The sequence below is a fragment of the Bacillus sp. FJAT-45066 genome, from assembly GCF_002335755.1.
Lineage (GTDB): Bacteria > Bacillota > Bacilli > Bacillales > Bacillaceae_I > Bacillus_CD > Bacillus_CD alkalisoli.
The window spans coordinates 3,304,966-3,362,636 of sequence record NZ_NISQ01000001.1 but is presented as its reverse complement, the minus strand read 5'-3'; the positions used below and the strand labels follow the sequence as shown (position 1 = coordinate 3,362,636).

The window sequence follows — 57,671 nt, the reverse complement described above, 5'->3', positions numbered from 1 at the left end:
CGTATAAAACGAGTATGCGCACGGTGGTGCCTCCCCCATCGCCTCTTGCGCCAACCGCACACACTTTTCGATGAGCTGGTCGTACAGTGTGTTCATAACGTGAAGCGTATGGTAGATGGGTACGTTTTGTTGCATGAGTGTGGATAGGACGGCGTATAGGTGTTCTTTGATCGTTGGTAGGTCTTGGACCGTCAAGTTGTTTAGTCGTTCGGTCGTTTGGAGAAGTCCTTCTTTTTTGTATTGCAAAAGGTTTGCCAGTGTGACGATGCCGACTAGCTCGTTTTCGTCTGCTGTGACGGGAAGGTGGTTAATTCCGTTCATGAGCATTTTGGATAGTGCTTCGTAATAAAAGGCACGATGGTCGATGGTGATTGGGTTGACGGTCATTATTTTTTCGACTGGTGTATGTGTGGCGTTCGTGCCTGTTGCGATTAGGCGGTTTACGAAGTCGCGCTCGGTTAAGATGCCTGTTAGCTTGGTCTCTTCTACTATTAATAGGGCCGTTGATTTCGAGTTGCTCATAAGCTTCGCAGCTTCGGTTGCTGTTGTCGTTGGAGCTGTTGTTTTGACTTCGGCTGTCATGATATCTTGCACTCTCACAATATATGGCTTTTCTTCACCGAGTTTGTTTGCTAGTTTCATTTGTTCCGCAAGCGAATGATAGACGTCGTTTAAACGGGCAGACACTTCTTTTAGGAGTGCTTCTTTGACCTCTGCGTGTTGAAGTTGTTGCTGGATGAGATGATCTGGGATGAATAATACTTTTGCTTCGTTGATCGCTCGTACTTCTAGGTGAAGTTGTGTTGGCTTCGTGTCACTATGAGAAAAGAGTGTCTCGTGAATGTGAGATAGGCCGATTAGTTCGTTTTCTTCTATAATGTCGAGTACTTCGTCGTGGCCGGTTAAGCCACCTGGAATGTAGATTTCGGCTTTTCCGGAAAGTAGTAAGTAAAGGCCGTTGCGCGGTGTGTCTCTTTGTAGGATAACGCCGCCGTACGCTATTTCCTCTTCCCTACATTCAGTGAGGAATTGTTGTAGGTGTGTTGGTGTGAGGTTGGAGAAGATGAAATGGTTCATAGTTTTTGAGACTCCTTTTTTATTTATAAAGAGGAACGCTACTCCCACAGCGTTCCTCCGTTTTTATCTTTATCGTTGTTATCCCTATTATCTATATAGCTCGTAGCTAGTTATCTCTTTGTCTTGTGAAACATTTTGTGAAACAAGAAAATTCGGGTGGTGCCTGGCACCTGTAAAAATTTTGTAATACTGTGTGAAACATTGGTTGTGAAACAAGATTTTTCGGGTGGTGCCTGGCACCTGGTGTTATTTGTTAATCCATACGTCGCCGTCTTTGTATGTCATTTGTTCTGGGTAGCGTAGGTCCATGACTTCTTCTTGGATTTTTTGTGATGGTGCTTTTGTCATCAGTGATACGACCACGATTGTGATGATCGCGGATGCTGCTCCGAAGACGCCGGCACCTGTGTCGATAATTCCAGCTACCGAGAATCCGAAGAACTTAGCTGCAATTAAGTAGCCAATCGTGACGAATAGTCCTACTAACATCCCTGAGATAACACCATTTGCATTTGCACGTTTCCACCATACTCCGAGTAGTAAGGCTGGGAAGAATGTAGCCGAAGCTAAGGCGAATGCCCATGCTACGATTTGTGTGATTGCTCCCGGCGGGTTTAGTGCGATTAATCCGGCAAAAACCGTTGCCGCTACGATTGTGATACGGCCGACTAGTAGACGGTTTTTGTCTGTTGCGTTCGGTCTTAGTACACGGTAGTAAATGTCGTGCGCGAACGAAGACGAGATGGAAATCATTAGTCCACCAGCTGTTGAAAGTGCGGCTGCCATTGCGCCTGCTGCCATTAAACCAATAACGAAAATACCAAGGTTAGCGATTTCCGGTGTTGCCATTACGACGATATCGTTGGAAATCATTAATTCACTCCATTGTAATATTCCATCGCCATTCGCATCGGCGATTCGTAGTTTGTCTGTTTTGATCCATGTTTCCGTCCATGCTGGAAGCTGATCGATTGGATTACCAACTACATTTTTCATTAAGATGAAGCGTGAGAATGCTGCATAAGCTGGTGCGGAAATGTAAAGTAAACCGATGAAAAGTAGCGCCCAAGCTCCAGACCAACGAGCCGCTTTCATCGTGGAAACTGTGTAAAAACGAACGATAACGTGCGGAAGTCCCGCTGTACCAGCCATTAGCGTGAACATTAACGCCATGAACTGCCATTTTGTATCATTGGTGAACGGGGCAAAATATTCCGACACCCCAAGCTGGCGGTCTAGCTCACCTAGCTCTTGTACGATTTGTCCGTATGAAATCCATGGTAATGGATTGCTTGTTAGCTGTAGAGACATGAAGATTACTGGGATTAAGTATGCGGTGATTAAGATAACGTATTGCGCTACTTGCGTCCACGTGATCCCTTTCATCCCTCCGAACGCTGCGTAGAAAGCGATTAGCACTACCCCGATCATTGTTCCAACCTTCGCATCTACTTCCAGTAAGCGTCCGATAACTACACCTGAGCCTGAAAGCTGTGCGATGGAATATGTAAAACTGATAATAATCGTACATACTGCTGCGATAACACGTGCTGTATGGCTGTCGAATCGGTCCCCAATGAACTCAGGCACTGTGTAACGGCCATACTTGCGCAGTTGTGGGGCTAGCAGGAACGTTAATAGTAAGTATCCGCCTGTCCAACCCATTATGTATGCTAGTCCGTCGTAACCGAGTAACATTACCGTGCCGGCCATTCCGATGAATGAAGCTGCACTCATCCAGTCGGCACCGATTGCCATTCCGTTAAAAACTGGTGGAACGCCGCGTCCAGCTACGTAGAAATCGGATGTTTGTTTTGCTTTATTAAAAATGGCTATTCCGATGTATAGCGCGAAGGTTGCAAGAATTAACGCTAGTGAAACGAGAAACTGTGAATCCATGTGTTTTTCCCCCTTTGGCGTGTGTGTGGCTATGTAAACTCTTTTCCCCTAAAAGAGTTTGTTTGGTGCCTGGCACCTGTCATATTATTGTCATACTGCGTGAAACATTTTTGTGAAACAAGATTTTTCGGGTGGTGCCTGGCACCTGTTAGTTTTGAAAAAAAAAGAGTGTGTGAAGGTCTTGGAAGTGTGTGTGAATACGGTTACAAGTTAATGGTCGAATGTTTTGCCGGCGCTTAAGCTTTCGTTTACTTTGTCGTCGATGCCGTATTTTTGGTCGATTTTGTCGCTTACTTTTGCGTTAACGAATAGTAGGACGATGAAGATTAGGATGGCTCCTTGGGCTCCCATGTAGTAGTGGAATGGGAATGCTAGTCCAGGGATGGTGAATTGTAGACTTTCGGCGAACAAGACGACTCCGTATGATGCGATGAACCAGATGATTAAGTAGGCTGCGATGTATTTGTTTTTTTCGCGATAGTAGGCGTCTGCTACTGTTTTATCGATTTTTTTCAAATGATTTACCTCCTTGTAATCTGTTGAATCCATATGATTTTTACGGTTCGTTTAGTGAAAAACGAAATTTCCGTTTTTCGTATAGAATTAATACAAGTTGAAACTCACACTTTCATTGCAGGCTGAAAATGAATTTGACTGTGTCTAGAAATGGTGCAGGAACTAGTGCTATTTCGATTATGGCGTATGTGATGATGGCTAAGACTGGTACGGATAGAAATATTGGTTTTTGTTTTTTTATGGCAAGAAAGATACTTGCACCGACGATGATGGCCATGAAGATAAGTATCATATGTTCCCTTGGGAGGATGCCCCCTTTCTTGTTTTTGGAATTTTGTGATTATTCTATGAACTAAATTATGGTACAATCATTTCCATTCGTCAACCGAAATGTTTTGTGAATTTTTCTACGAGAAAAGTTAACAGGCCGAAACTAGTTGATAGGTCGCGGTTTTTGGTTTTTCCTATTTTGGTGTGGGAAACTGTTTGAGGTAATTTTTATAATATTTTTACATTTTTTGTGAGAGTAATATTATAATAGGAGAAGTAGTTGGTAAATAAAGACATGCCTGTGGGGACTGGGAGGATATGGAGATGAAGAAGCTTTTCGTGATTGGCGCTTTTTTGCTAGTGGTTGGTGTTGGTTTGTTTTTGGTGAAAGGGCAGATGAGTATTGTGACTTCGCAAAAGGCGATATTTTCGGTTGTGAGTGTGGATAATATGCGCGAGATGGTCATTAATCGGTATGAGGATAATGCGCTCGTGACTGTGCGAGATAAGGCGGTTATTGATCGCATTGTAAATGACTTGTCTGGTATGGAGTTAAAACGGGAAAATGGGACTCCACCAGTTGGAGATTATGCGGTAAGGATTTATTCGGATAGTGGCGAGCAGCTAGGGATGGAGTTACATAAGAGCGGTGAATATCTTTGGTTGAATTCTAGTAAACATGGTGGGCAGTTGTATAAGGTTGTAAAGGGCACGGACTTTTTGGGGACAATTGAAGAAGAGTTGGAGAGGGAGAATTAAAGTTAGGCGGGTGGCGTTGGTCCTGGTGGTGTAGGGATTGACGCTTTTTTGTTTGGTTGCGGGTGGGCATGATTGTTATGGTGGTAGTAACATGTATAGGTAGTAGAGTGAGATGCAGACAATTTTGTGCGAGTTGCGGACAAAAAGTAGCCACATCCGGACAAAGCGTGTTCGGAATGTTGAAGTGCAATTGCACCTGTATATGGAACTGGGGGTATATTTATACTTGGCGCACCGAAAACGAGGTTTGGCGCACGAATATTGATTGCTAGACGCACAAAAATTGGTAGTAGGTGCACCACTTTCGGCTTTTGCCGCACAAAAAATGGCCCGTGGCGCACGATTATTGCTCAAAAAAGACTAAATATACCTCTAGGTGTATGTACGAATTCCTCATAAAATGACCAAAACGTGTTATATCATGATAAGAATGGCCATTTTTTAAAAAAAGTGAGCCATTTTAACCTGATTAACAAAAAAAAGGAGCCGAGGTGCCAGTGTGACTAGACCCTCGGCTCACTCGACTCAATATTTCTCCCATTCCAGCTCCATGCTGTTCAATACTTCCAAAATCTCATTCTCTCCATCGATCACATAGTTTTCATGTTGAATGCGAACTAAATTTTCCCCTGGAGAAAACTCCACATGAATAATTTGTCGGCCGCTCGTTTTGATCATCATCCGATATTCCACTCCAGGCAGAACGTTCCTTTTCTGAAGCTCCATATTGACAATCGAGTCCTCGAAAAACCGGTTGATCATATCCTTATCTGTTATCGCCACTTTTTTATGTCTGTATCGTTCCTCATCTACATCCCACGATAAAATATAAATTTCTTCAATTTCCTTATCCCCAATTACCGAACTCAGTAGTTCCCCGTAAGTCGTTTGCGTTCTTCCCTCATACACGAAAAACCCGCCAAAAACTAGCACCACTCCGAGCCCCATTACTATTAATGTATTCACATATTTCTTGCTCTCCAAATACTTCCACTCCAAAGCCGCTTTGAGGGTCCACATTACCGTAATACCAGCTATCGTCGCCCACTTTACAAAGGTCATGTTCGATAGGTCGCCAAAATAAGCCAACGCTAATAGTGCCAAAAGAATCAAAATTCCACCCCAATATAATAGGTTCGTTCCTTTTGTCTCTGACACATCTTCATAGTGCGGCAGCTTGCGATTCAGCCACTTTTCTAACAACGTCATGGTATAAATCAATAGTAAAATAATGAAACCTAACGAAAATGACATTTACGCTCCCCCGTTTGGATTGTTTCTTTGCACCGCGGGGTCAGACCCTTCGATGCATCACTGCTTCTTCATATAATCCAGTACTTCACTATCTATCAACCCAGCCGCCTGCTCGCGCCCCTCGAAGTTTTCTGTATGAATATACGTTGTCAACGCCTCTTGCAAGTCGCCCTTGTAATATCCTAATCTTTCTAACTCGGCTTGCAACGTTTGTGCCGTCTCTCCCTCGATTTCCACCACATTCTCTTGTTTAGTCGGTGCAAAATACAACTGCTGCAGTTGGTAAATTCGCGTTAACTCTTGAATCGGTAGCGGATGGTCCTCCACCCTTAAGTCGATATAGCGATCATTATACCCGCCGTATCCGCCCTTCTCCTTCACAACTAACAACGACGCCGACTGCTGCCCCCGACTGTCGCCACCCGCCTCTTGTCCTGCCGCTAACGCCTTCAACAGTCGCTCCGCCAAAGGCCCTTCTGTTTTTTCAAAAACTTGAGCCATCTCGCTAACAGTTTCTCCACTCACCAAGATGTTGCCTTGAGCCGCATAATGCGTTCCGATTTTGCCTCCTGCCCAGTCATAGCACTTTGAACCAGTATAGCTCGCCGCGTTACCTTGTGCATCAATTACCCCAAACTGACGAAATTCACGATGTTCGTCTGCCTCTGTTAATAGTTGCACTACTTCTTCCGCTGTTTTTCCCTGTTCCATTAGTTCGAGCCCGTTTGGACCATACGAAGTATTTGCATACGATTGCGTTGCAACTGCTCCAACTCCTGCTTTCGCCCACGGCACAACAGAGCCCACTCCAAGAAACTTCGATTGAACTGCAATTCCCCACTCTTTTTCTTTCGGACAATAACCCACGATAGAATATGTCATAATTTGCTCCCCTTTGTCATAATATTTTTTAGAATACAGACACATTACCCCTATATTTTTCTGTAGATTGGGGTATAGTCTTTTAAACGCACTAAAATCTTAATAGGATGAGTTTACTGAAAAACGAAAAGATGTCACCCTGCACATAAGATTCATTAGCTCAAAACGGTGACTTTACTCCAATTAACGTGTCTTCATTCGTTTTTCGTTTAGTAGTTCAACATTTTTTAGTTACTCAAATAGATTTCCGGCTTGTATATTTTATTTTGTTTCGACCAATAAATAGAACATGATTCTTTTTGGAGGCGGTATACGATGGAAAAAAATCGGTTACTAATAGGAATGTTTTGGGGCACGATGTTAAGTGTGCCACTTTGGCTCTCTACGTTCGGCTGGGTCAAACTTGTAGCATTTTTCGTAAGGTAAGGCGAGCATTGGTTTAAACGACCAACTGCTCGCTTTTTTTGATAAGATAAGACGTAGCTGTTTCACCGATAAATGGCCACTTTCGCCGATACCTCGTGTGTTTCGCCGATAAGCACCACCTTATCGCCGGTTAAATCCTCATTTTCGCCGATTGACCCTTTTTTTTCGCCGATAAAACCTGCATTTTCGCCGATTGACTCCGTATTTTCGCCGATAAAACCTACAATAACCTCACTTCCTATCTATGTTAGACGTTTTCCCCCTCATGCTCTGTTCATTTTCAGCATAAATAGTCTATATGAACTAAATTTTACCACTGTCACACAGAAAATAAAGAATATTTTGATAGTTTAATTTAAAAACTAGCCATTACAACGTCTGAATGGCTAGTTTGATTGCGTTTGTTAAGTCTTGTTGGGACCAACTAGGGCTGTTGTTTAGTTTTAATGCTAATTCGTGTGAAGCTGGGATGTGGATGAAGCCTGCGCGGACGTTGCTTCGATCCGATGAACTCGCGATTTTATGTAGCGTGGCGTACATAACGTTGTTGCATAGGTACGTGCCAGCTGAGTTGGATATTTTGGCAGGATAGCCGTTTTCTTTCAATGTGTTGACCATTGCTCGAATTGGTAAGGTGGAGAAATAGCCGTCTGGGCCATCCGTCTCGATTAGTTCGTCTTCGCATGCTTTGCCGGTGTTGTCTGGTTCGCCGTCTTTGCAGTTAATGGCGATGCGTTCTGGTGTGATGTGGGCTCTTCCTGCTGCAAGGCCAAGTGAGATGACAGCGTCTGGTTGTAGTTCATCGTAGTAGGCTAGTAGTTGTGTAGCCGATTCGGCGAAATCTACTGGTAGAACTCGACTGTGAATCTCGTATTCTCCTATAACCGTTCCGTCGAGTGCTTTCGCGATTTCCTCAGTTGGATTGACCGGGAATTGTAGAAATGGGACAAAGCCTGTTAGTAATAGTTTTTTCACGGAAATGTACCTCCTTAGATAGATGGCTATTAAGATTAGAGCTTGTAGGTGTGGCGACGAGAGAATCGGATAGTCCCGGAATAAGGTGATAAAAACTTTATTCCGGAAAGACTAAACGAAATTCGCATGTATTTTCTTAAGATAAAAGCACGGCGCCGTAGACGAGTGCGCCAACGATAACGTAGGCTGGGTGGACTTTCCATTTTTCGAGCAAGAGAAAGCTTGCGATGATTAGGATCGCAGAATGGATGAGGCCAGCGCCTTCGTATGATTGGGCAAAAAAGCGGTACGCCATCACGCCAAGTAGTAGCGCGATAGTTGGGCGTACGTAATTCGACATACGCTTTACTTTTGGCGAGTCTTTGAATTTATAGAGCAAGCTCATGAGTGCGATCATGAGGATGAGTGATGGTGCGACGGTTGCGAAAACGCCGACTACAGCTCCAAGGATTCCGGCCTGTTCATAGCCGATGTAGCCAGCCATTTTCGTCGCGATTGGGCCTGGTAGGGCGTTGCCGAGTGCGAGCACTTCACTGAATTCTTGAACAGATAGCCACTCATATCGGTGGACAACTTCATTTTCTACTAATGGAATGGTCGCGGGACCGCCACCATAGCCGACGATTCCTGGGATGAAGAAGGCAAGGAAAATGTGCCAGTAAATAATCATGTTGCGTTGCCTCCTTCAGGTTGTTTGTCTTTTTTAATTAGTGCTGCTAGTAGGAGGGCGCCGATGATAAGGCCTGGATGAATGCCGAGCAATTCGATTGTAACTAAACTTCCGATGATTAAAATGGTCGCCGCCGTGATGCCGAGTCCTTGTTTTGATTTAGCGAAAAAGTCCCATGTTAAGCTAGCAAGCATGACAGCTACCACTGGCACGATCGCTTTTGTCATACCTTGTACTCCGGGATGGTCGCGGAAGTTGGACAAGGTGGTGAGTAGGACGATCATAAGTACGATGGTTGGGACGATAGATGAAAGGATTGCGTTTAGCATGCCGAGTGTGCCTGCGACTCTGTAGCCGATGTAGCCTGCCATTTTGGTGGCGATAGGGCCAGGAAGCGTGTTGCTTAAGGCGAGGATGTCAGAGAAATCATCGTCACTTAGCCATTTGTATTTTTCGACTACTTCTTTATGTACGAGTGGGATGCTCGATGGTCCGCCGCCAAAGCCAAGCATGCCAACTCGGAAGAATGCTAGAAATAAATGATAGTGTTTCATATAAGTTTGTTGCCTTCTTTCTTTCTAGTAGATTGCAATTGTGTAACAGGTGCCTGGCACCCGTTACACATCTGTAATATATTTTTAGTGCTCGCTAGGTTTGAGCGGGTTGTATGGTTACAGAACTGTTACGGGTGCCAGGCACCTGTAATATTTTGTAATATTAGAACGCCGCTACGTGTCCGTCTGTGCGGGATTCTGTTCCTCCACACAATACACCTGTTTTCGGATCACGCCAAATAATTTGTCCGCGACCGAACGCACCGCCATCTAACGTTACTTGTATCTCATGGCCTTTTCGAGCCAGCGCCTGCGCTAAATGAAGTGGGAAGTGATGTTCCACAAGCACTTTCTTTCCTTCCATCCACTGCCAACGTGGTGCATCCAACGCCGCTTGCGGATTCAAATGGAAATCAACCGTGTTCATCACGACCTGCATGTGTCCTTGTGGCTGCATATAGCCACCCATCACACCAAACGGCCCAACCGGCTCCGAGCCTTTCGTCAAGAAACCAGGAATAATCGTGTGAAACGTCTTTTTCCCAGGAGCAAGTGCATTTTCGTGCTCCGGATCCAACGAAAAATCGTGCCCGCGGTTTTGCAAACCAATCCCCGTCCCCGGTATCACAACGCCTGAACCGAAGCCCATGTAGTTGCTTTGGATAAAGGATACCATATTTCCTTCCCCATCGGCAGTAGCTAAATAAACGGTACCGCCTTTTGGTGGTGTTCCTGGTTCCGGCGTCAATGCCATATCACCTATTACCGCTCTGCGCTGTTTGGCGAATTTTTCCGATAAAAGGGCTTCTGAAGAGTACGTCATCGTCTTCGGATCGGACACATATTTCTTCGTATCTACAAACGCGAGCTTCATCGCCTCGATTTGCTTATGGTACGTCTCCAACGAATCGCGCTCGTGGAACACGTCGTCCTTCAGCATGTTGAGCGCCATTAACGCCGCAATCCCTTGCCCGTTCGGCGGAATTTCCCACACATCATAGCCGCGATAATTCACCTTAATCGGGTCGACCCACTCAGGCTGATAGTTTTCAAGATCTTCTTTTTGTAAAAAACCGCCGTGCGCTTGTGAGAATTCCGCTATTTTATCGGCAATGTCGCCTCTGTAAAACGTTTCTCCACCTGTTAGGCCAATCTGGCGCAATGTTTCTGCATGACCGGGAGATTTCCACACTTCCCCTATCTCTGGAGCGCGGCCCTCCGGCGCAAATGTATCAAACCAGCCCTGGAATTCCTCTGTCGTACAGTTTTTCTTGTATGCATTGTAAGCGGACTTCCAATACTTCCCGAGCGTCGGTGACACAGGGTATCCTTCTTCTGCATATTGAATGGCTGGCTCTAGGACTTCAATTAAAGGAAGTTTCCCGAATTTGTTGGAAAGCTCTGCCCATGCGGAAGGTGCACCAGGGACTGTAACTGGGATGAGGCCTAGTTTTGGCATTTCGTTGTGTCCAAGCTCTTTTACCGCATCGATGCTGATGGATGATGGTGCTGGACCACTTGCGTTAAGTCCGTGTAACTTCCCCTTTGTCCAAACAAGTGCAAACGCGTCGCCACCGATTCCGTTTGACGTAGGTTCTAACACTGTTAGCGCTGCCGCTGTTGCGATTGCAGCATCAATTGCGTTTCCACCTTTTCTTAGGATTTGCAGTCCAGCCTCTGCTGCTAGTGGCTGCGATGTCGCGACCATTCCGTTTTTCGCCAACACTGTGTTACGTTGCGACGGGTACGGGTTATGTAAAAAGTCCATGTTTAAGTTCTCCATTAATCTGTCTCCCCCTCTATATTTCGATAACCGAATTATTCTTATTATAATATCTTTTCAGAATAATTTCAATTCGACAAACTTCGGGTGGTGCCTGGCACCTGTAAAATTTTTGCAATAAAAAAACCCCCTCCCCCATCCAATATGGTCAGTTGGATAGGAGAGGGGGCTGGGACATTCACCCGATTTTATGCTGCTAATGTTAGTAATACATATTGCTTACTTTAATATACCCTTTTGATTTTGGAATTATTCCTAAGCAAGAGGGTTTTAATAAAAGAGGTCAGGCTATTTTAGCCCAACCTCCTTATTGATCCATCTTAGTTCTCAGAATCGTCGCTACCGTCTTCTTCGCCTGGCTGGCCTTCTTCAGGTTGCTCAGCATCTTCTTCACCATCGTTTTGCGGAGCATCTTCGTCTTGCTCTGCAGAAACGTTACCTGCATCTAATAGTGCAGTTACTGGCTTTTTGAAGAAAGATAATGGGTTTACAGCCATTTCGTCTTTACGAATTTCAAAGTGTACGTGCGTTATTTCTTTGTTCATTAAGCTTGTACCAGCTTGAGCAATTACTTGACCTTGTTCTACTGTGTCGCCTTCTTTAACTACGATATTTGTTACAGAAGTGTACACTGTTTTCACGCCATCTTCATGCTCAATTTCGATTACATTTCCTAATAACGTATCTTTGTCATCTACACGAACTACTTTACCACTTAAACTTGCTACAACATCAAATGCTTCACCATTTCTCATTGCAATGTCGATACCAGTGTTTGGTTGGTAAATTCCATTGTAATAAATGAATGAGTTTTCTTGCTCTTCTTCTGAAGCATTAGGATCCCAGAAATACTTTTCTACAACTGCGGCACTTTCGTCTACTACAGGCATTACAAAGTTTTCAACAGGGCTTGTTACCTCAACAGCAGGTTGGTCACCGTTTTGTGAAGTTGTTGGACCGTTACCTTCCGTTTCATTTGCTGGCTCCTCTGGTGTAGTACCAGCTTGGAACATTAATACCCCTGTTAAAATGATTGCAGCACTAGCTAAATAGATTGCTGGGAATACCCAACGTTTTTTCATAAGTTTTTGCCAATTTGAATTTTGAGAAGTCCGTTTCTTTTCTTCCTCTCTCATTTTCATCACCTCAACAACCATTCTGAACAGAAAGAGAGAATAATATACATCGAGACTAAAAAATTTTTAAAAAAGTTATTTTCTTACAAAAAGGAAAGAATTATTCATAGAATATAAATTTTTTTGTGAGGGAAAAAGTTGCCCTCGTCCAACAGTGCCTGGCACCTGGAATTTTTATCCTACTAAAAAAAGCCTTGATGGCATGTCCGTTTTTACCGGAGTACCATCAAGGCTTTTTTTAAGGCCCTGTTAAACAACATTAGTTTTTAACATAGCCTTTTATAAAATCAATTCATATTGATAAAACGTTTCGTCTTTTTTATAGCCGTTTTTTTCATATAGCGATTGTGCTGCTAGATTGTCTGTGGCGGTGCTGAGTGCGATACTTTTTGCTCCAGTTTCTAACCCGAAATCCTTCGCCATACTTAATAACATTTCCCCCAGACCTTGCTTGCGAGCTACTTCATCCACATACAAATCATTTAAAATCCAAGCTCTCATCATGGAAATGGACGAAAACGTTGGATAAAGCTGCGTAAACCCGACATACTCTTCCCCATTAATTACAACAAAAATAACCGACTCATTCTTATCCAGTCTTTCTTTTATGTATTGAGTAGCACCTTCTAAATCAGAGTTTTGCTCATAAAACATTCTATATTTATTAAAAAGCTGAGCCACTCCCGCCAAATCTTCCGTTGTCGCTCGACGTACCTCCACCTAACATTCCTCCTTACTTATCTTTTGCCTCTTCATCACTCGACATTTCCACTGTTACTAATTTTGTCCTCCATCACGTGGGACTACTGCCTTTAACGTCTTATACTACTATACATTCTCTGTTCGTAAACTAATACCTTCTAGTAAAACGGTAGGGTAAGATGAGGAAGTTTTTTAATTAATGAAAGATAGCTCGGTGGAAGTAGTCACGCTTTGTTATGGAGAGACACGAGAAATTTAGGTAATATAAGAGGATAGGACAAAGTTATTAAGAGTGGCCTATTCAAGTTAATTTTTGTTTTTTCTTTGGTGGTAATGAACTTGAGAGCTCTTATCAAGTTCATTTCTGGTTTTTTTCTTTGCGGTAATGAACTTGAGAGGCCACTCCATGTTCATTTTTGCTTTTTTCTTTGACGAAAATGAACGTGAGACCACTCTCCATGTTCATTTTTGCTTTTTTCTTTAACGAAAATGAACGTGAGACCACTCTCCATGTTCATTTTTGCTTTTTTCTTCGACGAAAATGAACGTGAATACACTCTCCATGTTCATTTTTGCTTTTTTCTTTAACAAAATTGAACGTGAAAACACTCTCCATGTTCATTTTTGCTTTTTTCTTTGACAAAATTGAACGTGAAAACACTCTCCATGTTCATTTTTGCTTTTTTCTTTGACAAAATTGAACGTGAAAACACTCTCCATGTTCATTTTTGCTTTTTTCTTTGACAAAATTGAACGTGAAAACACTCTCCATGTTCATTTTTGCTTTTTTCTTTGACAAAATTGAACGTGAAAACACTCTCCATGTTCATTTTTGCTTTTTTCTTTGACAAAATTGAACGTGAAAACACTCTCCATGTTCATTTTTGCTTTTTTCTTTGACAAAATTGAACGTGAAAACACTCTCCATGTTCATTTTTGCTTTTTTCTTTAACAAAATTGAACGTGAAAACACTCTCCATGTTCATTTTTGCTTTTTTCTTTGACAAAATTGAACGTGAAAACACTCTCCATGTTCATTTTTGCTTTTTTCTTTAACAAAATTGAACGTGTAACCACTCTCCATGTTCATTTTTACTTTTTTGTACTTTTCTTTGACGAAAATAAGGCATAGGTGCCTGGCACCAAAATGCCGGCACCTGAAATTTTTTTCAAAAATAAAAAATCCCTCCTACTGTCATCGTAGACGAGTAAGAAGGATTTGTATACGTTAGTTACTTTTCGCGGTTAGCTTATTCATATACTGATCGGCACTGGCGATTTGGACACCTTGATAGTAGTGCGTCAGTATCTGCTCGTGCGTGCTTCCGAGCTTTGCCATCCCATTTGCGCCGTATTGGCTCATCCCAACACCGTGGCCATACCCTTTTGTCGTAATGATAATTTCATTACCTGAGCGCTCCCACGTAAAGTCGCTTGAACGAAGCTCTAATTTTTCTCGCACTTCGCGACCTTTCAATTTTTTCCCGTTTATTTCCACTTCACCAACTCTGTCCCCTGTCGTTCTAGAAACGATTTTTCCAACTGAACCATCGGCTGGGAGAGTTACACCTAATTCATGCTGAAACTCGGCCAGGGTGACCACTTTTTTATCTGTAAAAGCCGGCGAGACTTCATCCCACGGGCTCTCGACACTTCTTAAGTATGGATATTCATTTTGCCAGTATTCCTCTGAGTTCTCTGTAAACCCATTGCTTGTGGAAAAAAAGCTCGCATCAATTGGTTCGTTGTTGAACGTGATGACTTTACCGGCCGTAGCTTCGACCGCTTCCGCCACTTTCGCAATGCGCGGTGCAAACTCAGCTCCCCAGCCTGCCCTTAGTTGCTCTCTACTTTTATATACTTGATCTAACACCGTATCTGTCACGTGAGCGCCTTCTGGGGCACTAATGGATTTACCGGCAAGCATTTGCTTCACGACATACGTTCTAGCTGCGAGCGCTTGTGCCTTCAATGCTTCTAACTCAAACTGTGGCCCCATTTCAGCAGAAACAACTCCAACCACGTATTCTTCTATTGGTATTTCAACGATTTCTTTTAATTCACTGCGATAAACGGCAACGTTCATATCAGGACCAATTTTAAGCGGTTGTAAATGCTTTGCATCTAGTTCCTCTGTTAATTTGCCGCTTCCCTTGTCAGCAAACGGCAGCACTAACAATGTCGGAACCATAAGAATCATAACGAATAGTAGGGATAAGAGTACGATGAGTGGTTTAATATTAATCATAAGTGTTCGGCCCTCCGTTTTGTAAATAGTTTGTTCTCTTTCCAATTCTATGGAGGAGGACAAGCAATTATGACAAGTATTAACGGAAAGTTGAAGGTTTTAGACGTGTGGATTTTGGAGAGTTGCATTTTAGTAGGGAAACTAAGGGGATTGGGTAGATACTAGCATTTTTATTTGTGTGTTTCAAATTCAATCTTTTCTGTTTTAGTCATCTCGTTTTGTGTTTCAAATTCAACCTTTTCTGTTTCAATCCTAACTACTTGTGTTTCAATCTTACTTGCTTGTGTTTCAATCCTTCTCCAACATTAGATATTCTCACATCCTTCTGTTTCAATCCTTCCAAACAATACCTTCTACTCACCTCTTATATACCTAACCACACACTATCCTCCCCACTCCCCCAACAAATATTTCCTTGGACATATTTTGTTACATAATTGTAACCATTCTGGGCACACTAGTTAGGTATGTGGCATAAACAAGATGAATATTTATAAATAAAAAGGGCCCAGATCCAACTAAATGGACCTGAACCCTACTATTTATCAAACATAAGCATTACGCTTCTTTTGCTTGCTCTAACATTTCAACTGCTGTATCAACTTTATCATTAATACGTTCTACGTCTGCACCTAAAGCAGCTAACTTCTCATGGAAGTTTACGTAGCCGCGGTCTAAGTGTTTCAGTTCTGTTACACGAGTATAACCATCAGCAATTAAACCAGCTAAAACTAATGCTGCTGCTGCACGTAAATCAGTTGCTGCCACTTCTGCACCTTGTAGCTTCGATGGTCCAGAAATAATAACAGAACGGCCTTCGATTTTGATGTCGCCATTCATGCGACGGAATTCTTCCACGTGCATGAAGCGGTTTTCAAATACCGTTTCCGTGATCATACTTGTGCCTTCAGCTGCCAGTAATAAGGACATCATTTGGGATTGCATATCTGTCGGGAATCCTGGATGTGGCATTGTTTTAATGTCAATAGATTTTAACTTCTCTGGTCCGATAACACGTAAACCAGTTGGCTCTTCCGTAATTTGAACGCCCATTTCTTGCATTTTTGCAATAAGAGAGCTTAAATGTTCATATACAGCACCTTGAACTAATACATTACCGCCAGTAATTGCGGCAGCTACCATGAATGTTCCTGCTTCAATACGGTCTGGAATGATGTGGTGACGTGTACCGTTTAATTCTTCTACACCTTCAATGCGGATTGTACCTGTTCCTGCTCCACGGATTTTTGCACCCATTGAGTTAAGGAAGTTAGCTAAGTCCACGATTTCTGGTTCTTTTGCTACGTTCTCTAAGATCGTTGTTCCGTCTGCTAACGTTGCTGCCATCATGATATTCTCTGTTGCTCCAACACTTGGGAAATCAAGATATACTTTCGCTCCCTTAAGTCTTCCGTCAACAACTGCATCGATATAGCCGTTTCCTACTTTTACCTTCGCACCCATTGCTTCGAAACCTTTTAAATGTTGATCAATTGGTCTTGAACCGATTGCACATCCACCAGGTAAAGCAATTTTTGCACGTCCGTTTCTAGCAAGTAACGATCCCATTACAAGCACTGATGCACGCATTTTTCGTACATATTCGAAAGGAGCTTCCGTATTTAATTCTTTTGTTGCATCGACAGTTATACGATTATTATCAAAGCTAACTTCAGCATTTAAATAGCGTAAAACTTCATTTATCGTATAAACATCAGAGAGCTCAGGTACATCTAAAATTTCACATTTACCTTTACTAGCTAATAGTGTTGCGGCAATAACAGGAAGTACTGCGTTTTTTGCGCCTTCTACTTTTACAGTACCAGTTAATCTGTTTCCACCGCGGACGATGATTTTTTCCAAGGTCTTCCCCTCCGCGTCCTATGTTCTATATATTAATATTCAATAGTTATGATTGGCGTGCCGATTACGACGGTAATCTTATCGCCCAATCCGTTTTTCCTTAGGCCAAGTTGCAAGTTCATTTTTCCATTAGGTGTGGGTAAAAAACGTTCCCACTGGTCATTATATGCAGATATGGAGATGAATGTATCTTCCGTCAACGATTCCATCTCACTCGCCGAAAAACTGCGTAATAATTCGTCCGCTCTGTTTTTCAAACTAACTTCAATAATATCACTGATTTCGCCGATTACACAAGAAAATATTTCAGGTTCTTCGTGAAAAATAATGGAAGCAGTCTCGTAAAATTTTTCCACTTGACTCAAGGACTTTTCCTCTTCCCAACCGATAGCATGGACTTCATACCATACATTCGTAGTTGGATTCGTCTTTATGTCCGTCATCATTAGGGTAATTTTTTCATTTTCCTTTAAAATTTCATTAAAATAAGTGCCAACCATCTTCCAAGAATCTTCTGTTCGATCCTCTTCCCATAAAAAATGACCCATCTTCTGTTTTAACCTATTTGCTTCGTCTTGGAAAGATACTTTATTCCTAATTGTATAGACGTTTTCACGAGCGTAAAGTTTCCATTCATTCACGAAAATTTCATTTTGCTCATACACACGAATAATTTCTTCTAACTCAGTACTGGTTATGGAATTAATTGCTTGAGCTCCACTTCTTTCATTCCCAACAATCACAGCGGTAAAACATAACAATACAATAAAAATAAAACCGATCCAGTTTTTCATCTCTCACTTTCCCCCTAAACGTCCTCTCGCCTTACTATCCATTCTTACCTTTTGGCGTTGGAACATACATGGGAAAGTTCGTCAAAAAAGGAGAAATATTTTGGATTTACCCTTGGAGTATGTAGATTTCTACGTAGTGTGTCGCTTGGTGCGGAGAGATGGGAGTAGTTGTGGAAATAGGGCGGTATATGTAACAGGAAGATTACTTTTTTCGCCTGGGCTACTTTTTTCGAAAAAAATAAACCTATAGCCATACCGCCGCGTTTTTTGTCACCAAAGGAAATGTAGTCGCTGTGCATAAAATAAATAGTCTAGGAAGAAATTACTTACTGTTGCGCCAATTGCAATTGTGACGAGGATCAGCAGAAGTCTGATTTGGACTACTTTGTTCGGTTTCATCCATTTTTCGTAGTTGAGGCATTGGAGTGCCCACCACGTAATGCTAATGAAAAGTAAATGCGAAAAAATGCTAATTAATGCTTGTGCACCAAAATCGACCATTTTGGATGCTCCTTTCTGCTTTTGTTTGTTGTTGAGATAGGTAGGTATTATATAGTTTATTTGGTAATTTTTGATTGGGATTCAGTATGCTTCGGTCAAATTGGCTTCGGCTTCGGCTTCGGCTTCGGTCACTTTGGCCTTGCTTTCGGTCAAATTGGCGACGGCTTCGGTCACTTCGGCATTGCTTTCGGTCAAACCGCACCTTGCTTCGGTCACTTTCCCAAAATATAAAAAAGAAGGAGTCCCCCAACTCCTTCTTACTATTAAAACATATGCCCCTTTTTCTTACAAACAAAGGGTTTGTAGCGGGCCGTATCCCGCTACTCCCTATAAAATCACTGACCACCAAACGTAAAGAGGTCGTGGATGATATTAAATGTATCCGTGAAGAAGTTTAATGCTATGCCTGGTACGATACCTAGTACGATTGTACCTATTGCTGTTACCGCTAGCACGATCCACATCGCAACTGGTACTTTGACCTTCTCGTCATCACTTGACGGGCGGAAGAACATTTGTGTCATGATTCCAAAGTAGTAGAAATAAGACACAACCGTTGTTGCGATTAAGATGGAAGCTAATACGTACGCGTTGACTGGCTCGGCAATTGCTCCGACGAAAATGTTTACTTTCGCGATAAAGCCGGCTGTTCCTGGAATTCCCGCTAAAGAAAGCAAGAATATAGTCATTAACACTGCTAGTATTGGCGAACGTTGGTAAAGGCCTGCGAAAACACTAATGTCTTCGTTATCGTATTTTGTTGCGACTAATTGAATAATGGCAAATGCTCCGATGTTCATTAGCATATACGCTAATAAGTAGAACCAGATAGCATCGAACATGAACACAAGGTTTAACGTTGCGAATGCAACTAAAATGTAACCAGCGTGCGCAATGGATGAGTACGCGAACATACGCTTAATGTTACGTTGGCGTAATGCTACAACGTTTCCTAAAATCATCGATGCACCAGCAATTAATGCAATTAATTCCTTCAGCGAGAACAGCATTGATAGCTCCGCGCCACCTTGAGCTGGTGTTTGAAGGAATAGTGTCATAAATAAGCGTAACACGATGATAAATCCAGCTGTTTTTGAAATAACTCCTAAAAATACTGCAACAGGAGTTGGTGCTCCTTGGTAAACATCTGGTGCCCACATGTGAAATGGTACTGTCGCCAATTTGAACGAAAGTCCAACGAACATCATGATGAAACCAATCACTAATAATAGTTGTAAATCTGTTGCGTATAGCGAGCGAAGCATATATGCCATTTCTAACAAGTTCGTTGTACCTGTTAAGCCGTACACGTAACTCATACCGAATAGTGTAATAGCTGTTGCGATACCACCGCTGATGACGTACTTCATTGCGCCTTCGTTTGACAGTTGGTTTTTCTTTCTCATACCAGCTAACACATAGGACGATAGAGAAAGTACCTCTAAGCCTATGAACAATGTAATTAAGTCACCACTAGATGACATGATCATTGCACCAAGAAGGGCCGTTAAGAATAAGTAGTAAAACTCACCCTTATACGTTATCCCTTCTGTCGGCTCGTAGCTCACTGCAAGTAGCATGATTAGTGCCGCACCAACTAAAAGAAGTGTTTTGAACGCCATTGCAAAGCTGTCTAAACGATATGTTTCATACAATATCGTTGTCACGCCTTCGCGGTCGTACATGTTCACTAAAAAGCCAAGTGCGATTAAAATTGCTGCAAACCCGATCCAACCGAGAATTCGTCGGTCGAAGCTCTTTTTCATAAATAAATCCAAGAGTGTTAGAAGGGTTATTACACCAAGGATGATGAATTCTGGTGCCATTACACCCCATTCAAAACTGAGAAGCGTTTCTAAATCCATCTCCTATTCACCCCCCTATTCCTAAAATAATTGCTTCTATCGTTGCTTGTAACGGTGCTCCAAGTACGTCTGGGAACACACCGATTAGTACGATGAAAAATACCATTACGACTACTGGTACCCACTCTACACCGCGAATGTCGACTACTTTGTCGCTATACTCCGCTGGTGTACCGAATGTCATGCCAAGTACTGCGCGAAGTAAGTATGCCGCTGTTAAAATAATACCTAGCGTACCTACTGCTGCGATAACTGGCATTTCTCTAAATAATCCTAAAAACGCCATGAACTCGCTGACGAATCCACTCATACCAGGTAGTCCAAGTGAAGCCATTGCCCCTACTAGGAAAAATCCTGCGGTAATTGGCATTGCTTTTGCTAGTCCACCAAGTTTGCTTATTTCTGTTGTGCCAACGCGCTCGTACATAATTCCGATTAGGAAGAATAAAAGAGCTGCGATGAAACCGTGTGATACTACTTGGAAAATCGCCCCTTGAACTCCTGCTTCGTTCATTGCCGCAAGTCCAATTAAGACAATTCCCATATGCGAGATACTAGAGTATGCCAGTACCATTTTGAAATCTGTTTGAATTAGTGCTAAGAAAGCACCATACAATAAGTTCACCACTCCTAAAATAGCCAGTATTACTGCTAGTTGTTGGAATTGCTCAGGGAAAATGTTCACACCAAAGCGGATTAAACCGTAAGCTCCGATTTTCAACAATACCCCTGCGTGCAGCATAACGATCGATGGCGGTGCTTGCACGTGAACTTTTAACATCCAGCTATGAAGCGGTACGATTGGAAGTTTAATACCGAACGCTACTAATAAGGCAATTAATAAACCTAGCTTTAGGTCGTTCGACACAGCTCCAACTGTTGCTGCATCAGCAGTTGTCATAATGTTTGTAATCTCAGCAATGTTCATCGTTCCTGTTTTTGCGAAAAGAATGATGAACACAATAAGTAGAATGGCAGAACCTAGTCCGTTGTAAATTAAGAAACGATAAGCTGCTTTTTCTTTTTCAAAATAACCCCATTTTCCAATTAGGAAGAACATAGGAATTAACGTAATTTCAAAGAATACGAAGAATAATAGTAAGTTTTCTGATGCGAAAACTCCTAGCATTCCGATTTCAAGTAATAAGAATAGTAGGAAGTAACCTTTCCATTCTTTTTTCACATGAATCGCAGCAATCGCCGATAATGTCGATAATACTGCCGTTAGTAAAATCATGACTAATGAAAAGCCACTTAAACCAAGTTCATAGGAGATTTGCCCGTAAACAAGCATGCCGTATGCTGCTTCGATAATGTCTGGATTACCGAACTGAATCCAATCTCTTTTTTCTGCAAATTTCTCTAAGCTTGCGCCACCTTTGTACTGAAAGTAAGCGATAAATGCCAATACAAGTGGTGGAATTGTTGCTAGAACTCCTACTAGTTTAATCGTTTTCTCTTCCGTTTTAGGAATAAAAAGTAGTGCTAACATTCCAAGTAGAGGGGAGAAGATTAAGACTGATAAAAAATAACCGCTCATCCTACATACCCCCCTGTAATAACAAAGATAACAAGTAAAATCGCAAGGCCAACAAACGCCACTGCACTATATGTTTGCACTTGGCCATTTTGAGCTTTTGCCCCTAATTTTCCAAGCGTCATCGTTGCTGCTGCGATACCTTTCATCGAACCTTTTACTAAAAATTCGTCGATGTATTTTAAGAACAAACTGATCATTCTTGTGCCATAACCGAATGTTCCTTTGTAAAATTGATCAACAAAGTATTTGTTATATAAAATGCTATAAAGCATTGGTGCACCAGAGCTAAAGTAGTCACGTGGAATCGAACGTTTGCTGTACATAAAGTAAGCAAGTGCGATACCCGCAAAGGATACAAGTGTCGCAACAATCATAATCCAGAGTGGACCGCTAATGTGCGATGGACCGTACATGGTTGTGCCTTCTGTTAACCAATCACCTAGGAAAAAACCGAACCAAGGTGTGTTCATGTACCCAGCTACAACTGCTAAAACACCAAGTACCATCATTGGTACAAGCATCACTTTTGGTGACTCGTGTACACCTTTTTGATCGCCTCGTGCTTCTCCACCAAATACCATGAAGAATAAGCGGAACATGTAGAACGCTGTAAAAAATGCTGCGATTAATGCTAGCACGAACAAGAATGGGTTATTGGCCCATGCTGCTAGTAAAATTTCTTCTTTACTAAAGAATCCGGAGAAGAACGGTACACCACTAATTGCTAGTGTTCCGATTAAAAACAATAGCCCTGTTACACGTAGCTTTTTCCAAAGTCCACCCATCTCTTCGATGTTTTGTGTATGAGCGGCATGAATCACGCTACCTGCTGCTAAGAATAGTAACGCTTTAAAGAATGCGTGTGTTGTTAAGTGGAATACTCCTGCCACATAGCCAGCAGAACCTAATGCAAGCATCATGAATCCTAACTGAGAAACAGTGGAGTATGCTAACACACGTTTAATGTCTTTTTGCACTAAACCGATCGATGCAGCAAAAATTGCCGTGAACGCACCGACGATTGCTACCGTAAGCATCGCGAATTCGCTTGCTTCAAATAACGGGAATAGAGTTGCTACTAAGTATACCCCTGCTGCTACCATCGTTGCGGCGTGGATAAGTGCCGACACTGGTGTTGGACCTTCCATCGCATCTGGTAACCATGAGTGTAATGGGAACTGACCAGATTTTCCGATCGCCCCGATGAAAATTAAAATCGCAATAAGCGTAATCATTTCATAAGAAATTGCGCCCGCTGTTACTGCTGCGAAAATATCAGAGTATTCGAAGCTTCCTACTTGCCAGAATAAAAGAATAATCCCGATAAATAGACCAACGTCCCCGATACGCGTCATAATGAACGCTTTTTTCGCTGCTGCTTTTGCATCTTCTTTGAAAAAATAGAACCCGATTAATAAGAATGACCCTACTCCTACTAACTCCCAGAAAAAATAGAGTTGAAGTAAGTTTGGTGATAGAACAAGTGCCAACATTGCAAATGTAAATAATCCTAGATAAGCATAAAACACGTTGATTCGGTGGTCGCCGTGCATGTAGCCTTTCGAATAAATATGTACAAGTAAGCTGACAAGTGACACTACAACAAGCATTAACGCGTTTAATTGGTTAACTTCATACCCCGCTGTTAGCTGTACTTCTCCAATGGTAAGCCAAGTAAACGTAGATTTAAATGTTGGTGCTGATAGCCGATCCCATAGCGCCATGACGGAAAAAATAAGTGCAAGGCCTGTTAGTGCGATTCCGATATAGGCACTTGATTCTTTTAATCTTTTTCCGACAAGAAGTAATAGGATAAAGGAGACCAGCGGAAAAAGCGGGATAATCCAAGCATTCTCCATCATCGTATCAAATCCCCTTCTCTTCCATGAGGACATTCCTCACGATTTACTGTTTTCGCATTTTTAGAAAAAAATTGAGCCATCATGCGAAGTTTTAGTTTTTTAATGTGTTCATTTCATCGACGTTGACTGTGCGGCGGTTGCGGTATAGGGCGATGAGGATCGCGATACCTACTGCTACTTCCGCTGCTGCTACGGTGATGACAAATAGGGCGAAAACTTGCCCGGTAATGTCCGGATTTATCCCGAATTTACTAAACGCCACTAAATTGATGTTTACTGCATTTAACATAAGCTCAATCGAGATGAGCACGATAATAACATTTCGTTTTGTTAGTGCACCGTAAAGACCGATACAGAACAAGATAAGCGCTAATACAAGGTAGGCGGATAATGGTACTGAACTCATTTCTCCTTCGCCTCCTCTTCTTCTTCATCGTCACGTTTTGCTAAAATAATTGCTCCAACAAGGGCAACTAATAGTAAAACGGACGTTAATTCGAATGGGATAACGTAATGTGCATAGATGGATATACCAATTTGCTCTGTGTTGTTCACATGTAATTCTGTTGCTTGCTCGCCTAAGTCTAGGTTGTATACACCTAGGTACACAACGCCTGCAAAACCGATAACACCTAGTAGTACCGCTAGTTTGCGGAACCAACCAGTCGTCTCGCTCGTGTCATTGTGACGAGTTAACATGATTCCAAACAACATAACAATTGTAATCGCACCAGAATAAATTAAAATTTGAACAGCTGCTACGAACTCCGCTGAAAGCAGTACGTAAATACCTGCGATACTGACGAAAGTGAACACAAGGGCTACGACCATGTGCACGACTTTCGAAAGGTTAAGCATGAGCACGCCGCCGGCAATCGCAGCAATAGCTAATCCGAAAAATGCGATAAATTCACCGCTTACACTCATGCTTTATTCTCCTTCCTAATGTTCGTATCATTTTCATCTAACCATTGTAAGTCTTTAAACAGGTGGTCTCTACTATACTCCGCTAGTTCAAAGTTGTTTGTCATAATGATTGCTTCTGTTGGACAAACCTCTGTACAAAGGTCACATAAAATACAAATCTCAAAGTTTATATCGTACGTATCGATAATTTTCCCTTTTTTCGTCGGGTCAGGATGTTTTTTCCCTGTTAACTGAATGCAGTCGGTTGGACAAATGTTCGCACATTGGTTACAAACGATACATTTCTCTGGGTAAAACTTTTGGATCCCACGGAACCTGTCCGGTAAAGGTAGCGGCTCATTTGGGTAATCGTACGTTACTTTTTTCATCGTTAAGTTTTTTAGGGTATACTTCAAACCTTTTGCAAGACCGCGCATTTTGCTTTCACCCCTTTGTTAGCTGTAAGCTATTAGCTTATTACTTTCAAAAATTTATTTAAGCTCTGAATACGTTGATTTGCGCTGCAGGCATTCGCTTTCCGCGGGCGGTAAAAGGAAGGTTATTTTCACTATCGTGAAAAAACCTACTCCTCAGCGCATTGCGCCTGCGGGGTCTCAATCGACACGCTTCTCCCGCAGGAGTCTCATGCCTACCGCTCCAATCAACTTAGAAACGGTTATGAAATCAGTTTCCTATCCACTAGCCACTAATCATTTAAAGAAAATTTCTTTTATAATTGCTGTGATAAAGATGTTCGCTAGTGCTACTGGTAGTAACACTTTCCAGCCGAACTCCATTAGTTGGTCTGCGCGTAGACGTGGGAACGTTACACGGAACCAGATTAATAGGAACACGATGAAACTGAATTTTAACGCGAACCAAACCGCTCCTGGAATGAATCCTAAGAATTCAAATGGAGGTAACCAACCACCTAAGAATAGAACGGTTGTCAGGGATGCCATTGCGAATAAGTACACGTACTCTGCCAGCATGAAAAATGCCCAACGGAATCCAGAATACTCAACATGATAACCTGCAACTAGCTCCGATTCTGCTTCAGGTAAGTCAAACGGCGTACGGTTCAACTCTGCAACAGATGCGATTAAGAAAATTACAAAGCCAATTGGCTGTAAGAAGATGTACCATACAAGTTCACCTTGCTGTGCCACGATAGCGTTTAAGTTCAAACTACCTGTTAAAAGGACAACTCCGATAACAGACATAACTAACGGTACTTCATACGAGATCATTTGAGCTGCCGCACGCATCCCACCAAGTAAAGAGTACTTGTTGTTTGATGCCCAACCAGCTGTTACAACCCCAACCGTCGTTAATCCAGAAATCGCGATATAGTAAAGTAATCCTACGCCAATATCAGCAAATTGGAATTTATCTGTAAATGGAATAACTGCTAATACCATAAATGCCGGTGTAAAGGCGATAACAGGTGCTAAAATGTATAAAGGACGATCCGCAAGTTTTGGAATCGTATCTTCTTTTAAAAGAAGTTTTAAAACGTCGGCAACTGTTTGTAATAAACCAAAGCGTCCTCCAACTTGGTTAGGACCCATACGGTTTTGCATGAATCCCATTACTTTACGTTCTGCAAGAATTCCGTATGTAACGAAACCTAGAACGGCAAGTAGTAAGGCTGTTGCTAACCCGAAAAAGATGAGAAAGTTCATCAAGCCCGGTGAGGAGTGTAAAAGTTGTTCCATCATTAGCCGTCAACCTCCCCTAGAACGATGTCGATGGCACCTAAAATAGTTATTAAGTTTGCCATGTTCTCGCCCTCTAATAGTTTCGGAAGAATTTGAAGGTTATAGAATGATGGTCGACGGAACTTCAGGCGGTATGGCTCTTTTTTTCCATCAGACGAAATATAACATCCAATTTCTCCACGCGGAGATTCGATACGAACGTATGCCTCTCCTTTAGGAGCTTTAATGATACGAGGTACTTTCGCCATAATTTCCCCATCATGTGGGAACTGAGCGACCGCTTGCTCGATAATTTTTAATGATTCTTCGATTTCAGCCATGCGCACGTGGTAACGAGCCCATGCATCTCCACCATCTTGTGTTGGAACGTCAAAGTCGAAACGATCGTAAATCGAATATGGCTCATCTTTACGAAGATCCCACTTCACGCCTGTACAACGAAGGTTTGCACCACTTAGTGAGTAGTTAATCGCATCTTCTTTCGTGTAGCGGCCAACGCCTTTTACACGGTTCATGAAGATTTCGTTTCCTGTTACTAAGTCATGGTAGCCTTTTAGCTGATCGCGCATGTATGGAATGAATTCTTCTACTTTTTCAATCCAACCTTCTGGTGCATCCCATTTCACTCCACCTACACGCATGTAGTTGAACGTTAGACGTGCTCCAGAAAGTTCGTTTAGTAAGTTGATAATCATTTCTCGTTCACGGAAAGCGTAAAGGAATGGACTTACTGCTCCGATGTCAAGTAAGTAGGTGCCATACCATACAAGGTGAGAAGCAACTCTTCCAAGCTCCATCGCTAGAACACGTAAGTATTCCGCTTTTTCCGGAATTTCAAGTCCCATCATTGTTTCTACTGCGTGCACAAGTACGTAGTTGTTTGTCATCGCAGATAAGTAATCCATACGATCTGTGTAAGGAATGATTTGAGTGTATTGTAAGTTTTCTGCTAGCTTTTCTGTACCACGATGAAGGTACCCTACTACAGGTGTAGCTTCTGTAATGGTTTCCCCGTCAATTTTAACGACTAGTCGGAAAACTCCGTGCGTACTTGGATGCTGTGGTCCAACGTTTAATAGCATTTCTTCCGTGCGAATCATTTGCTACACCTCCACATCGAACGGCTCATAATCTTTGCGCAACGGATGTCCTACCCAATCGTCCGGCATCATGATTCGCGTTAAGTTCGGATGACCTGTGAACTTAATGCCAAGTAAGTCGAAACTTTCACGCTCTGGCCAGTTTGCTCCTGCCCATAGAGGAACAACAGAAGGAACGGTCGGCTCGTCGCGGTCTAACTTTACTTTTAATGCTACGGATTGATTGTTTTTATAAGAATATAAGTGCATGTATACTTCCATATGTGTTTCAAAGTCTGATCCGTGATGTTCTGATAAGTAATCAAAGCTTAGTTGCTCGTTGTAACGTATGTATTCCGCTACTTTATAGTAAGCATCTAACTTCACGACTAATGTTGGAACGTCTTTAGAAAGGTTGTTGATATAGGAATCTTCTAATACATCTACTCCAAGGTGATCTGTTATTACTTTGACATACTTGTCTAAATATTTTTGGTTTGGCGATGGTGTTGTTTCTGCTTGTGCATCATCACTCGAAGTTGCTCCACCTTTTGCTGCTGCAGCTGCTTTTGCTTTTGCGGCCGCGGCTGCTTTCGCCTTTGCTTTTGCAGCGGCAATTGCTTTTGCTTTTTCATCTGCTAAGTCGCCTGCAGGTGCGTCTGCTCCGTCTTCTTGTTTTGCTTTTGCTGCAGCTTTCGCTTTTGCAGCTGCTGCTGCTTTTGCTTTCGCTGCTGCGATTTTTTTCGCTTTTTCGTCTTCTGCTGAATCGGATGAAACAGCTGTATCTGCGTCGCCGTTTTTCTTTGCTAGTGCCGCGGCTTTTGCTTTCGCTGCTGCAGCTGCTTTTGCTTTTGCGGCTGCAATCTTCTTCGCTTTTTCGTCGTCGCCTGCGTCGCTTGAATCGACTTCAGCTGTTGCTGGAACTTCTTCACCGTTTTTCTTCGCTAGTGCTGCAGCTTTCGCTTTCGCTGCTGCAGCGGCTTTTGCTTTTGCTGCGGCTAGTTTTTTCGCTTTTTCGTCGTCCGCTGCTTCTGGAGCAGCTTCTTCTGTTGAAGCGTTATCGCCTTCTTCGCGTTTTTTCTTTGCTAATGCTGCGGCTTTTGCTTTTGCGGCTGCTGCAGCTTTCTTTTTTGCTAAGTCCGCGTTTTCGGCCGGTTGGCTAGCTTCCGTCTCAACAGCCGGTGCGTCTTGCTCAGTTGTTTGTTCAGTTTGGGCTGCTGCGTTTTCTCGTGCTTGTTTACGAGCTAGTGCTGCGGCTTTTGCTTTTTCTGCTGCTTCTTTTTTCTGTTGTTCTAAGCTTTTTTCTTCGCTCATGGACTAGATCACCTTCTTCCCAGTCTTTGCTTCGTAGCGAATTTTCTCGCGTAATTTATTAATTCCATAAATAAGAGCCGCTGGGTTTGGTGGACATCCTGGAATGTAAACATCAACTGGTACTATTTGGTCGACACCCTTCACTACTGCGTAGGATTTAATGTACGGACCGCCAGCTGTTGCACAGGACCCCATTGCAATTACCCATTTCGGCTCAGGCATTTGGTCGTAAAGACGTTTTAGGACAGGTGCCATTTTTTTCGTAACGGTACCTGAAACAATCATACAGTCAGATTGTCTTGGAGAAGTACGGAAAAACGATCCGAAACGATCCAAGTCGTAATGGGAAGAACCTACTCCCATCATTTCGATGGCACAACAAGCTAAACCGAATGTCATCGGCCATAAAGAGTTGCTTCGTGCCCAAGCTTTTACTTCTTCTAATGTTGTTAGGAATACTGTTTGACGCAGTTCTTCCATTTCTTCTGGCGAGATATTTTCGAGGTTCATCTCTTTTAGGTCCATTTTAACACCTTCTTCTTCCAAGCATAAATAAGTCCGATTAGTAACATGACAACGAAGATAAGCATTTCAATTAGTGCGAAGATGCCTAGTTGGTCGTATGCTACTGCCCATGGATATAGAAATACTGTTTCTACATCGAATATGACAAATAGTAATGCGAAAATGTAGTAACGTACGTTGAATTGTACGCGTGAGTCGTGGAATGGATCGATACCACTCTCATAAGTCGTTTGTTTTGCTGTGCTCGGTGCATGCGGACGTAACACTCTTCCTATTGCAAGCGCTACGACTGGAAGTAATACTCCTAACGTTAAAAACACGAATACTATCATATAGCTATTTTGATATAAGTTTAGTAGATTCATGTCCGCCCCCTCCGAAGTCCATTATATTTTTCAGACTGCTCTCAATATTTGAATATGTAACCGATAACAATTATACCAAATCCCAATATCTGTGTCGACATGATAAGGGATGCTTGTGTAAATTAAATTAATTCTAATTATATCGTCAAAAGAATAACTTACTCGATTGAGCGGATGGGGAGGGTTTGTTTGTTATTTCACATGTGAGAGTGCAAAAAAAACCTGCCTTGGGTCTGATCCCAGCAGGTTTTTTAAAAAAATCGAAGACGGGCGTATATTTCCTTTAGGTTATTGAAGGTTGTTTTGGTTGGTCGTAGTGAATTTTGTTAGGGAGTTGATTTAACTCCTACCTCTCTTTACTAGCTAAGTGGAAGCTTTAGTAAAAAAGTAGATCCATTTTCGCCAGAGGTTACTTGGTCAATTGTTCCGTCGTGTTGCTTCATAATTTTAAGAGAGAGAGATAAACTTTTCACTTTTTGTTTAGTTTGAGGGTTGGAAGCTTTGATCGTGTTTTTTTCCAAAACCTCTTTTATTTGTGAGCCATTTTCTTCGATGGAAATAATGATACAATTTGACTCTACTTTCGTCGTTATTTCTATAAGACCGTTTTCTATTGTTTTACTTTGTTTAATGGAGTCTAGAGCATTTCTCAAAATGTTTAGGATTACTTGTTTTATTTGTTTAGCATCTATATATATGGCGGGCAAAATTTCTTTTTTCATGTAATGAATCTGGCAATTGATTTTTTCCGCTTCTGGGGTAAAAGAAGCGACACACTCACTTATTAAATGCTGTATGTTCACATGTTCCTTTATCAGCTTGGTTGTATTTGTTGTAGAAATGTACTGGTTTATTAAGTTGTTTGCTCTATTTATTTCTTGCAATGCACCATTTACATCGTTTATTTCATCGAACCCTTCTAATTGTGGTTTTACTAGTTGCATATATCCTCGAAGGCTTAGAAGTGAACCTTGTAATTCATCGGCAATTGAGTTGGCAAATTTGTTAGATCTTGCGCTTTCGTTGTGTAATAGTGAATCGTTTTCCATTTTCCAATTAGTAAATATAAGTTCATCCATTGATTCTTGAATGGACAAAATTTCTTTTTCCATACGTTTTTCCTTACTCTTCTTAACTGAATTAATATGCTGCGATCTCGGCTGTTTTTTAATGCAATATAGAAAAGTCATGTCTGATTTGGATTTTTGTAAATAAACATCATACAAAATTAGTTGGTTGTGTATTCCTAGTAAGTTTAGCTCTATTTTATTCTTATTTTTGATGAGTGCATTTTTTAGTTTTAAGTGATTTTTCCTATCGACTATTTCTAAGAAGTTTTCTACTCTTGGAAAATTCCGTATGACTACTTCAGATGATTTGAGTACATTAAAGTTATTATCTATAGTAAATACAGGGAAAGGAAGGGTATGATAGGGAAGCTCTATTTTCGGCATATTCTTCTCCTCTAAGTTTAGTTTGGCCATCCAATTTAGTAGTTCAAGAGATTTAAGTTATTGTTACTTTGCTTAGGTTAATGTAAGTGTAATGGGTATCGTTGTATTAATCTACTTGTACAACTTCAGCGAATGTTTTGATGTATATGATTTTTTAGGAAGATTAGGATTTTAATTTAAAAACAATGTACATCTTCTTAGTAGATAGTAAGAGATAATCCCAGCTCAATATCCATTTCTTTTTTGCTAGAATAATTAGAACATATGTTATATATTTCCTAAATTTCATTTTCCAAAACATTTGATACGAATTTTAAGGGGTTGGGGGTTGGGGGTTGGGGGTTGGGGGTTGGGGGTTGGGGGTTGGGGGTTGGGGGTTGGGGGTTGGGGGTTGGGGGTTGACCTCTGTAACAAAATATTTTAAGCCATATCATATATTATGGATTACTTAATTTTAAAATACAAAAACCCCGCCGATCTGCATCATGTGCAGGCCAGCGGGGTTAGTATGATCAATCAATTTAATTATCGTTTTTTGGCTACGTTTAAGCGGTTGATTGCACGTTGAAGTGCAAGTTCTGCGCGACGGAAGTCAATATCGTCTTGTTTCGACTGGATACGACCTTCTGCACGTTTTCTCGCTTCTTCCGCACGAGTAACATCAATCTTTTCAGCTGCTTCCGCAGACTGAGCTAAGATTGTCACTTTATCAGGACGTACTTCTAAAAATCCTCCAGTAACAGCCACTAGTTCCGTTGTTGTACCATTTTTGATACGTACGGCACCTATTTGCAGTGGAGCAACCATCGGTATATGTCCAGGTAAAACACCAAGCTCGCCACTTTGAGCTTTTGCTACTACCATTTCTGCGTCAGATTCATAAACCGGGCCATCGGGAGTAACTACACTGACAGTTAACGTCTTCATTTCATTCCCTCCTAGGTCCCTTTAATTAAACTTCTACACCCATTTGCTTCGCTTTTTCAATAACTTCTTCAATGCGTCCAACTAAGCGGAAAGCATCTTCTGGAAGTTTGTCGTATTTACCGTCAAGAATTTCACGGAAGCCTTTAACAGTTTCTTGAACAGGAACGTAAGAACCTTTTTGTCCAGTGAACTGCTCAGCTACGTGGAAGTTTTGAGATAAGAAGAATTGGATACGACGAGCACGGTGAACGATTAATTTATCTTCGTCCGTTAACTCATCCATACCTAAGATAGCAATGATATCTTGTAATTCTTTGTAACGTTGTAAAGTAACCTGGACTTCACGCGCTATTGCGTAGTGCTCTTCGCCTACAACTTCTGGTGATAATGCACGAGAAGTAGAAGCTAGAGGATCTACCGCTGGGTAAATACCCATTTCAGAAAGCTTACGCTCAAGGTTCGTTGTTGCATCTAAGTGAGCGAAAGTTGTTGCTGGAGCTGGATCCGTATAGTCATCGGCAGGTACATAGATCGCTTGGATCGATGTTACAGAACCTACTGCTGTAGACGTGATACGCTCTTGTAATTGACCCATTTCTGTAGCAAGTGTTGGTTGGTAACCAACGGCAGATGGCATACGACCTAGTAAGGCAGAAACCTCTGAACCTGCTTGAGTGAAACGGAAGATGTTATCGATAAAGAATAATACGTCTTGACCTTGCTCATCACGGAAGAATTCCGCCATTGTAAGACCAGATAGTGCAACACGCATACGTGCTCCAGGTGGCTCGTTCATTTGACCGAATACCATCGCTGTTTTGTGGATAACGCCAGAGTCCGTCATTTCGTGGAAAAGGTCATTTCCTTCACGAGTACGTTCTCCAACACCAGCAAATACAGAGATACCACCGTGCTCTTGTGCGATGTTGTTGATTAATTCCTGGATTAATACAGTTTTACCTACACCCGCACCACCGAAAAGACCGATTTTTCCGCCTTTGATGTATGGAGCTAGTAAGTCTACTACTTTAATACCAGTTTCAAGAATTTCTACGTCAGTAGATAAGTTTTCGAACGTTGGAGCTAATCTGTGAATTGGATCACGACGAGCATCCGTTGCAACAGGTTCAGCTAAGTCAATGTTTTCTCCTAATACGTTGAATACACGACCAAGTGTTACGTCACCTACTGGTACAGAAATAGGAGCACCAGTGTCTACTACTTCTAATCCACGAACAACACCGTCAGTGGATGCCATAGCGATTGTACGAACAGTGTTGTCACCTAAATGAAGGGCAACTTCTAATGTAAGCTTAACATCTACTTCGTTAGCGCTACGTGCTTTATGATTAATCTGAAGAGCGTTGTAAATTTCAGGAAGATGTCCACTATCATACTTTACGTCGATAACTGGACCCATGATTTGAGTAACGCGTCCTTTCATCGTTTTCCCTCCTATCTTGCTTTTGCAATCTAGCTTGGCCTAATGGCTCTGATTTTTTTTATAAAAATGAAACCGAATCGGTTCTAAGTTCTATTCTAATGCAGATGCACCAGCTGTAATCTCTGTGATTTCTTGCGTAATCGCTGCCTGACGTGCACGGTTGTATGAAAGTGTAAGAGCACGGATAAGCTCTTTCGCGTTATCAGTTGCACTTTGCATTGCTGTCATACGAGCTGCGTGTTCAGATGCTTTTGCGTCAAGTAATGCACCGTAAATTAAGCTTTCTGCATACTGTGGTAAAAGTACTTCTAAAATCTCATCTTGAGAAGGCTCAAACTCGTAAGAAGTTAAAGACGTTTTAGCGCCTGTCGTAGCTAAGTCTGTTAAAGGTAACAGTTTTTGCTCCGTTACTTCTAGAGAGATCGCACTTAAGAAGTGATTGTAGTATACGTATAATTCATCAAACGTACCGTCTGCAAACATGCCTACAGCTTGGTTTGCTAAATCTTTGATGTCCGCAAAAGAGATTTGATCTCCAAGTCCTGTTACTTCGGAGTAGACAGGAATGTTGCGTTTTCTGAAGAAGTCACGGCCAATTCGACCGATGGCAATTACCGCGTATTCATCTTGAGACTTGTGACGTTGTTGAATGTTTTGGTACACAGTACGTAAAATATTACTGTTGTAAGCACCAGCTAGTCCACGGTCGGAAGAAATAACAATGTATCCAGTGCGTTTCACAGGACGTGTTTCTAACATTGGATGCGAAATGTCCGTACTTCCAAGCGCGATGCTTGCTACTACTTCTTGAATTTTATTCATATACGGATTAAAAGCTTTTGCGTTCATTTCTGCACGATTTAATTTCGATGCAGAAACCATTTGCATGGCTTTCGTAATTTGACTTGTCTTTTTAGTCGAGGTAATCCTCGATTTTATGTCGCGTAATGATGCCAAAGGTTTTCACCACCTTTTGTACCTTTTCATGGCGACGTGCCATAGTAGAAAAAAGTCGTACGAATCTTTTCTACCTATGGCAACGTCACTGAGTTATATTACTTTTCTGTTGCAACAAAAGTCTTTTTGAATGCAAGAATAGCTGCTTTTAATGTTTCTTCGTCTTTTGGAAGTGCTCCAGAAGTACGCATTTCTTCAAGCACTACTTTATAGTTGTGCTCTAAGAATGTTAATAATTCTTCTTCGAAACGAGTTACATCTTCAACCGGAACATCGTCGATGAAGCCTTTTGTTAAAGCGTAAAGAATCGCAACTTGCTTTTCCATACGTAATGGCTTGTGTAAGCCTTGCTTTAATACTTCAACTGTACGAGCACCACGGTTTAATTTTGCTTGAGTCGCTTTATCAAGGTCAGAACCGAACTGAGCGAACGCTTCTAACTCACGGTAAGATGCTAAGTCAAGACGTAATGTACCAGATACTTTTTTCATCGCTTTCGTTTGTGCAGATCCACCAACACGTGATACAGAAAGACCAGCGTTGATTGCAGGACGTACACCTGAGAAGAATAGGTCAGATTGTAAGAATATCTGTCCATCTGTGATGGAAATTACGTTTGTAGGGATGTAGGCAGATACGTCACCAGCTTGCGTTTCAATGAACGGTAAAGCTGTTAAAGATCCAGCGCCTTTTGCATCACTAAGTTTTGCTGCACGCTCTAGTAAACGAGAGTGTAGGTAGAATACGTCACCAGGATATGCTTCACGCCCTGGAGGACGTTTTAATAGTAAGGAAAGCTCACGGTATGCAGAAGCTTGTTTTGTTAAGTCATCATAGATAACTAAAACGTGCTTGCCATTGTACATGAACTCTTCACCCATTGTTACCCCAGCGTAAGGTGCTAAGAATAACATTGGAGATGGTTGAGAAGCAGATGCTGTTACTACGATTGTGTAATCTAATGCACCGTGCTTACGTAAAGTTTCTACTACTCCACGAACAGTAGATTCTTTTTGTCCGATAGCAACGTAGATACAAATCATATCTTGGTCTGCTTGGTTAAGAATTGTGTCGATCGCTACTGCAGTTTTACCTGTTTGACGGTCTCCGATAATTAATTCACGTTGTCCACGTCCGATTGGTACTAGCGCATCGATCGCTTTGATACCAGTTTGAAGTGGCTCATGAACAGATTTACGGTCCATAACACCAGGAGCTGGGCTCTCGATTGGACGTGTTTTTGTTGTTGCGATTGGGCCAAGACCATCCACAGGTTGTCCTAATGGATTTACTACACGGCCGATTAGTTCTTCTCCAACTGGTACTTCCATGATACGACCTGTACGGCGAACAGAGTCACCTTCGCGAATATCGCGGAAAGGTCCTAAAATAACGATACCTACGTTGTTTTCCTCTAAGTTCTGAGCAAGACCCATCACTCCGTTAGAAAATTCAACTAGCTCTCCAGCCATGACATTGTCGAGGCCATGAGCACGAGCGATACCGTCACCAACTTGGATAACTGTACCTACATCGCTAACTTCGATTTCTGATTGATAGTTTTCAATCTGCTTTTTAATCAGTGCACTGATTTCTTCAGCTTTGATGCTCATGAAATTCACCCCTATCTACTATCTGTTAAAAGTTAATTGACGTCCAAGACGTTCTAATTTACCACTAACGCTTCCATCATATATGCGGTTTCCGATACGGATTTTAAGACCGCCTATAATTGTTGGATCTACGATATTTTCGATTGTTAATGCAGATTTGCCAACCTTTGCAGCGAACACAGTAGAAATAGTATTCATTTCTTGTTCGGAAAGGCTGCGTACAGAATATACGATTGCATCTTCTACATTTTTTGCTTCATTAGATAGAGCTTTGTACTCGTTTACCATATCAACTACGATAGCAGTACGTCCGCGGTCTACTAATAATTGAAGCGTGTTTACTAAAGGTGTGGATAGTCCAGCGAACGCTTCGCGAATCAACTGTTTTTTCACATCTTTAGTGATTTTAGGATTACTTAAAACCAATTGAAGGTCTTTGTTTGTTTGGAATACTTTTTTTACTTCTACTAATTGAGTGTCTAACTCCATCAGCAAGTTATTTTCTTTTGCTAATTGAAAAAGAGCGAGTGCATAGCGCTTTGCTACTCCAACATTTTTGCTCATCGTACTTCGCCTACCTGTTTAACGTAGTCGTCGATTAACTTCTGTTGGTCTTTTTCGTTTAACTCTTTTTCGATAACTTTAGATGCAATTAGAACAGATAATGAAGCTACCTGCTCACGTAAAGCAACAACAGCTTGTTCTTTTTCTTGCTGGATTTCTTTCTTCGCAGCTTCTTTTAAGCGGTTTGCTTCTTCTTGAGCTGCTTTAACGATATCTGATTTTTGATCTTCAGCGATTTTCTTAGCGTTTTCCACTAAACCTTGCGCTTCTAAACGTGCTTCTTTTAATGCAGCAGTTTGCTGTTCTAAAAGTTTCTTCGCCTCTTGATTGCTGCGTTCAGCTGCATCAATTTCGCCAGCGATATGGTTTTCACGTTGTTTCATCATGTCCATTAGTTTGTCCCAAGCAAACTTACGAAGTAAATATAGTAAAGTTAGGAATACTACTAATTGAACAACGGAATCAAGAAGTGTTAAACCTCCGCCCGCACCAAGGACTAGAGTATCATAGTTGCTTAACATTGCTTTCACTCCCTTCAAGGAATACGTTTCATTCGGTTAACGCCAACTTACCTTTGTGGTGTATGGCTTATTTTTGACAAACAAAAACTTGGTAAGGTACCAAGTATCACATGCTTTTTTCTAAAAACTTGGTAAAAAACCAAGTTGATTTTTGCTCAAAGGTTTGTCCAATTTCATCCTATAAAGGAAAGGCGAAGGTTCTCGTGTGAGACTGACTTCGCCACTTTATGGAACCAAATTGGTAGAATTTAATTTTTTTACTAAAATTACATTCCCATAACCATGAATGCTACTACTACTGCGATGATTGGAACAGCCTCTACTAGTGCTACCCCGATGAACATTGTAGTTTGTAACGCGGATTTAAGCTCAGGTTGACGAGCGATCCCTTCTACTGTTTTACTAACGATCATACCGTTACCAAAACCTGCACCTAGTGCTGCTAAACCAATTGCGATTGCTGCTGCTAAAGCTCCCATTGATAATTTCCTCCTTATGTTTAAAAAAATGATTTCGTTGGTAAATATTTATAAATTAATGGTCATGACTCACTTTGTGTGCCATATAAACCATCGTTAACATAACAAAGATGAACGCTTGGATTGATCCGATGAAAATTTTGAACGCAATCCAGATCATCATTGGAATTGCTGCTAAAACAGTTCCTACAAGTCCGGAGAATATCCCAACGTCGTAACCGTTAACTGCTAGTCCAACAAGTAAAGCTAGCAAGATTTCTCCTGCGAAAATATTTCCGTATAAACGTAGTCCAAGAGTTAGTGTGTTTGCAAACTCCTCGATTACTTTTAACGGGAATAAGAATGGCATCGGCCTGAAGTAGTCCTTACCATATTCTTTAAAGCCTTTCATTTTAACTCCGTAATAGTGCGTTAATGCAATTACCATTACAGCCAATGTTAACGTCATCACTGGGTCGGCAGTAGGGGATTTCCACCACAATTCGGCGTCATATACGATAGTAAATGGAAGTCCTAACATGTTTGACACGAAGACAAACATTAATAACGTCAATGCCAACGTGATGAATCTTCCACCTGTTTTAAGGTCCATCGTACTGCTAATTATGTTCTTAACAAAATCCACTAGCCATTCCAGGAAGTTTTGCATACCAGTTGGTCTTAACGCTAAAGTACGTGTTCCAATTACTGCTATAAGGAACACAACTGTCGCTGCGATAATCGTCATGATAACGTTAGAATAGTTGATGCCTAATCCGCCCAACTGTTCAAAATATCTTATTGGTGCTCCATGATCCAACTGTACTCACCTCTCTTCCCCACTAGTTGTGAAAATTCTTACAAATGAATCTATGATTATGACAATATAAGATGTCACGATCCCAATGATTACGGCGTAAAGATGTAAGTATTCAGGATATTTTGTCGCAATCATAACTGCGAGTACTGCTAGTGCCATCCGAGAAACAGTTCCGATTCCCATCATTCTGCCACCGTTTGCAGCGATTTCTCCTAACTTCTTCACTTTACGATACAAAAACCAATGATTGTAGTAACTAAGAGCCGTTCCGAGAATCAGTCCTAGAAACACATCTTGATATGAGGTAAAACCCCATCCTACTACATACAAGGCTAACAAAAAAAGAAAATACCTCGTATGGCGTATTAGCATTACTTTAGAATCAGGCATAGTTGTTTACTCTCCTGAAGAAAATTGTCGAACTAGGTAAAAGACTCCTAGAATTCCAGTTGCAAGTCCGAGTAGTAGACCGATAACAAGAAACAACGGCGAAGTTCCTAAAAATCCATCTAGCCACTTTCCCCCAAACAATCCTACTAATGTTGGACCGACTAAGTATGAGAGAATTGCAGACATAAGGGCCATTGCTTGGAAAGGGCGGCGTTTATCGTTACGCATGTGATCACCCCATTATGTGTGGTCGAGGCTACCTCTGAACAGGTTTGCGGTGTTGTTCTAGGTTAAGGTTTTGCCTTGTTCAAATGAGGCATGAAAAATGATGAAAATATGTACCAAAACGTTGACATGAGTACGATGAAAACCTTATCATTTTATACCCTTTGTAAGCATACAATAGCGATATGTCAATGTCAATGTGTTATGCAGAAAAAGTCGACAAAGTTTTCTTGGTAACATTTAACTTTTGTCATTCATTAGATGTTGATGAAATTGTGCGACTTTTTTGAGCCTTTTTCATTTTACCATGACACATCTTACATCTTGGTTGCAAAATTGTGAACATTTTGTGTCAGGATGGAGGTCGCATGACCCTGAGTGAAATGTGATGTTATTATAATAGAAGATTATGAAAAGTTAGACTGTTTTTGTTGCTTATTTATATGCAAAATGGGCTTGGCTGACTTTCTCAAGACCGTTTTCTACTATTTTTCTTTGTAAAACGGCCCTGAACTACTCTCTCAAGAACGTTACCCACTCTTTTTCCCTGTATAACGGCCTTGATCGACTCTCTCAAGACCGTTACCGACTCTTTTTCCCTGCATAACGGCCTTGAACTACTCTCTCAAGACCGTTACCGACTCTTTTTCCCTGTATAACGGCCTTGAACTACTCTCTCAAGACCGTTACCCACTCTTTTTCCCTGTATAACGGCCTTGAACTACTCTCTCAAGACCGTTACCGACTCTTTTTCCCTGTATAACGGCCTTGAACTACTCTCCCAAGACCGTTACCCACTCTTTTTCCCTGCATAACGGCCTTGATCGACTCTCTCATGACCGTTTTACACTCTTTTTCTTTGTATAACGGCCTTGAACCACTCTCCCAAGACCGTTACCCACTCTTTTTCTTTGTATAACGGCCTTGATCGACTCTCTCAAGAACGTTACCGACTCTTTTTCCCTGTATAACGGACTTGGCTACCTTCACCACGACCCTTTACACTAAAAAACCAGCAAATCAGCCTTTTGAATTCATAACCACCCGACCACTAACCCCTAATCAAAATACAAATCCACCGAAATACTATCCTCTTTCTCACCCTTTTTCGCAAAAATCACTGCTTTCACAAGCCCTTTCACCGGTATCCGCTCACTCGGGATCTCTTTTTTAAACATACCGCGCGGGACATCGCGCTCCCAGTCAAGATAACTGATAAAATGCAACGTGTCCTGTTCATACAAAGCAATCCCCATCTCTTCAGCACCCTCTGGCAAATACACTTCATATTGATATGCCTCTTCTTTGTCTCCATATCCAAACTGAAACCCTTGAATCCTCGGATAATTCGGCTCCTCGATAATATATAAGTACGGCAACCTTATTTGCTGGTTGTTCGCATTCACTAATAAGTGCCCTTCATGCATCCCAACATCCTCTAACTTCGGCTGAATGTCCAGCGAAATCGCAACCGTCTTCACCTCGTTCGGTTGCAACGTGAACTTCATCGGCACCACCCAGTCTAACTCCTTCTTATCCGGCGGCGTTTCAAACGAATAGTGAAGCGGCTCCTCCGACACATTTTTCACTTGCACCTCTACTTCTTTCTTCAAACGTGCCTCTTTTTTTTGAAAAAAGCCGTAATGAAGCGAGCCAGGATAAATAAGTGAATTTGTTTCTATCGCTTGCTTTAGTTGAATCCTTCCCGTCCCCTGTTCCAATACCGAATAGAGCGAGCCATCCTCCCTTGTTAACAACTTGGATGTATTCATAAGTGCTGCTTTCACTTCTTCCGGACCCCACTCAGGATGCGCTTGCTTTAACAGCGCACTAGCCCCTGCTACATGTGGTGCTGCCATGCTTGTTCCTTGCATTGCCATGTAACCATTAGGAACGGTACTATCAATAGCCACTCCTGGCGCGACAACATCTGGCTTGATTCCCCACGTATGCGTGACTGGTCCGCGCGAACTGAACGAAGCAATGTCGTCTTTGTGCCATTTATAAGTAGTTGTAAGGAGCGTGCGTTTTTTCTCCCATTGTTCACGCAAGTGTTGACCATCTTCTTTTGAAATGGAAACAACCGGCAAGTCAAAGTCCATGTCTAACCCACCGAAAAAGTTACCCTCCATGTTGTTATATATAATAAGGGCAGTCGCCCCTGCTTCTTTTGCATTCACCGCTTTTTCGACAAATGGAATCTTTCCGCGCTCCACTAACACAATTTTACCTTTTGCGTCTTTCATGTCTTCCCTGTAGCCAAGATTGGCGTAGGTGAAGCTTACTGGTTTTAAATTAAAGTCCCACATCGCCGAGCCTTGAAGCGGGTTCATTTCAATTTCTTTCCGAGAAAAAATTGGCTTAATGTGTGGGATGTTAAGTGGCGGAGTTGAGGCACCAACGGAAATAGCTTTCGCTGACGTGCCAGGCGATCCAACTGTCCATAAATTTGGGCCAGCGTTTCCACTTGAAGTGACGGCAATTACTCCTTTTTCTACCGCTTTGTCGAGCGCAAGACTAGTTGGCCAGTCTGGTCCGTTTATCGTGTTGCCTAGTGACAGGTTAAGTACATCGACTTTGTCGTGTATAGCCTTTTCGATTGCGGCGATAACATTTTCGCTTGATCCATGACCTCCTGGACCGAGTGCTCTGTAGGCAATAATTTCGGCATCAGGGGCAACTCCACGGATTTTTCCGTTTGCTGCTATGATGCCTGAAACGTGGGTCCCGTGGTTGGTTGGCATACCTTGTCCGCGCTTTGTTTCCATCGGGTCTTTGTCCTCGTCTACAAAATCGTAGCCGCCACCGTAGTTTTTGCGAAGGTCAGGATGTTCGTAATCAATACCGGTGTCGATGACTCCGACCTTTACTCCTTTTCCGGAAAGACGGATGCCATTTTCATCGAGGATGCTTCGGATTTCCTCGCCACCGATAAACGGCACACTTTCATTTATGTGCGGCTTATAAATAGAAACCGGTGTGGCATCGATGACTCCTTTTTCTTGTAGAAGCTTTTCGATGTCTAGACGCGGGCCATGAACGGAAAACCCGTAAAAAACCGCGGTGTATGTACGTCTTAATGTGATGTTTGGGTATTTCGTTTTGATAAGTTCGGCCATTTTTGCGTGTTCTGCTTCTTCGACCATGAGGATGATTGTTTGTTCTTCTTCCTCATGATATGGATTTGTTACCGGTATTGGCGGTCTTTCTGGATATTTCGGTTGGTTGGCGTTTGTTGTTACTGGGCTCGCTAACATCGTTATTGTCGCGATTAGTAGAATCCAGTTTGTCTTTTTCATCCCCATCACCTCTTTGTTAGTATGTTTTACTTTTGGTGGGAATTTATGTATAGGGCCGGGTGACTAGCTGAAATGGTTTTTGAGATTGGGTAGGGCGAGTTAGGACGAAGCTGTATATTAGGCAGAGTGACAGTTTCTTTCGAAGGGGGGCATGTGGGGATGCGTTTTCTCCAAGAAAAAAGAAAAAGCAGGCAAGCGTTTAGAGCTTGTCCTGCATTTTAATCGTTTATTTTGTGCCGTATAGGCGGTCGCCAGCGTCGCCTAGGCCTGGAATGATGTAGCCTTTTTCGTTTAGCTTTTCATCAAGGGCAGCGATGTAGATGTCTACGTCTGGGTGTGCTTCTTTTACTACTTCTACTCCTTCAGGAGATGCGATTAGGCACATGAATTTGATGCTTTTTGCGCCGCGTTTTTTTAGTGAGTTGATTGCTTCTACAGCGGAACCACCAGTTGCAAGCATAGGGTCAACTACGATGAAGTCTCTTTCTTCCACATCAGAAGGAAGTTTTGCGTAGTATTCTACTGGTTGAAGTGTTTCTGGATCACGGTATAAGCCGATGTGTCCAACTTTTGCAGCTGGGATAAGTTTTAGGATACCGTCTACCATGCCTAGGCCTGCGCGTAGGATGGGGATGATTCCTAGTTTTTTACCTGCAAGTATATTTGATTTTGCTGTTGCTACTGGTGTTTCTACGTCTACTTCTTGCAGGGGAAGATCGCGAGTTATCTCGAATGCCATTAAACTTGCTACTTCATCTACTAATTCACGGAATTCTTTTGTTCCTGTGCTTTTGTCGCGTATGTACGTTAGTTTATGTTGGATAAGTGGATGATCAAACACGTATACTTTAGCCATTCGAAAAACGCTCCTTTATTATTGGAATTGTTCATTTTATATACAATACTGACTGTTGAAATTCGCTAAAATCCGCTCGCTTTCCGCGGACGAACCACCGAGCCTCCTCGTTCGTTCCTGCGGGGTCTCGGCTGGCTCGTTTTTCCGCAGGACAAGGGATGCTTCGACAGCGGAACATCGCACGCAGAAAATGCGGATGCATTTTCAAGGAGTCTCGCAAATTTTAGCGAATTTCAAAGGAATTATTCATCAATACTTCTCAAAATCAACAAACCATACTAGTATTATCTTGTTTTTACACACTTCTAATGATTTTACAGAAATTTGTGGTGAGGTTCAAGGGTGAAGGGTGAAAAAAATAGAGGTCTGATGTTAGACCTCTACTCATTGTTATACTAAATGGTTGTATAATTCGAATTTTGAAGTTAGTGCAGCTACTTTTTCAGCAATTTCTGCAAGCTTTTCTTCATTTTCGTGGTTTTTAAGTGTTGCAGCGATTAGTGTCGCGATTTCGTCCATATCTTCTAAACCGAAGCCACGACTAGTAACTGCTGCTGTACCGATACGGACACCGCTCGTTACGAATGGGCTTTCTGGGTCGAATGGAATCGTGTTTTTGTTTACTGTAATGCCGATTTCGTCTAATACTTTTTCAGCAATTTTACCTGTAATGTTCAGGCCGCGTACGTCTACTAGTAGAAGGTGGTTGTCTGTTCCGCCTGAAACGATCGATAATCCTTCTTTTTCTAAAGCTTCTGCAAGACGTTTGGCGTTGTCGATTACGTTTTGTGCGTATGTTTTGAATTCAGGTTGTAATACTTCACCGAATGCTACTGCTTTTGCAGCGATTACGTGCATTAATGGACCACCTTGGATGCCAGGGAAAATCGACTTGTCGATCTTTTTCGCCCATTCTTCTTTACAAAGAATCATCCCGCCACGTGGGCCACGTAATGTTTTGTGTGTTGTTGTTGTTACAAAATCTGCGTATGGTACTGGGTTTTCGTGCAATCCAGCAGCAACTAAACCAGCGATATGCGCCATGTCTACCATTAAGTATGCGCCAACTTCGTCTGCAATTTCACGGAATTTCGCGAAGTCGATCGCACGAGGGTATGCACTTGCACCTGCAACGATTAGTTTTGGCTTATGTTCTTTTGCTTTTTCTAAAACATCTTCGTAGTTGATTGTGTGTGAGTCTTTGTCCACACCGTATTCTACGAAGTTATATTGAATTCCACTGAAGTTAACTGGGCTACCGTGTGTTAAGTGGCCTCCGTGGGATAAGTTCATTCCTAAAACTGTGTCACCTGGTTGTAAAATAGTGAAATAAACAGCCATGTTTGCTTGTGCACCAGAGTGTGGTTGTACGTTCGCATGTTCTGCGCCGAAAATTTCTTTTGCGCGGTCACGAGCGATGTCTTCCACTACGTCCACATGCTCACATCCACCGTAGTAACGACGGCCTGGGTAACCTTCTGCATATTTGTTTGTAAGTACGGAACCTTGAGCTTCCATTACTGCTGGGCTTACGAAGTTTTCTGAAGCGATAAGTTCGATTTTCGTACGTTGTCTTCCTAATTCGTCTTGAATGGATGCAAATACTTGTTGATCCTGTTGTGCTAATTTCACGTCGAGTCCCCCTTTAACCTATGTAAAAATGTTTATTGGCTTTTTCAAGTCATATCCATCCTATTTTATCACGTTAGGGTGGAAATGAGAAAGGAAAATGGATATTGGTAGCGTTTTCTTTGTTGGTTTGGTTGGGGTGTGGGGGATTTGGGAGGTGTGGGTCGTTGTTAGGTCGTGTGGTCTGTAATAGATTGGGGAGGGTTTGGTGAATGTTGGGGCAAATGTAGATTCTTATTAGTGGTTGTGTTTCAATCTGGGCTACTTCTGTTTCAATCTTTATTGTTTGTGTTTCATTTTCTATACTTTCTGTTCCAAAAAATATCAACTTATCTTCTTCCTTTTTCTTGTGTTTCAATCCGTCCTATTTTTGTTTCAATCTCTACTGTTTGTGTTTCAATTTCTATACTTTCTGTTTCAATCCGTCAATTCTTAACGTCTAAAACGGTTTTGTGTTTCAATTCGGGCTATTTCTGTTTCAATCTTTTTTGTTTGTGTTTCAATTTTTGTATATTGTGTTTCAATCCTTACGCCTTGTACTTCTTATCTGTGGTTGTGTTTCAATCTGGGCTATTTCTGTTTCAATCTCTATTGTTTGTGTTTCAATTTTTGTATATTGTGTTTCAATCCTTACGCCTTGTACTTCTTATCTGTGGTTGTGTTTCAATCCGGGCTATTTCTGTTTCAATCTCTCTTCTTTTTGTTTCAATTTCTATATTTTGTGAATCAATCCGCTTATTCTTAACCTAAAGGCTGGGGCTCAGTATCTAATCAGGGTGGTTTGGTGAATGCAGGAACTTTTGTTGCACTTTGATGAGTTTTGCTACACCATAACGTTTTCATTATTCATTTTTATACTTTTTTGCTACACTACAACAGATTTATGCTACACCTCAAAAATTCCCCAATTCCCCCCACAAAATAAAAAACCAGCACCCCAAAAATCAGTGCCAGTTCCAATACGTCATCTTCCCTACCTGTACAGTTGTAATTCCTTCTATTTCACGCAACTTCAACAACTCTTTCACAGGCCCAGTTACAACCGCACCGTAAACTTGAAAACCGTTCTCCACTAGAAAATCATGATAATCTAATAATTGACTTTCTACATATTCCTTCCCAAGCATTCTAACTTTATTCTCGTTATAAACCCGCATCAAATTTTCTAAATATAAATCTTGGACATTATCGTCCAGGCCTGCATTTGAAGCATCATGGCGCCATCTCCTCATACTAGGCTCATATGTCACTTTCACCACTTCTTCCACAACCCCAATACCAAATCCGCCACCATAAACAAATCTTTTCATACCAGTTGGCCCACCACTACTCATTTCATGATAAACCTCTTCTCCCACGTGCAACGGCATCCATAAAATATGAATATCATACTCTTCTAACATCCCAAGAAAATCTTCCATGTCCATAAAGCGGTCTAACGAAAAAGCAAAATCAGCCACTGTCCCCTCGTGCACTTTCTCAAGCACTTCCCATCTTCGTTCATGATCTTCACCGTCTAGCTTCTCCCCTGTTTGCGGATGCTCCGGATACGTAAACAAAAACGTTTCTTCTTTCGCTTGTTGGTTAAGACGAATTTCCACATTTGGCTTCCTTTGGAACAGTTTTTTCTCCAAATAAACAGTCCCTACTGGCATTTCCTCTTCTCCAACTAAACGATAAACCGGATACTCCAACCTATACGTAAACCGATTATCCACGCTTTCATACTGGTGGTAAAAGCGACCAAAGTCTGTTCTTAAAGTCGGGTCCGTCATACTCATCATTGTATTAATATAATATCTGTATTCAAGCGGATCGTTCACTTTGTCAACTAACAACTTTAACCCTCCAACAGCCAATTGATAAGCAAAAAACACTAAAATCATGATACCGACAATACGTTTTGTTAATGTGAAACGGTACTTCCGCAACACTTTCCGCTCCTTCTCCTCATTCCAATCTGTCATTCTACCATTCTCCTTTCCTATTCTCCCCAAGCTGCTGGAGTTTTTTTCTCGCTCGATGCAATGTTACTTTCACTTGGCCTTCTGTCATGTCTAACGCCTCGGCAATCTCGTCGTAGTTCATTTCTTCTATTTCTCTTAAATGAATAATTGATCGGTAATTTTCTGGCAATCTATATAGTAATTCCGCTAACATCTTATTGTCTTCTACTCGGTCCATCTCCATATCTGGAATACCATACGGGCTAATCATTTGCGTATCATGAAAAAAAGACACCCAACTCCACCGCTTCTTTCGCCGCCATTCATCTAAATAAACGTTTCGCGCAACTTTATATAGCCATGCTCTTGCGGATGTTCCTTCCGCTTGATGAAGCGAAATCGTCGCCCGGACAAACGTTTCCTGGACGAGGTCCTCTGCAGCGGTCGGAGAACCAGACAATTTCAGCAAATAATAATATAATTGCTCGGCATACAAACGATATAATTCATCTAAGCTCTCCCTCCGCTTTTTGTTCAAACTGGCTCCCCCTCTGCGTCTCTCCATATATAAACGAATGCATGATTAAAATGTTACACTTTATCTCAAAAAAATGAACTGCCAAATTAGCTGCGTATATCGTTTATAGGAAGAAAAAATAACAAGTGTATTAAATAGTTGACAATAGCTATTGGTCACCCTCGTATATATGTGTCAAAACAATTTTCAAATGTTAATTGTTAAATGCGAGGTAAATGGAGTTTTAGTTTTATACGAACGGTGCAGGTTTTTTGAAGAAGTTTAATTTTAAAAACCAATGAATATGGAAATGGAAAAATTTCTCTTTGTATATAACGATAAAATAAACTACCCTTTATTCAAGGAGTGAATATAAATGAGCGATAATATTGAAGGTATTAATTATAAAGAAGTGATAGAATATGCACTGGATCCACTAATTGTCCATTCGCAGTTGAAGATTATATATATAAATGAAGCAGCAGAAAAATTTTTTCGTGGTTCAAGGGACGAGGTAATTGGGGCCAGTCCTTTAGATATCTTTAGAGAAACCTCTAAACCTGCAATTACAAAAAGAATAGCTGGAGCTTATAGTAAACCTGCAGAGGTAATTGAGGAAACTATATATAGAATGGATGGAAATCCAGTTGATGTTGAGTTATATTGCCACCCTATTAAGATAGGGGAAACAAAAGCCATCCAAACTTATGTAAGAGACATCACGGAGAGAAAACAACAAGAAAAAGTACAAGATGAAATGAATATACAAATAAACGAATTGGCGTCCAAAATCGTTCCCCTTTTAGAAGGTATTGCTGTTCTTCCTTTATTAGGAGAAATAAATCACGATAGGGCAGAACAACTCGTAGATTTAGTACCAGCTAATGTTCAAGAGCAAAAGGTTAGCCGTTTGATTATAGATTGTTCAGGTATTTATAAAATTGATAATTTAGTTATTGACTCCCTTTTTAAAATTAACAGTGTACTAAATTTACTTGGAGTAAAATGTATTATAACAGGGATAAGGCCTCAATTAGCTTTAGAAGCAGTTAAACAGGACATTAACTTAAAAAACCTACTTACTTTTTCTACTGTTAAGGATGCCTTATACTTTCTAGGGATAAATAATAAAGTTAGTTGAAGAACAAGTCATTAAAAAATACTAGAAAAACGCAGGGGTTTTTGCACCCTCTGCGTTTTTCTATGGCGATTTGTTATCTCCATGCTACTCATTCATAAACCGCTCTTGCCCCACCGATTAGTTTCGGTCGGGTTTTGGCCATCGTTACGTGGGCGTGGCCAACTGTCTTTATTTTGCTTCTCACCGGAACAGCCACATGCTTAATATGCATGCCGATAAGCGTATCACCGATGTCAATGCCAGCATCAGCCCGAATATGCTCGACCATCACCGCATCCTCTAGGTGGTGGTAGGCGAAAGACGCCATCGCCCCACCAGCTTGACGCACTGGCACAACAGTCACTTGCTCGAATCCCTCTTCCACCATAATCGAACGCTCCACAACTAACGCCCGATTCAAATGCTCGCAACATTGAAACGCAAGTTCCACACCCGTTTCCACACGAAACTTCGCTAATACATCAAATATCATTTTGGCCACATCATCCGTTCCAGCCGTTCCGATACGTTCGCCAATTACTTCACTCGTACTACAACCAATAACTAGCAGTTGTCCTTTTTGCAGGTTTGCTTGACTATGTAAATCAGCTAGAGCTTGTTTCAGCTCATCGACCCACTCTTGCATCAGCGTTCCCTCCTCCCAATTCGACAAAATTCGGGTGGTGCCTGGCACCTATTGTTGTTCGATGTGGTGAATTTTGTTTACGCGGTTTGTGTGACGGCCGCCTTCGAATTCGGTGGTAAGCCATATTTTTGCAATTTCTCGTGCAAGGCCAGGGCCAATTACACGCTCACCCATCGCTAACACGTTGCTGTCGTTATGCTCGCGCGTTGCTTTTGCACTAAACATGTCATGCACAAGCGCACAGCGAATCGCCTTTACCTTATTCGCAGCAATACTCATCCCAATTCCCGTACCACAAATTAAGATTCCGCGATCAAATTCCCCACTCGCAACCTTTTCTGCCACAGGAAGCGCATAATCCGGATAATCCACCGACGTCTCACATTCACAACCGAAATCTTCAAACTCGATATTTAGTTCTGTAAGTAAACTTTTAATCTCTTCTCTAATATTAATCCCACCATGATCGGACGCAATCGCAACTTTCATTCTCACATTCCCCTTTACTAAATGATCTATTTTCATCTTACCCCCCTGTTGAAAAAAAATCCAACGGCGCCATAAGAGTTTCCACTTTTTCTTCAGAAAAAAGCGACGAAAGGTTTATTCGCCGCCTGTTAATGGTAGTCCCTACACTCGGAACTTCGAGATATTCTTTTTCAAACTATTTGCTTGCTTCACTAATTCTTGAGAAATTTCTTCAACGTTCGCAATTAATGCTGCTTGTTCATGTGTTGCAGCTGTTACTTCTTCCGCTCCAGCAGAAGTTTCTTCGGCAATTGCCGCTACTTCTTGCGATTGACGAGAAGTAATCCCTATTGTTTCCATCTGTTGATCCACTAACACAGCAATTTGTTTAACCGAATCTGCCACTTGGAGAACCGATTCTGTCATTTCGGCAATTACTTCATTTGTTGCAGTGCCTTTTTCCGCTTCTGCGTTAGCTGTTTTCACTTGCGTAGAAATTTGTGTAACGACATTTTTCACTTCTGTTTGGATGTTTTGGATTAATTTTGAAATGCCTTGAACTGCTTTTGCACTTTCATCTGCAAGCGAACGAACTTCTTCCGCAACAACAGCAAATCCGCGACCATGCTCACCTGCACGCGCTGCCTCAATCGAAGCGTTCAAAGCTAATAGGTTCGTTTGGCCAGCGATATCGCCAACTAACGAAATAATATTTTCTACTTCTTTGGCATTTTTTTCTAAACGTTCAACAGCAGACAGAGACGCTTTATTGTCATCGGCTAATTTTTGAATACCTGAAACTAAAGAATGAATGACTTCCTTACTTTCGTTTAGGTCTTTCACCATTTCTTGAGAAAGTTGCTCCGATGAAGTTGCTTTCGTATGCACTTCGTCTGCGATACGAATGACGTTTTCAACGGATTCTGCCGTGTCTTGAACAGATGCTGCGGAACTTTCAGCGCCTTTAGCAATCTCTTCAATCGTTACCGCTATTGCTTCCGCTTGTTCCGAAGCTTGCGTTGAAACACTCGTAATTTGCACTACTTTTTCATTTGTTTCTTGGAAGTTTTTCTCGATGTTCTGAACCATTTCACGTAAGTTATGCAGCATTAAATTGAATGCATCCCCAACTTCCGCAATTTCATCTCGCGAATTGGACACAGGAACATCTTCTGATAGATCCCCATTTGCTGCTTTTTGTGCAACTTCTTTTATTTGCTGTAAAGGCTTTGTGATATACCTTGCAGCAAAAAACGCTAACACTCCAGACCAAAAAATCCCTAACAATAATGTGATGACAGTGAAAACATTTTCTGAAACTGGTACATACTCTGCTAAAAAGTATATAAAAACTCCCGAAACAGTATACGTTATCGACGCTAGAATCGTCGTAAACATTACTAGTTTCCATCTTAAACCGAATGTAAATCTCTTTGTACTCTCTTCCATACCGGCTCCCCCTCTAAGGCAACTTCTGTAAAGCTAATTCAATAAGCTTTTGTAATTCGTTAAACGTATTTCTGTACATTTCCACACTGCCACCAAACGGATCGGACACATCCCCAATTTCTCCAACAAACTCTTTTAATGTATATGTTTTGTTTATCGCATCAGGGAAATGACTTAAGATAAGTTGTTTATGGCTTGCTGTCATCGTTAAAATAAACGTTGCCCAGTCTGTATGTCCTTTTGTAAGTTGTGAGGATGAATGATTGTGTGCGATGCCTTGTTCTTGAAGTACTACTTTCGCGTGAGTTGAGGCATCTCCTCCGTTTACAGCATAAACACCAGCTGACTTCACTTCCACATTAGGCAATCTCTTGCTATGTAAAATCGCTTCCGCCATCGGGCTACGACAAGTGTTTCCTGTACAAACAAATAAAATATGAACCGACATGTTTTCTGCCTCCTTCTTTTTATTATTATAAGCCAAAGAAAAAGGATCCATCGTGATAAAAATCATTTCTACTCATTATTTCGTCAAGTTGTGACAATTTTCAAGCCGAATTTGTCAAATTTTTGTGAAAAAAAAGAGGCCGAGATTCGACCTACATGGGAAATAACAATTTAATTCCGAACGCGATTAAGATACTTCCTCCTAACGCTTCACTATACGAGCCTAGCCATCCTTGCAATTTTCTGCCAAAAAGCAAGCCAATCCACGTGAGAAGCATACTAACAATTCCGAACATCATAATGGTTACTAGTGTTTTCGCTCCATATATTCCGAGGCTCAAACCAACCGAGAAGCTGTCTAGACTTACACTTAATGCGAAAATAATCAATCCAAAGCCAATTGGCGTAATGAATGGTTCGTCCTCTTTTTTAAAGGATGCACGCATCATTTGTATGCCGAGAAGGATAAGGAGACCAGCTCCCGCGTAAGTAGCAAGTGCCCCGAATTTTTCCGAGAGTAACTTTCCGACAATCATTCCACCAAGCGGCATGAATACGTGAAAGACCCCGATTGTGATTCCTATGTAAAAAATTTGCCTTAGTCTTAGCTTTATCATCCCCATACCAAGGCCAACGGAAAATGCATCCATTCCAAGTGCGAAAGCCATTAAAAATAATGTGAAAAGTTCCCCAATGATATGTGTAAGTTCCAATGTTTCTCCTCCTTGGCGGGTAAAGTTATAATAGTTCTCGATTTAGGAGCGTGTGAGTATGTTCGTTTTTTGGACGTGCCTATATCAACATATGCATGCCTAAGTCGGAATAGAAGGAGAAATGTGCTGAGGGGTGAATTCGGGTAGGGGTTAAGGAGGCGAAATTGATTGTGGGGTGACTGTTTAAGTTCATTTTCTAATTTTTGGTTGAAAATGAACGCGGGAGGGCTCTTCATGTTCATTTTTGGCTTTTTCTTTTGGGAAAATGATCGTGGGATGACTCTCCATGTTCATTTTTGGTTTTTTGGGTAAAATGATCGTGGGATGACTCTCCATGTTCATTTTTAGCTTTTTCTTTTGGGAAAATGATCGTGGGATGACTCTCCATGTTCATTTTTGGCTTTTTCTTTTGGGAAAATGATCGTGGGATGAAACTTCATGTTCATTTTTAGCTTTTTCTTTTGGGAGAATGATCGTGGGATGAAACTTCATGTTCATTTTTAGCTTTTTCTTTTGGGAGAATGATCGTGGGATGAAACTTCATGTTCATTTTTAGCTTTTTCTTTTGGGAGAATGATCGTGGGATGAAACTTCATGTTCATTTTTGGTTTTTTCTTTTTGGAAAATGATCGTGGGATGACTCTCCATGTTCATTTTTGGCTTTTTCTTTGGGGAAAATGATCGTGGGATGACTCTCCATGTTCATTTTTAGCTTTTTCTTTTGGGAAAATGATCGTGGGAGGGCTCTCCATGTTCATTTTTGGCTTTTTCTTTTGGGAAAATGATCGTGGGATGACTCTCCATGTTCATTTTTGGTTTTTTCTTTGGGGAAAATGATCGTGGGATGACTCTCCATGTTCATTTTTACAAACCTCTAAAAATAAAAAGCCGAACCTCACTTTAAGAGATTCAGCTTTTCCACAACTAACTTATTCACTTTTCAACACTTTATACCCAGCCGCTTTGTTTAGTCGGTTCATAATGGCCGCACCAACACCAACCGCCGGAAAGGATTCACTATAAATAATGTCGACGTTTGTTTCGTTGAACTGGCGCAGTTTTTCATATAAATTCACAGCAACTGTGGCAAGATCTGTGCGAGTCCCGACAGATAACACTACGTCCGCAGACAGCTTATCAATATGTTCTTCTGTGGATAAAACACCCACAACTTTCCCTTCACTTCGGCTTTTATCCACAAGATGTTGTAGATAATCCACATCTCCTTCTACCATATACAGTGGTGCGATGGGAGCATAGTGTGTATATTTCATGCCTGGAGACTTCGGTATAAGCTCTATGTTTTCCGATGCTAGGGCTGGATCGACCGCCACTTCGCCCACAACTTGCTCTAATTGCTCTTTTGTTATGCCACCTGGCCTCAAGATAATTGGAATTTCAGTCGTACAATCTACTACGGTAGACTCTAAGCCGACTCCCGTTTGGCCACCGTCGACGATTCCAGCAATTTTGCCGTCGAGATCATCCACAACGTGTTTGGCTGTTGTTGGACTCGGTTTGCCTGAAAGGTTTGCACTTGGAGCAGCAAGTGGAAGTCCACTCTCTTCAATTAATGCGAGTGCGACCGGATGATCTGGCATGCGAATCGCAATCGTATCAAGGCCAGCCGTCACATATTGGGAGACATTATTTTTTTTAGAAAAAATAATTGTCAATGGGCCAGGCCAACATTTATCCATCAATTTTTCTGCATGAGCCGGAATGTTATCCACAAGCTCTGTTAACTGTTTTTTATTGCTTATATGTACGATAAGTGGGTTATCACTTGGTCTTCCTTTTGCTTGAAAAATCTTTGTTACAGCCTTGTCTGAGTAGGCATTTGCCCCAAGTCCATATACCGTTTCTGTTGGGAATGCAACAACCTCATCTTGTTGAAGTAAACTTGCTGCCTGTTGAATATGTGGATAACTTGAGGATTTTAACTCATTTTTATCCACAGTCCATTGTATTGTGTTCATTTTCTCTACCTCTTTTAAAAATCTACTATTTGTACTAATACTTTATAAAACTTTTGTACATAACTCAAGCTTTATCCACAAACTGTGGATAAAGCTTGTCTTTTTGTGGGTAACTTTGTGAATATTATCATTTTACCAAAGGACAGGCTAGAACAAAACAGTTTTCTAATGTGAACGTTTCCATGACGTATGGCGAATTTTTTATTTCCTCTGGTATTGTGTGAATTTCTTGTGGATAAAACCCGATTAGTTGAAAGAACTGGGCGAATTCTTGTTTATTTGTGAACATGTATAACTTATCTAGCTCTTTTTTCTTCGCAAATTGTTGTGTTTGTTCCATCAATTCTAGTATTTGTAGTTGATTGAACGTTTGCGACAGAACGAGTGAGCGTAATAAACCATTGTTTCCGTGACGTTCAATCCCTACAGTACCTGCGATTTCGCCGTTTTCTTTTTCAATGATAATAAAGTCTCCGATCGCTTCTTCCACACCAATTGTGGATAAATTGGCTTGTCCTAAAAAGTTTACGATAGTTGGGACGTCTTTTTGTGTAGCAGTGCGTAATAGTTTCATACTCATATTAGATCACCTCATTAATAGTCTAGTAATACTACTCTATTAACTTGATCTCGTAAGTAGAACTATTTTCCGCTGATTTTTTTCCATAGAGATGATAGAAACTCTGCGAAGAAAAACTTCACTTCCACTTCTTCTGGTTCTTCGTCGACTACGATTGGTTTTTCTGTAGTTTCTTCGTCTTCGTCTGGGAACGGTGTTGCTGTTGCTTCCCCGTTAGAGAAATCTAGGAAACATAACGGTGGGAATAATACGCACCACCAGTTTGCCCCTTTGCCACTACCTAATGTGATAAGGATGGCTTCATAGTCACCTGCCGGGTAAATGAAGCGTCCGTACATTTTTGTTGGAAAGTTTGCTCTACCAAAGTCTACGTTGTATTTTTGTGTGAGGCCTTCTGCTTTCATTACTTCTTCTACTATTTTTTCGATTTCTGGGATGTTGCCTTGAATGATGGATCTTGCTTCTTCGCGTGAAGTGATGTCGCTCACCCAGATTGTAATTTCTTCGTTTACTCTGTCGCGAATTTTCCTTTTTAATTCTTGGTCTTCGTCGTTGTCGCTGTTTGCTAGAATGCGAAGTCTAATTGCGTCATCAGGTATGACCATTGTTTCGTTCATAACACCTGACGCCATTTGTTCTCCTACTAGTGAAACGAAAGCTCCTATAAACATCATTACTATATATAAAGTTACCTTATTCTTTTTTATCATTGTATGTTGCACTCTCCCCTCTAGCAAACAGTATGGACAAGGGGAGAGAATCTTAAACTAGTAAAATAATAAAAATATAAAAATTGTTTTGGAGAACAAAACTATTTTAAATGAAAGGTGATAAATTGAATTAAGAAAATAAAAAACAAATTTTTGAAGTGGATATAAACCTAGAGTTGATTGGAGGGGAAGGCATTCGACTCCTGCGGGAAAAAGAGCGAAGCGTGAGACCCCACAGGCAGGACGCCGAGGAGTAGGTTTTTTTCACGATAGTGAAAATAACCTTCCCATGTGCTCCCCGCGGAAAGCGAATGCCTTCCGCGGAAATCAACGGACCAGTTCTACCACATCTCTACTAATCTAGTAAAATTAATGTTTTTATATTTCAAAAATGTTTCAAGTGCCAGGCACCTGTAATGTTTTTGTAATGTTTTAGTGCCTTCATTAACGGGTATTGGTTATTGGCGGATACATAGCGGGATATTTTACAGATGAAAGGGTGCTACATGTTATGTATCGATATGAATTTTCAATTGATGGTTACCGCGTAGAGGGCATTGGCGTTACGTTTAACCACATTAGTGTTCCACTTGATTTTTCTTTGAAGGTTGGTGGGAAATGGATGTATGGGACTGTGTATTATCACCATTATCATCGAACACTTACGTTTGATACGAAGTTTACTGACATCTTGAAACACACAAAAGAAGAAGATCGGCTACTACTCACTTCAAGCATTTTGAATGATGTTCAGGAGAAAATAAACAAAGGAATGGTTCAGAACCATCCCCCTTTAATTTCTTAATTTACTTAAAAAACCAAAAGCCACTACCTCACCACTAATCACTAGGTACTAGGCTCTTATCGTTGCATACACCATTCGATCTTTTCCATTAATATCAAACACCACTTCCGTATGTGCGTCTGGAAAAGTTCGTTGCAATAGCTCTCTAACAGCTTCTCCTTGGCCCATCCCTACTTCAAACGCAACAAGGGCCTTTTCCTTCAACACTTGTGGCAATTCTACCATAAAGCGCTCATAAAACTCTAAACCAGTATCTCCACCAACTAACGCACGATATGGCTCAAAATCTTTTACAACTGTCGAAAGCTCTTCATATTCATGAAGCGGAATGTAAGGTGGATTTGAGACAACGACATCCACTTTCTTCCCCGACTCTATAATCGGCAACAAAAGGTCGCCATGAACAAATTCCACTTCCGCTTCTAGCTTGTCTGCATTTTCTTTTGCAACTTCTAACGATTCACCGGCAATGTCTGTTGCCATTACTTCAAGCTGTTTATTTTCTAACGAAAGAGTAACCGCAATCGCTCCACTGCCTGTTCCTACATCAACGACCGAAAGTTTCTCGTCACGACCAAACAACTTAGCCGCTCGCTCTAACACACCAACAACTAACTCTTCCGTCTCTGGTCTTGGAATTAACACTTCATCATTCACGAAAAAACTGCGGCCATAAAACTCTTCTGTTTCAATTAAATATTGAACCGGAATGCCTGCCACTAACTTATGAACATTAAACACAAACATGTTGCGTTTGTCTTCCGTCAACTCGTCCTGCAAACTAGCAAGCAGCTTAGGACGCTCCACATTTAATTGATGCCTTAATAAAATTTCGCCTGCATTTTCATCACGGTTATTTTCCTTTAAAAAAGAAGAAGCCCAGTTTAGGGCCTCATAAATTTTCATTGTTTTCATCTCGTTATTCCGCCTGTTCCATTCTTTTAGCTTGATCTTCCATAATAAGAGCGTCGATTACTTCGTCCACTTTCCCTTGTAGGATTTGATCTAGCTTTTGAATTGTTAACCCGATGCGGTGATCTGTTACACGATTTTGCGGGAAGTTATAAGTACGAATACGCTCAGAACGATCCCCTGTTCCAACTGCTTGTTTACGGTTCGCATCGTATTCCGCCTGCGCTTCACGTTGGAACATATCATACACACGTGCACGTAATACTTTCATTGCTTTTTCTTTGTTCTTAATTTGTGACTTACCATCCTGACACGATACTACTACACCAGTCGGTATGTGCGTTAGTCGAACAGCCGACATCGTCGTATTAACCGACTGTCCACCAGGACCACTTGAACAGAATGTGTCTGTACGAATGTCTTTTTCATGGATGTCAATTTCAACTTCTTCCGCTTCCGGTAAAACCGCTACCGTTGCAGTAGATGTATGAATACGTCCACCTGACTCTGTTTCCGGTACACGTTGCACTCGGTGTGCCCCATTCTCATACTTAAGCTTTGAAAATGCACCTTTTCCATTAATCATAAAAATAATCTCTTTATAGCCACCCACACCAGTGGAGTTTGTTTCCATTACTTCAGTTTTCCAACCTTGTGCTTCCGCAAAACGGCTGTACATGCGGTATAAGTCCCCAGCAAAAAGCGCTGCCTCATCTCCACCAGCTGCACCTCGGAT

56 protein-coding genes (2 of these 56 only partly in view) are annotated in these 57,671 nt (G+C 41.5%); 3 read left to right on the top strand and 53 right to left on the bottom strand.

All coding sequences use genetic code 11. The annotated features are described in order from the left end of the window. The 4 genes from CDZ92_RS16960 to CDZ92_RS16945 all read right to left on the bottom strand — a co-directional run. Positions 1 to 1,077 carry the 5' portion of a DUF294 nucleotidyltransferase-like domain-containing protein gene (locus CDZ92_RS16960; RefSeq protein ID WP_141395241.1) on the bottom strand. It extends 789 nt beyond the left edge of the window, so only the first 1,077 of its 1,866 coding nucleotides appear in the window; it begins with the start codon at positions 1,075 to 1,077; the stop codon falls past the left edge of the window. A 246-nt stretch (positions 1,078 to 1,323) separates the two neighbouring features. Then, entirely contained in the window at positions 1,324 to 2,976 is a 1,653-nt protein-coding gene (locus tag CDZ92_RS16955; RefSeq protein WP_096156391.1) for a sodium:solute symporter family protein, read from the bottom strand. Between the two features lie 210 nt (positions 2,977 to 3,186). After that, positions 3,187 to 3,492, bottom strand: coding sequence for a DUF4212 domain-containing protein (locus CDZ92_RS16950; RefSeq protein WP_096156390.1), 306 nt, complete (start codon positions 3,490 to 3,492; stop codon positions 3,187 to 3,189). A 112-nt stretch (positions 3,493 to 3,604) separates the two neighbouring features. Then, a complete protein-coding gene (locus CDZ92_RS16945; RefSeq protein WP_096156389.1) occupies positions 3,605 to 3,784 on the bottom strand; it encodes a hypothetical protein in 180 nt (59 codons plus the stop codon). Between the two features lie 302 nt (positions 3,785 to 4,086). Here CDZ92_RS16945 and CDZ92_RS16940 point away from each other — a divergent pair, with 302 nt between their 5' ends. Continuing rightward, the gene (locus CDZ92_RS16940; protein ID WP_096156388.1) at positions 4,087 to 4,521 is read left to right on the top strand and encodes a hypothetical protein; all 435 of its coding nucleotides are present in this window, start codon (positions 4,087 to 4,089) and stop codon (positions 4,519 to 4,521) included. Between the two features lie 525 nt (positions 4,522 to 5,046). Here the strand turns inward: CDZ92_RS16940 and CDZ92_RS16935 are convergent. The 39 genes from CDZ92_RS16935 to CDZ92_RS16740 all read right to left on the bottom strand — a co-directional run bounded on the left by CDZ92_RS16935 (position 5,047) and on the right by CDZ92_RS16740 (position 47,127). Beyond that, the gene (locus CDZ92_RS16935) at positions 5,047 to 5,775 is read right to left on the bottom strand and encodes a DUF4181 domain-containing protein (RefSeq protein WP_096156387.1); all 729 of its coding nucleotides are present in this window, start codon (positions 5,773 to 5,775) and stop codon (positions 5,047 to 5,049) included. A 57-nt stretch (positions 5,776 to 5,832) separates the two neighbouring features. Then, on the bottom strand, positions 5,833 to 6,657 hold the full coding sequence (locus CDZ92_RS16930; RefSeq protein ID WP_096156386.1) for a DUF1028 domain-containing protein: 825 nt from the start codon (positions 6,655 to 6,657) through the stop codon (positions 5,833 to 5,835). Positions 6,658 to 7,452: 795 nt separating this feature from the next. Further along, the gene (pcp, locus tag CDZ92_RS16925; protein WP_096156385.1) at positions 7,453 to 8,058 is read right to left on the bottom strand and encodes a pyroglutamyl-peptidase I; all 606 of its coding nucleotides are present in this window, start codon (positions 8,056 to 8,058) and stop codon (positions 7,453 to 7,455) included. A 136-nt stretch (positions 8,059 to 8,194) separates the two neighbouring features. Next, the gene (locus tag CDZ92_RS16920) at positions 8,195 to 8,725 is read right to left on the bottom strand and encodes a chromate transporter (RefSeq protein ID WP_096157048.1); all 531 of its coding nucleotides are present in this window, start codon (positions 8,723 to 8,725) and stop codon (positions 8,195 to 8,197) included. After that, entirely contained in the window at positions 8,725 to 9,282 is a 558-nt protein-coding gene (locus CDZ92_RS16915) for a chromate transporter (protein WP_096156384.1), read from the bottom strand. The genes CDZ92_RS16920 and CDZ92_RS16915 overlap by 1 nt, the downstream gene beginning before the upstream one ends. Before the next feature lie 163 nt (positions 9,283 to 9,445). Next, entirely contained in the window at positions 9,446 to 11,050 is a 1,605-nt protein-coding gene (locus CDZ92_RS16910) for a gamma-glutamyltransferase family protein (protein WP_096157047.1), read from the bottom strand. A gap of 335 nt (positions 11,051 to 11,385) precedes the next feature. Beyond that, positions 11,386 to 12,201, bottom strand: a complete 816-nt coding sequence (locus tag CDZ92_RS16905) for a M23 family metallopeptidase (RefSeq protein ID WP_255249833.1) — start codon at positions 12,199 to 12,201, stop codon at positions 11,386 to 11,388. 279 nt (positions 12,202 to 12,480) lie between these two features. Next, on the bottom strand, positions 12,481 to 12,921 hold the full coding sequence (locus tag CDZ92_RS16900) for a GNAT family N-acetyltransferase (RefSeq protein ID WP_096156382.1): 441 nt from the start codon (positions 12,919 to 12,921) through the stop codon (positions 12,481 to 12,483). 1,210 nt (positions 12,922 to 14,131) lie between these two features. Continuing rightward, on the bottom strand, positions 14,132 to 15,151 hold the full coding sequence (gene spoIID, locus CDZ92_RS16895; protein ID WP_096156381.1) for a stage II sporulation protein D: 1,020 nt from the start codon (positions 15,149 to 15,151) through the stop codon (positions 14,132 to 14,134). A 558-nt stretch (positions 15,152 to 15,709) separates the two neighbouring features. Then, on the bottom strand, positions 15,710 to 17,014 hold the full coding sequence (gene murA, locus CDZ92_RS16890) for a UDP-N-acetylglucosamine 1-carboxyvinyltransferase (RefSeq protein ID WP_096156380.1): 1,305 nt from the start codon (positions 17,012 to 17,014) through the stop codon (positions 15,710 to 15,712). Between the two features lie 32 nt (positions 17,015 to 17,046). Then, positions 17,047 to 17,808 (bottom strand): YwmB family TATA-box binding protein, encoded by a 762-nt coding sequence (locus CDZ92_RS16885; RefSeq protein WP_096156379.1) that lies wholly within the window; start codon positions 17,806 to 17,808, stop codon positions 17,047 to 17,049. A gap of 270 nt (positions 17,809 to 18,078) precedes the next feature. Next, positions 18,079 to 18,309 (bottom strand): DUF1146 family protein, encoded by a 231-nt coding sequence (locus CDZ92_RS16880; protein ID WP_096156378.1) that lies wholly within the window; start codon positions 18,307 to 18,309, stop codon positions 18,079 to 18,081. Between the two features lie 335 nt (positions 18,310 to 18,644). Continuing rightward, positions 18,645 to 20,174 carry an NADH-quinone oxidoreductase subunit NuoN gene (nuoN, locus tag CDZ92_RS16875; protein WP_096156377.1) on the bottom strand — a complete coding sequence of 510 codons (1,530 nt, stop codon included), beginning with the start codon at positions 20,172 to 20,174 and terminating at the stop codon, positions 18,645 to 18,647. 7 nt (positions 20,175 to 20,181) lie between these two features. After that, positions 20,182 to 21,714, bottom strand: a complete 1,533-nt coding sequence (locus CDZ92_RS16870; protein ID WP_096156376.1) for a complex I subunit 4 family protein — start codon at positions 21,712 to 21,714, stop codon at positions 20,182 to 20,184. Further along, positions 21,711 to 23,576, bottom strand: coding sequence for an NADH-quinone oxidoreductase subunit L (nuoL, locus tag CDZ92_RS16865; protein ID WP_096156375.1), 1,866 nt, complete (start codon positions 23,574 to 23,576; stop codon positions 21,711 to 21,713). The genes CDZ92_RS16870 and nuoL overlap by 4 nt, the downstream gene beginning before the upstream one ends. A gap of 91 nt (positions 23,577 to 23,667) precedes the next feature. Next, positions 23,668 to 23,982: an NADH-quinone oxidoreductase subunit NuoK gene (gene nuoK, locus CDZ92_RS16860; RefSeq protein WP_096156374.1), complete on the bottom strand. Its 315-nt coding sequence runs from the start codon at positions 23,980 to 23,982 to the stop codon at positions 23,668 to 23,670. Beyond that, positions 23,979 to 24,503 (bottom strand): NADH-quinone oxidoreductase subunit J, encoded by a 525-nt coding sequence (locus CDZ92_RS16855; protein WP_096156373.1) that lies wholly within the window; start codon positions 24,501 to 24,503, stop codon positions 23,979 to 23,981. Before CDZ92_RS16855 ends, nuoK begins: the two co-directional genes overlap by 4 nt. After that, positions 24,500 to 24,919 (bottom strand): NADH-quinone oxidoreductase subunit NuoI, encoded by a 420-nt coding sequence (gene nuoI, locus CDZ92_RS16850; RefSeq protein ID WP_096156372.1) that lies wholly within the window; start codon positions 24,917 to 24,919, stop codon positions 24,500 to 24,502. Before nuoI ends, CDZ92_RS16855 begins: the two co-directional genes overlap by 4 nt. Positions 24,920 to 25,192: 273 nt before the next feature. After that, a complete protein-coding gene (gene nuoH / locus CDZ92_RS16845; RefSeq protein WP_096156371.1) occupies positions 25,193 to 26,203 on the bottom strand; it encodes an NADH-quinone oxidoreductase subunit NuoH in 1,011 nt (336 codons plus the stop codon). Continuing rightward, positions 26,203 to 27,303 (bottom strand): NADH-quinone oxidoreductase subunit D, encoded by a 1,101-nt coding sequence (locus CDZ92_RS16840; protein WP_096156370.1) that lies wholly within the window; start codon positions 27,301 to 27,303, stop codon positions 26,203 to 26,205. Before CDZ92_RS16840 ends, nuoH begins: the two co-directional genes overlap by 1 nt. A 3-nt stretch (positions 27,304 to 27,306) precedes the next feature. Then, positions 27,307 to 28,596, bottom strand: a complete 1,290-nt coding sequence (locus tag CDZ92_RS16835) for an NADH-quinone oxidoreductase subunit C (protein ID WP_096156369.1) — start codon at positions 28,594 to 28,596, stop codon at positions 27,307 to 27,309. 3 nt (positions 28,597 to 28,599) lie between these two features. Further along, a complete protein-coding gene (locus tag CDZ92_RS16830; RefSeq protein WP_176483856.1) occupies positions 28,600 to 29,106 on the bottom strand; it encodes a NuoB/complex I 20 kDa subunit family protein in 507 nt (168 codons plus the stop codon). Between the two features lie 5 nt (positions 29,107 to 29,111). Next, the gene (locus CDZ92_RS16825; protein WP_096156367.1) at positions 29,112 to 29,486 is read right to left on the bottom strand and encodes an NADH-quinone oxidoreductase subunit A; all 375 of its coding nucleotides are present in this window, start codon (positions 29,484 to 29,486) and stop codon (positions 29,112 to 29,114) included. Between the two features lie 359 nt (positions 29,487 to 29,845). Further along, positions 29,846 to 30,940 (bottom strand): ATP-binding protein, encoded by a 1,095-nt coding sequence (locus tag CDZ92_RS16820; RefSeq protein ID WP_176483797.1) that lies wholly within the window; start codon positions 30,938 to 30,940, stop codon positions 29,846 to 29,848. A gap of 525 nt (positions 30,941 to 31,465) precedes the next feature. Next, positions 31,466 to 31,867, bottom strand: coding sequence for a F0F1 ATP synthase subunit epsilon (locus CDZ92_RS16815; protein ID WP_096156365.1), 402 nt, complete (start codon positions 31,865 to 31,867; stop codon positions 31,466 to 31,468). A gap of 25 nt (positions 31,868 to 31,892) precedes the next feature. Next, positions 31,893 to 33,311, bottom strand: coding sequence for a F0F1 ATP synthase subunit beta (gene atpD, locus CDZ92_RS16810; RefSeq protein ID WP_096156364.1), 1,419 nt, complete (start codon positions 33,309 to 33,311; stop codon positions 31,893 to 31,895). A 90-nt stretch (positions 33,312 to 33,401) separates the two neighbouring features. Next, positions 33,402 to 34,268: a F0F1 ATP synthase subunit gamma gene (locus CDZ92_RS16805; protein WP_096156363.1), complete on the bottom strand. Its 867-nt coding sequence runs from the start codon at positions 34,266 to 34,268 to the stop codon at positions 33,402 to 33,404. Positions 34,269 to 34,366: 98 nt separating this feature from the next. Next, positions 34,367 to 35,881, bottom strand: coding sequence for a F0F1 ATP synthase subunit alpha (gene atpA / locus CDZ92_RS16800; protein WP_096156362.1), 1,515 nt, complete (start codon positions 35,879 to 35,881; stop codon positions 34,367 to 34,369). 18 nt (positions 35,882 to 35,899) lie between these two features. After that, positions 35,900 to 36,445 carry a F0F1 ATP synthase subunit delta gene (locus tag CDZ92_RS16795; protein ID WP_096156361.1) on the bottom strand — a complete coding sequence of 182 codons (546 nt, stop codon included), beginning with the start codon at positions 36,443 to 36,445 and terminating at the stop codon, positions 35,900 to 35,902. Beyond that, complete coding sequence (atpF, locus tag CDZ92_RS16790) at positions 36,442 to 36,966, bottom strand: F0F1 ATP synthase subunit B (protein ID WP_096156360.1); 525 nt, start codon at positions 36,964 to 36,966, stop codon at positions 36,442 to 36,444. Before atpF ends, CDZ92_RS16795 begins: the two co-directional genes overlap by 4 nt. A gap of 266 nt (positions 36,967 to 37,232) precedes the next feature. Next, a complete protein-coding gene (atpE, locus tag CDZ92_RS16785) occupies positions 37,233 to 37,445 on the bottom strand; it encodes a F0F1 ATP synthase subunit C (RefSeq protein ID WP_096156359.1) in 213 nt (70 codons plus the stop codon). A 55-nt stretch (positions 37,446 to 37,500) separates the two neighbouring features. After that, the gene (atpB, locus tag CDZ92_RS16780; protein ID WP_096156358.1) at positions 37,501 to 38,244 is read right to left on the bottom strand and encodes a F0F1 ATP synthase subunit A; all 744 of its coding nucleotides are present in this window, start codon (positions 38,242 to 38,244) and stop codon (positions 37,501 to 37,503) included. Between the two features lie 6 nt (positions 38,245 to 38,250). Continuing rightward, positions 38,251 to 38,634, bottom strand: coding sequence for an ATP synthase subunit I (locus CDZ92_RS16775; protein WP_096156357.1), 384 nt, complete (start codon positions 38,632 to 38,634; stop codon positions 38,251 to 38,253). 6 nt (positions 38,635 to 38,640) lie between these two features. Then, on the bottom strand, positions 38,641 to 38,862 hold the full coding sequence (locus tag CDZ92_RS16770; RefSeq protein ID WP_096156356.1) for an AtpZ/AtpI family protein: 222 nt from the start codon (positions 38,860 to 38,862) through the stop codon (positions 38,641 to 38,643). Positions 38,863 to 39,917: 1,055 nt separating this feature from the next. Then, a complete protein-coding gene (locus CDZ92_RS16765) occupies positions 39,918 to 42,158 on the bottom strand; it encodes a S8 family serine peptidase (RefSeq protein WP_096156355.1) in 2,241 nt (746 codons plus the stop codon). A 226-nt stretch (positions 42,159 to 42,384) separates the two neighbouring features. Beyond that, on the bottom strand, positions 42,385 to 43,014 hold the full coding sequence (gene upp / locus CDZ92_RS16760) for a uracil phosphoribosyltransferase (protein WP_096156354.1): 630 nt from the start codon (positions 43,012 to 43,014) through the stop codon (positions 42,385 to 42,387). A gap of 390 nt (positions 43,015 to 43,404) precedes the next feature. Next, the gene (gene glyA, locus CDZ92_RS16755) at positions 43,405 to 44,646 is read right to left on the bottom strand and encodes a serine hydroxymethyltransferase (protein ID WP_096156353.1); all 1,242 of its coding nucleotides are present in this window, start codon (positions 44,644 to 44,646) and stop codon (positions 43,405 to 43,407) included. Positions 44,647 to 45,587: 941 nt separating this feature from the next. Further along, a complete protein-coding gene (locus CDZ92_RS16745) occupies positions 45,588 to 46,610 on the bottom strand; it encodes an anti sigma factor C-terminal domain-containing protein (RefSeq protein ID WP_096156351.1) in 1,023 nt (340 codons plus the stop codon). A 1-nt stretch (position 46,611) separates the two neighbouring features. Further along, positions 46,612 to 47,127, bottom strand: a complete 516-nt coding sequence (locus CDZ92_RS16740) for an RNA polymerase sigma factor (RefSeq protein WP_227521418.1) — start codon at positions 47,125 to 47,127, stop codon at positions 46,612 to 46,614. Positions 47,128 to 47,482: 355 nt separating this feature from the next. On the opposite strand from CDZ92_RS16740, the gene CDZ92_RS16735 reads away from it, so the two are divergent. Next, positions 47,483 to 48,247 carry a PAS domain S-box protein gene (locus CDZ92_RS16735; RefSeq protein ID WP_096156349.1) on the top strand — a complete coding sequence of 255 codons (765 nt, stop codon included), beginning with the start codon at positions 47,483 to 47,485 and terminating at the stop codon, positions 48,245 to 48,247. Between the two features lie 88 nt (positions 48,248 to 48,335). Here the strand turns inward: CDZ92_RS16735 and CDZ92_RS16730 are convergent, their stop codons facing one another. The 8 genes from CDZ92_RS16730 to spoIIR form a co-directional block, all read right to left on the bottom strand. Beyond that, positions 48,336 to 48,872: a TIGR01440 family protein gene (locus CDZ92_RS16730; protein ID WP_096156348.1), complete on the bottom strand. Its 537-nt coding sequence runs from the start codon at positions 48,870 to 48,872 to the stop codon at positions 48,336 to 48,338. 48 nt (positions 48,873 to 48,920) lie between these two features. After that, the gene (gene rpiB, locus CDZ92_RS16725) at positions 48,921 to 49,361 is read right to left on the bottom strand and encodes a ribose 5-phosphate isomerase B (RefSeq protein WP_096157046.1); all 441 of its coding nucleotides are present in this window, start codon (positions 49,359 to 49,361) and stop codon (positions 48,921 to 48,923) included. A gap of 141 nt (positions 49,362 to 49,502) precedes the next feature. Further along, on the bottom strand, positions 49,503 to 50,789 hold the full coding sequence (locus tag CDZ92_RS16720; RefSeq protein ID WP_096156347.1) for a methyl-accepting chemotaxis protein: 1,287 nt from the start codon (positions 50,787 to 50,789) through the stop codon (positions 49,503 to 49,505). 13 nt (positions 50,790 to 50,802) lie between these two features. Beyond that, on the bottom strand, positions 50,803 to 51,237 hold the full coding sequence (locus CDZ92_RS16715) for a low molecular weight protein arginine phosphatase (RefSeq protein ID WP_096156346.1): 435 nt from the start codon (positions 51,235 to 51,237) through the stop codon (positions 50,803 to 50,805). Between the two features lie 151 nt (positions 51,238 to 51,388). Next, positions 51,389 to 51,904 (bottom strand): manganese efflux pump MntP, encoded by a 516-nt coding sequence (locus tag CDZ92_RS16710; RefSeq protein ID WP_096157045.1) that lies wholly within the window; start codon positions 51,902 to 51,904, stop codon positions 51,389 to 51,391. 974 nt (positions 51,905 to 52,878) lie between these two features. Further along, complete coding sequence (locus CDZ92_RS16705) at positions 52,879 to 53,928, bottom strand: L-threonylcarbamoyladenylate synthase (protein WP_096156345.1); 1,050 nt, start codon at positions 53,926 to 53,928, stop codon at positions 52,879 to 52,881. A gap of 127 nt (positions 53,929 to 54,055) precedes the next feature. After that, entirely contained in the window at positions 54,056 to 54,508 is a 453-nt protein-coding gene (locus CDZ92_RS16700; protein ID WP_096156344.1) for a GNAT family N-acetyltransferase, read from the bottom strand. Positions 54,509 to 54,570: 62 nt separating this feature from the next. Next, complete coding sequence (gene spoIIR, locus CDZ92_RS16695) at positions 54,571 to 55,218, bottom strand: stage II sporulation protein R (protein WP_096156343.1); 648 nt, start codon at positions 55,216 to 55,218, stop codon at positions 54,571 to 54,573. Between the two features lie 511 nt (positions 55,219 to 55,729). On the opposite strand from spoIIR, the gene CDZ92_RS16690 reads away from it, so the two are divergent. Continuing rightward, the gene (locus CDZ92_RS16690; RefSeq protein ID WP_096156342.1) at positions 55,730 to 56,023 is read left to right on the top strand and encodes a hypothetical protein; all 294 of its coding nucleotides are present in this window, start codon (positions 55,730 to 55,732) and stop codon (positions 56,021 to 56,023) included. A 48-nt stretch (positions 56,024 to 56,071) separates the two neighbouring features. Here the strand turns inward: CDZ92_RS16690 and prmC are convergent, their stop codons facing one another. Both prmC and prfA read right to left on the bottom strand, forming a co-directional pair. Beyond that, positions 56,072 to 56,929 carry a peptide chain release factor N(5)-glutamine methyltransferase gene (gene prmC / locus CDZ92_RS16685; RefSeq protein ID WP_096157044.1) on the bottom strand — a complete coding sequence of 286 codons (858 nt, stop codon included), beginning with the start codon at positions 56,927 to 56,929 and terminating at the stop codon, positions 56,072 to 56,074. Positions 56,930 to 56,942: 13 nt separating this feature from the next. Next, positions 56,943 to 57,671, bottom strand: partial view of a peptide chain release factor 1 gene (gene prfA, locus CDZ92_RS16680; RefSeq protein ID WP_096156341.1) — the 3' portion only. Its footprint extends 339 nt past the window's final position; 729 of the gene's 1,068 nt are visible here — the last part of the coding sequence; the start codon falls outside the window, past its right edge — the gene reads right to left on this strand; the stop codon is at positions 56,943 to 56,945.

Excerpts from the sequence above, each read along its gene's own strand:
- CDZ92_RS16955 (WP_096156391.1), bottom strand. The coding sequence starts at position 2,976 with ATGGATTCACAGTTTCTCGTTTCACTAGCGTTAATTCTTGCAACCTTC.
- CDZ92_RS16945 (WP_096156389.1), bottom strand. The coding sequence starts at position 3,784 with ATGATACTTATCTTCATGGCCATCATCGTCGGTGCAAGTATCTTTCTT.
- CDZ92_RS16940 (WP_096156388.1), top strand. The coding sequence starts at position 4,087 with ATGAAGAAGCTTTTCGTGATTGGCGCTTTTTTGCTAGTGGTTGGTGTT.
- CDZ92_RS16935 (WP_096156387.1), bottom strand. The coding sequence starts at position 5,775 with ATGTCATTTTCGTTAGGTTTCATTATTTTACTATTGATTTATACCATG.
- CDZ92_RS16930 (WP_096156386.1), bottom strand. The coding sequence starts at position 6,657 with ATGACATATTCTATCGTGGGTTATTGTCCGAAAGAAAAAGAGTGGGGA.
- CDZ92_RS16915 (WP_096156384.1), bottom strand. The coding sequence starts at position 9,282 with ATGAAACACTATCATTTATTTCTAGCATTCTTCCGAGTTGGCATGCTT.
- CDZ92_RS16910 (WP_096157047.1), bottom strand. The coding sequence starts at position 11,050 with ATGGACTTTTTACATAACCCGTACCCGTCGCAACGTAACACAGTGTTG.
- CDZ92_RS16905 (WP_255249833.1), bottom strand. The coding sequence starts at position 12,201 with ATGAGAGAGGAAGAAAAGAAACGGACTTCTCAAAATTCAAATTGGCAA.
- spoIID (WP_096156381.1), bottom strand. The coding sequence starts at position 15,151 with ATGATTAATATTAAACCACTCATCGTACTCTTATCCCTACTATTCGTT.
- CDZ92_RS16885 (WP_096156379.1), bottom strand. The coding sequence starts at position 17,808 with ATGAAAAACTGGATCGGTTTTATTTTTATTGTATTGTTATGTTTTACC.
- CDZ92_RS16880 (WP_096156378.1), bottom strand. The coding sequence starts at position 18,309 with ATGGTCGATTTTGGTGCACAAGCATTAATTAGCATTTTTTCGCATTTA.
- nuoN (WP_096156377.1), bottom strand. The coding sequence starts at position 20,174 with ATGGATTTAGAAACGCTTCTCAGTTTTGAATGGGGTGTAATGGCACCA.
- CDZ92_RS16870 (WP_096156376.1), bottom strand. The coding sequence starts at position 21,714 with ATGAGCGGTTATTTTTTATCAGTCTTAATCTTCTCCCCTCTACTTGGA.
- nuoL (WP_096156375.1), bottom strand. The coding sequence starts at position 23,576 with ATGATGGAGAATGCTTGGATTATCCCGCTTTTTCCGCTGGTCTCCTTT.
- nuoK (WP_096156374.1), bottom strand. The coding sequence starts at position 23,982 with ATGAGTTCAGTACCATTATCCGCCTACCTTGTATTAGCGCTTATCTTG.
- CDZ92_RS16855 (WP_096156373.1), bottom strand. The coding sequence starts at position 24,503 with ATGAGTGTAAGCGGTGAATTTATCGCATTTTTCGGATTAGCTATTGCT.
- nuoI (WP_096156372.1), bottom strand. The coding sequence starts at position 24,919 with ATGCGCGGTCTTGCAAAAGGTTTGAAGTATACCCTAAAAAACTTAACG.
- nuoH (WP_096156371.1), bottom strand. The coding sequence starts at position 26,203 with ATGATGGAACAACTTTTACACTCCTCACCGGGCTTGATGAACTTTCTC.
- CDZ92_RS16840 (WP_096156370.1), bottom strand. The coding sequence starts at position 27,303 with ATGATTCGCACGGAAGAAATGCTATTAAACGTTGGACCACAGCATCCA.
- CDZ92_RS16835 (WP_096156369.1), bottom strand. The coding sequence starts at position 28,596 with ATGAGCGAAGAAAAAAGCTTAGAACAACAGAAAAAAGAAGCAGCAGAA.
- CDZ92_RS16830 (WP_176483856.1), bottom strand. The coding sequence starts at position 29,106 with ATGAACCTCGAAAATATCTCGCCAGAAGAAATGGAAGAACTGCGTCAA.
- CDZ92_RS16825 (WP_096156367.1), bottom strand. The coding sequence starts at position 29,486 with ATGAATCTACTAAACTTATATCAAAATAGCTATATGATAGTATTCGTG.
- CDZ92_RS16820 (WP_176483797.1), bottom strand. The coding sequence starts at position 30,940 with ATGCCGAAAATAGAGCTTCCCTATCATACCCTTCCTTTCCCTGTATTT.
- CDZ92_RS16815 (WP_096156365.1), bottom strand. The coding sequence starts at position 31,867 with ATGAAGACGTTAACTGTCAGTGTAGTTACTCCCGATGGCCCGGTTTAT.
- atpD (WP_096156364.1), bottom strand. The coding sequence starts at position 33,311 with ATGAAAGGACGCGTTACTCAAATCATGGGTCCAGTTATCGACGTAAAG.
- atpA (WP_096156362.1), bottom strand. The coding sequence starts at position 35,881 with ATGAGCATCAAAGCTGAAGAAATCAGTGCACTGATTAAAAAGCAGATT.
- CDZ92_RS16795 (WP_096156361.1), bottom strand. The coding sequence starts at position 36,445 with ATGAGCAAAAATGTTGGAGTAGCAAAGCGCTATGCACTCGCTCTTTTT.
- atpF (WP_096156360.1), bottom strand. The coding sequence starts at position 36,966 with ATGTTAAGCAACTATGATACTCTAGTCCTTGGTGCGGGCGGAGGTTTA.
- atpE (WP_096156359.1), bottom strand. The coding sequence starts at position 37,445 with ATGGGAGCTTTAGCAGCAGCAATCGCAATTGGTTTAGCAGCACTAGGT.
- CDZ92_RS16775 (WP_096156357.1), bottom strand. The coding sequence starts at position 38,634 with ATGCCTGATTCTAAAGTAATGCTAATACGCCATACGAGGTATTTTCTT.
- CDZ92_RS16770 (WP_096156356.1), bottom strand. The coding sequence starts at position 38,862 with ATGCGTAACGATAAACGCCGCCCTTTCCAAGCAATGGCCCTTATGTCT.
- CDZ92_RS16765 (WP_096156355.1), bottom strand. The coding sequence starts at position 42,158 with ATGAAAAAGACAAACTGGATTCTACTAATCGCGACAATAACGATGTTA.
- upp (WP_096156354.1), bottom strand. The coding sequence starts at position 43,014 with ATGGCTAAAGTATACGTGTTTGATCATCCACTTATCCAACATAAACTA.
- CDZ92_RS16745 (WP_096156351.1), bottom strand. The coding sequence starts at position 46,610 with ATGACAGATTGGAATGAGGAGAAGGAGCGGAAAGTGTTGCGGAAGTAC.
- CDZ92_RS16735 (WP_096156349.1), top strand. The coding sequence starts at position 47,483 with ATGAGCGATAATATTGAAGGTATTAATTATAAAGAAGTGATAGAATAT.
- CDZ92_RS16730 (WP_096156348.1), bottom strand. The coding sequence starts at position 48,872 with ATGCAAGAGTGGGTCGATGAGCTGAAACAAGCTCTAGCTGATTTACAT.
- rpiB (WP_096157046.1), bottom strand. The coding sequence starts at position 49,361 with ATGAAAGTTGCGATTGCGTCCGATCATGGTGGGATTAATATTAGAGAA.
- CDZ92_RS16720 (WP_096156347.1), bottom strand. The coding sequence starts at position 50,789 with ATGGAAGAGAGTACAAAGAGATTTACATTCGGTTTAAGATGGAAACTA.
- CDZ92_RS16715 (WP_096156346.1), bottom strand. The coding sequence starts at position 51,237 with ATGTCGGTTCATATTTTATTTGTTTGTACAGGAAACACTTGTCGTAGC.
- CDZ92_RS16710 (WP_096157045.1), bottom strand. The coding sequence starts at position 51,904 with ATGGCTTTCGCACTTGGAATGGATGCATTTTCCGTTGGCCTTGGTATG.
- CDZ92_RS16705 (WP_096156345.1), bottom strand. The coding sequence starts at position 53,928 with ATGAACACAATACAATGGACTGTGGATAAAAATGAGTTAAAATCCTCA.
- CDZ92_RS16700 (WP_096156344.1), bottom strand. The coding sequence starts at position 54,508 with ATGAGTATGAAACTATTACGCACTGCTACACAAAAAGACGTCCCAACT.
- spoIIR (WP_096156343.1), bottom strand. The coding sequence starts at position 55,218 with ATGATAAAAAAGAATAAGGTAACTTTATATATAGTAATGATGTTTATA.
- CDZ92_RS16690 (WP_096156342.1), top strand. The coding sequence starts at position 55,730 with ATGTATCGATATGAATTTTCAATTGATGGTTACCGCGTAGAGGGCATT.
- prmC (WP_096157044.1), bottom strand. The coding sequence starts at position 56,929 with ATGAAAATTTATGAGGCCCTAAACTGGGCTTCTTCTTTTTTAAAGGAA.